The sequence below is a fragment of the Ekhidna sp. ABH4_415 genome, from assembly GCF_056161305.1.
The window spans coordinates 169,867-227,537 of sequence record NZ_JBSWYW010000002.1; the positions used below are offsets into that span (position 1 = coordinate 169,867).

The 57,671-nt window shown below is 40.6% G+C and carries 57 protein-coding genes (2 of these 57 only partly in view); 30 read left to right on the top strand and 27 right to left on the bottom strand.

From position 1 onward, the window contains the following. The 5 genes from ACXAH9_RS03780 to ACXAH9_RS03800 form a co-directional block, all read right to left on the bottom strand. A protein-coding gene (locus tag ACXAH9_RS03780) for a TraB/GumN family protein (RefSeq protein WP_474893534.1) crosses the window boundary here: on the bottom strand, window positions 1–623 show its 5' portion. The gene continues 544 nt to the left of window position 1, outside the view; the window shows 623 of its 1,167 coding nt (coding positions 1–623); it begins with the start codon at window positions 621–623; the stop codon falls past the left edge of the window. A gap of 37 nt (window positions 624–660) precedes the next feature. Continuing rightward, window positions 661–2,148, bottom strand: coding sequence for a S10 family peptidase (locus ACXAH9_RS03785; RefSeq protein ID WP_474893535.1), 1,488 nt, complete (start codon window positions 2,146–2,148; stop codon window positions 661–663). A 113-nt stretch (window positions 2,149–2,261) separates the two neighbouring features. Then, on the bottom strand, window positions 2,262–3,323 hold the full coding sequence (locus ACXAH9_RS03790; protein WP_474893536.1) for a DUF4097 family beta strand repeat-containing protein: 1,062 nt from the start codon (window positions 3,321–3,323) through the stop codon (window positions 2,262–2,264). Continuing rightward, window positions 3,295–3,810, bottom strand: a complete 516-nt coding sequence (locus tag ACXAH9_RS03795) for a hypothetical protein (protein WP_474893537.1) — start codon at window positions 3,808–3,810, stop codon at window positions 3,295–3,297. The genes ACXAH9_RS03790 and ACXAH9_RS03795 overlap by 29 nt, the downstream gene beginning before the upstream one ends. After that, window positions 3,803–4,357 (bottom strand): RNA polymerase sigma factor, encoded by a 555-nt coding sequence (locus tag ACXAH9_RS03800; RefSeq protein ID WP_474893538.1) that lies wholly within the window; start codon window positions 4,355–4,357, stop codon window positions 3,803–3,805. The genes ACXAH9_RS03795 and ACXAH9_RS03800 overlap by 8 nt, the downstream gene beginning before the upstream one ends. An 84-nt stretch (window positions 4,358–4,441) precedes the next feature. On the opposite strand from ACXAH9_RS03800, the gene ACXAH9_RS03805 reads away from it, so the two are divergent. From ACXAH9_RS03805 to ACXAH9_RS03820, 4 genes are all read left to right on the top strand, one after another. Beyond that, window positions 4,442–5,056, top strand: coding sequence for a hypothetical protein (locus ACXAH9_RS03805; protein ID WP_474893539.1), 615 nt, complete (start codon window positions 4,442–4,444; stop codon window positions 5,054–5,056). A gap of 65 nt (window positions 5,057–5,121) precedes the next feature. Continuing rightward, complete coding sequence (locus ACXAH9_RS03810) at window positions 5,122–6,672, top strand: hypothetical protein (protein WP_474893540.1); 1,551 nt, start codon at window positions 5,122–5,124, stop codon at window positions 6,670–6,672. Between the two features lie 92 nt (window positions 6,673–6,764). Beyond that, complete coding sequence (locus ACXAH9_RS03815) at window positions 6,765–7,772, top strand: 3-oxoacyl-ACP synthase III family protein (RefSeq protein WP_474893541.1); 1,008 nt, start codon at window positions 6,765–6,767, stop codon at window positions 7,770–7,772. 177 nt (window positions 7,773–7,949) lie between these two features. Next, complete coding sequence (locus ACXAH9_RS03820; RefSeq protein WP_424963601.1) at window positions 7,950–8,108, top strand: hypothetical protein; 159 nt, start codon at window positions 7,950–7,952, stop codon at window positions 8,106–8,108. 359 nt (window positions 8,109–8,467) lie between these two features. Here the strand turns inward: ACXAH9_RS03820 and ACXAH9_RS03825 are convergent, their stop codons facing one another. Further along, complete coding sequence (locus ACXAH9_RS03825) at window positions 8,468–9,286, bottom strand: alpha/beta fold hydrolase (protein WP_474893542.1); 819 nt, start codon at window positions 9,284–9,286, stop codon at window positions 8,468–8,470. Between the two features lie 48 nt (window positions 9,287–9,334). Between ACXAH9_RS03825 and ACXAH9_RS03830 the strand changes: the two genes are divergently transcribed. From ACXAH9_RS03830 to ACXAH9_RS03855, 6 genes are read left to right on the top strand one after another with little or no spacing between them, the layout of a single operon-like run. Next, the gene (locus ACXAH9_RS03830; RefSeq protein WP_474893543.1) at window positions 9,335–10,273 is read left to right on the top strand and encodes a phosphoribosylaminoimidazolesuccinocarboxamide synthase; all 939 of its coding nucleotides are present in this window, start codon (window positions 9,335–9,337) and stop codon (window positions 10,271–10,273) included. 6 nt (window positions 10,274–10,279) lie between these two features. Continuing rightward, the gene (locus ACXAH9_RS03835) at window positions 10,280–10,651 is read left to right on the top strand and encodes an STAS domain-containing protein (RefSeq protein ID WP_474893544.1); all 372 of its coding nucleotides are present in this window, start codon (window positions 10,280–10,282) and stop codon (window positions 10,649–10,651) included. A 2-nt stretch (window positions 10,652–10,653) separates the two neighbouring features. Then, window positions 10,654–11,577 carry a ribonuclease Z gene (locus tag ACXAH9_RS03840; protein WP_474893545.1) on the top strand — a complete coding sequence of 308 codons (924 nt, stop codon included), beginning with the start codon at window positions 10,654–10,656 and terminating at the stop codon, window positions 11,575–11,577. Continuing rightward, a complete protein-coding gene (locus ACXAH9_RS03845; protein ID WP_474893546.1) occupies window positions 11,567–12,349 on the top strand; it encodes a queuosine precursor transporter in 783 nt (260 codons plus the stop codon). The genes ACXAH9_RS03840 and ACXAH9_RS03845 overlap by 11 nt, the downstream gene beginning before the upstream one ends. A 48-nt stretch (window positions 12,350–12,397) precedes the next feature. Further along, the gene (locus tag ACXAH9_RS03850; protein WP_474893547.1) at window positions 12,398–13,408 is read left to right on the top strand and encodes a glycoside hydrolase family 113; all 1,011 of its coding nucleotides are present in this window, start codon (window positions 12,398–12,400) and stop codon (window positions 13,406–13,408) included. 23 nt (window positions 13,409–13,431) lie between these two features. Next, window positions 13,432–13,698 carry a sll1863 family stress response protein gene (locus ACXAH9_RS03855; protein ID WP_474893548.1) on the top strand — a complete coding sequence of 89 codons (267 nt, stop codon included), beginning with the start codon at window positions 13,432–13,434 and terminating at the stop codon, window positions 13,696–13,698. On the opposite strand, the gene ACXAH9_RS03860 is transcribed toward ACXAH9_RS03855, so the two are convergent. From ACXAH9_RS03860 to xerD, 16 genes are all read right to left on the bottom strand, one after another. Further along, window positions 13,699–14,559, bottom strand: coding sequence for a nucleoside phosphorylase (locus ACXAH9_RS03860; RefSeq protein WP_474893549.1), 861 nt, complete (start codon window positions 14,557–14,559; stop codon window positions 13,699–13,701). Window positions 14,560–14,637: 78 nt separating this feature from the next. Continuing rightward, entirely contained in the window at window positions 14,638–15,600 is a 963-nt protein-coding gene (gene trhO, locus ACXAH9_RS03865) for an oxygen-dependent tRNA uridine(34) hydroxylase TrhO (protein WP_474893550.1), read from the bottom strand. Between the two features lie 91 nt (window positions 15,601–15,691). Beyond that, a complete protein-coding gene (locus ACXAH9_RS03870; RefSeq protein WP_474893551.1) occupies window positions 15,692–16,054 on the bottom strand; it encodes a carboxypeptidase regulatory-like domain-containing protein in 363 nt (120 codons plus the stop codon). A 47-nt stretch (window positions 16,055–16,101) separates the two neighbouring features. Then, window positions 16,102–16,959, bottom strand: coding sequence for a Cbp1 family collagen-binding glycoprotein adhesin (locus ACXAH9_RS03875; protein WP_474893552.1), 858 nt, complete (start codon window positions 16,957–16,959; stop codon window positions 16,102–16,104). 16 nt (window positions 16,960–16,975) lie between these two features. After that, window positions 16,976–17,593, bottom strand: a complete 618-nt coding sequence (locus tag ACXAH9_RS03880; protein WP_474893553.1) for a hypothetical protein — start codon at window positions 17,591–17,593, stop codon at window positions 16,976–16,978. A 16-nt stretch (window positions 17,594–17,609) separates the two neighbouring features. Continuing rightward, window positions 17,610–18,245 carry an acetyltransferase gene (locus ACXAH9_RS03885; RefSeq protein WP_474893554.1) on the bottom strand — a complete coding sequence of 212 codons (636 nt, stop codon included), beginning with the start codon at window positions 18,243–18,245 and terminating at the stop codon, window positions 17,610–17,612. A 33-nt stretch (window positions 18,246–18,278) separates the two neighbouring features. Beyond that, entirely contained in the window at window positions 18,279–19,340 is a 1,062-nt protein-coding gene (locus ACXAH9_RS03890; protein ID WP_474893555.1) for a hypothetical protein, read from the bottom strand. 104 nt (window positions 19,341–19,444) lie between these two features. After that, window positions 19,445–20,713: a DUF2851 family protein gene (locus ACXAH9_RS03895; RefSeq protein WP_474893556.1), complete on the bottom strand. Its 1,269-nt coding sequence runs from the start codon at window positions 20,711–20,713 to the stop codon at window positions 19,445–19,447. A gap of 29 nt (window positions 20,714–20,742) precedes the next feature. Then, window positions 20,743–21,558 carry an orotidine-5'-phosphate decarboxylase gene (gene pyrF / locus ACXAH9_RS03900; RefSeq protein WP_474893557.1) on the bottom strand — a complete coding sequence of 272 codons (816 nt, stop codon included), beginning with the start codon at window positions 21,556–21,558 and terminating at the stop codon, window positions 20,743–20,745. Window positions 21,559–21,655: 97 nt separating this feature from the next. Continuing rightward, complete coding sequence (locus ACXAH9_RS03905) at window positions 21,656–21,871, bottom strand: hypothetical protein (protein ID WP_349564246.1); 216 nt, start codon at window positions 21,869–21,871, stop codon at window positions 21,656–21,658. Window positions 21,872–21,984: 113 nt separating this feature from the next. Beyond that, window positions 21,985–22,230: an RNA recognition motif domain-containing protein gene (locus tag ACXAH9_RS03910; RefSeq protein WP_089357032.1), complete on the bottom strand. Its 246-nt coding sequence runs from the start codon at window positions 22,228–22,230 to the stop codon at window positions 21,985–21,987. 73 nt (window positions 22,231–22,303) lie between these two features. After that, window positions 22,304–23,074, bottom strand: coding sequence for a hypothetical protein (locus ACXAH9_RS03915; protein ID WP_474893558.1), 771 nt, complete (start codon window positions 23,072–23,074; stop codon window positions 22,304–22,306). Window positions 23,075–23,152: 78 nt separating this feature from the next. Continuing rightward, entirely contained in the window at window positions 23,153–23,776 is a 624-nt protein-coding gene (gene lolA1, locus ACXAH9_RS03920; protein ID WP_474893559.1) for an outer membrane lipoprotein periplasmic chaperone LolA1, read from the bottom strand. A 19-nt stretch (window positions 23,777–23,795) separates the two neighbouring features. Next, window positions 23,796–26,336 (bottom strand): DNA translocase FtsK 4TM domain-containing protein, encoded by a 2,541-nt coding sequence (locus ACXAH9_RS03925; RefSeq protein WP_474893560.1) that lies wholly within the window; start codon window positions 26,334–26,336, stop codon window positions 23,796–23,798. 39 nt (window positions 26,337–26,375) lie between these two features. Further along, window positions 26,376–27,404, bottom strand: coding sequence for a quinone-dependent dihydroorotate dehydrogenase (locus tag ACXAH9_RS03930; protein ID WP_474893561.1), 1,029 nt, complete (start codon window positions 27,402–27,404; stop codon window positions 26,376–26,378). Next, complete coding sequence (gene xerD, locus ACXAH9_RS03935) at window positions 27,404–28,303, bottom strand: site-specific tyrosine recombinase XerD (protein WP_474893562.1); 900 nt, start codon at window positions 28,301–28,303, stop codon at window positions 27,404–27,406. Before xerD ends, ACXAH9_RS03930 begins: the two co-directional genes overlap by 1 nt. 129 nt (window positions 28,304–28,432) lie before the next feature. Here xerD and aroQ point away from each other — a divergent pair, with 129 nt between their 5' ends. The 4 genes from aroQ to ACXAH9_RS03955 all read left to right on the top strand — a co-directional run bounded on the left by aroQ (window position 28,433) and on the right by ACXAH9_RS03955 (window position 32,046). After that, complete coding sequence (aroQ, locus tag ACXAH9_RS03940; RefSeq protein WP_474893563.1) at window positions 28,433–28,849, top strand: type II 3-dehydroquinate dehydratase; 417 nt, start codon at window positions 28,433–28,435, stop codon at window positions 28,847–28,849. Window positions 28,850–28,933: 84 nt separating this feature from the next. Further along, window positions 28,934–29,476 carry an EF-hand domain-containing protein gene (locus ACXAH9_RS03945; protein WP_474893564.1) on the top strand — a complete coding sequence of 181 codons (543 nt, stop codon included), beginning with the start codon at window positions 28,934–28,936 and terminating at the stop codon, window positions 29,474–29,476. 82 nt (window positions 29,477–29,558) lie between these two features. Next, window positions 29,559–30,866, top strand: coding sequence for a cobalamin B12-binding domain-containing protein (locus ACXAH9_RS03950; protein ID WP_474893565.1), 1,308 nt, complete (start codon window positions 29,559–29,561; stop codon window positions 30,864–30,866). Further along, a complete protein-coding gene (locus tag ACXAH9_RS03955; RefSeq protein WP_474893566.1) occupies window positions 30,856–32,046 on the top strand; it encodes a sensor histidine kinase in 1,191 nt (396 codons plus the stop codon). Before ACXAH9_RS03950 ends, ACXAH9_RS03955 begins: the two co-directional genes overlap by 11 nt. A gap of 49 nt (window positions 32,047–32,095) precedes the next feature. Here ACXAH9_RS03955 and aac(6') read toward each other — a convergent pair whose 3' ends face one another. Further along, on the bottom strand, window positions 32,096–32,533 hold the full coding sequence (gene aac(6') / locus ACXAH9_RS03960) for an aminoglycoside 6'-N-acetyltransferase (protein ID WP_474893567.1): 438 nt from the start codon (window positions 32,531–32,533) through the stop codon (window positions 32,096–32,098). A 116-nt stretch (window positions 32,534–32,649) separates the two neighbouring features. After that, the gene (locus ACXAH9_RS03965; protein WP_474893568.1) at window positions 32,650–35,544 is read right to left on the bottom strand and encodes a WD40/YVTN/BNR-like repeat-containing protein; all 2,895 of its coding nucleotides are present in this window, start codon (window positions 35,542–35,544) and stop codon (window positions 32,650–32,652) included. A gap of 156 nt (window positions 35,545–35,700) precedes the next feature. Here ACXAH9_RS03965 and ACXAH9_RS03970 point away from each other — a divergent pair, with 156 nt between their 5' ends. The 5 genes from ACXAH9_RS03970 to ACXAH9_RS03990 all read left to right on the top strand — a co-directional run bounded on the left by ACXAH9_RS03970 (window position 35,701) and on the right by ACXAH9_RS03990 (window position 42,493). Then, the gene (locus ACXAH9_RS03970) at window positions 35,701–36,696 is read left to right on the top strand and encodes an acetamidase/formamidase family protein (protein WP_474893569.1); all 996 of its coding nucleotides are present in this window, start codon (window positions 35,701–35,703) and stop codon (window positions 36,694–36,696) included. Continuing rightward, window positions 36,693–37,034 carry an arsenate reductase (glutaredoxin) gene (arsC, locus tag ACXAH9_RS03975; RefSeq protein WP_474893570.1) on the top strand — a complete coding sequence of 114 codons (342 nt, stop codon included), beginning with the start codon at window positions 36,693–36,695 and terminating at the stop codon, window positions 37,032–37,034. The genes ACXAH9_RS03970 and arsC overlap by 4 nt, the downstream gene beginning before the upstream one ends. Beyond that, window positions 37,031–38,011 carry an NADPH:quinone oxidoreductase family protein gene (locus ACXAH9_RS03980; RefSeq protein WP_474893571.1) on the top strand — a complete coding sequence of 327 codons (981 nt, stop codon included), beginning with the start codon at window positions 37,031–37,033 and terminating at the stop codon, window positions 38,009–38,011. The genes arsC and ACXAH9_RS03980 overlap by 4 nt, the downstream gene beginning before the upstream one ends. Before the next feature lie 153 nt (window positions 38,012–38,164). After that, window positions 38,165–41,125: a SusC/RagA family TonB-linked outer membrane protein gene (locus ACXAH9_RS03985; RefSeq protein ID WP_474893572.1), complete on the top strand. Its 2,961-nt coding sequence runs from the start codon at window positions 38,165–38,167 to the stop codon at window positions 41,123–41,125. Between the two features lie 18 nt (window positions 41,126–41,143). After that, entirely contained in the window at window positions 41,144–42,493 is a 1,350-nt protein-coding gene (locus ACXAH9_RS03990; RefSeq protein WP_474893573.1) for a RagB/SusD family nutrient uptake outer membrane protein, read from the top strand. Between the two features lie 49 nt (window positions 42,494–42,542). Here ACXAH9_RS03990 and ACXAH9_RS03995 read toward each other — a convergent pair whose 3' ends face one another. Next, window positions 42,543–43,028: a VOC family protein gene (locus tag ACXAH9_RS03995; protein WP_474893574.1), complete on the bottom strand. Its 486-nt coding sequence runs from the start codon at window positions 43,026–43,028 to the stop codon at window positions 42,543–42,545. 1 nt (window position 43,029) lies between these two features. Further along, window positions 43,030–43,737, bottom strand: coding sequence for a pirin family protein (locus ACXAH9_RS04000; RefSeq protein ID WP_474893575.1), 708 nt, complete (start codon window positions 43,735–43,737; stop codon window positions 43,030–43,032). A 128-nt stretch (window positions 43,738–43,865) separates the two neighbouring features. On the opposite strand from ACXAH9_RS04000, the gene ACXAH9_RS04005 reads away from it, so the two are divergent. From ACXAH9_RS04005 to ACXAH9_RS04015, 3 genes are all read left to right on the top strand, one after another. Next, entirely contained in the window at window positions 43,866–44,291 is a 426-nt protein-coding gene (locus ACXAH9_RS04005) for an FKBP-type peptidyl-prolyl cis-trans isomerase (protein WP_474893576.1), read from the top strand. A 99-nt stretch (window positions 44,292–44,390) separates the two neighbouring features. Further along, entirely contained in the window at window positions 44,391–46,202 is a 1,812-nt protein-coding gene (locus ACXAH9_RS04010; protein WP_474893577.1) for a mechanosensitive ion channel family protein, read from the top strand. Then, entirely contained in the window at window positions 46,202–47,104 is a 903-nt protein-coding gene (locus ACXAH9_RS04015; RefSeq protein WP_474893578.1) for a mechanosensitive ion channel family protein, read from the top strand. The genes ACXAH9_RS04010 and ACXAH9_RS04015 overlap by 1 nt, the downstream gene beginning before the upstream one ends. Here the strand turns inward: ACXAH9_RS04015 and ACXAH9_RS04020 are convergent. Further along, window positions 47,094–47,885, bottom strand: coding sequence for a DUF481 domain-containing protein (locus ACXAH9_RS04020; protein ID WP_474893579.1), 792 nt, complete (start codon window positions 47,883–47,885; stop codon window positions 47,094–47,096). The two genes, ACXAH9_RS04015 and ACXAH9_RS04020, sit on opposite strands and share 11 nt — an antisense overlap. Window positions 47,886–48,210: 325 nt before the next feature. Between ACXAH9_RS04020 and ACXAH9_RS04025 the strand changes: the two genes are divergently transcribed. The 8 genes from ACXAH9_RS04025 to ACXAH9_RS04060 form a co-directional block, all read left to right on the top strand. After that, window positions 48,211–50,424 (top strand): PAS domain-containing hybrid sensor histidine kinase/response regulator, encoded by a 2,214-nt coding sequence (locus ACXAH9_RS04025; RefSeq protein WP_474893580.1) that lies wholly within the window; start codon window positions 48,211–48,213, stop codon window positions 50,422–50,424. A gap of 64 nt (window positions 50,425–50,488) precedes the next feature. After that, window positions 50,489–50,869, top strand: a complete 381-nt coding sequence (locus tag ACXAH9_RS04030; RefSeq protein WP_474893581.1) for an Hpt domain-containing protein — start codon at window positions 50,489–50,491, stop codon at window positions 50,867–50,869. Window positions 50,870–50,968: 99 nt separating this feature from the next. Further along, window positions 50,969–51,367 (top strand): response regulator, encoded by a 399-nt coding sequence (locus ACXAH9_RS04035; RefSeq protein ID WP_474893582.1) that lies wholly within the window; start codon window positions 50,969–50,971, stop codon window positions 51,365–51,367. A gap of 1 nt (window position 51,368) precedes the next feature. Beyond that, a complete protein-coding gene (locus ACXAH9_RS04040; RefSeq protein WP_474893583.1) occupies window positions 51,369–51,971 on the top strand; it encodes a sugar transferase in 603 nt (200 codons plus the stop codon). Window positions 51,972–52,239: 268 nt separating this feature from the next. Further along, window positions 52,240–54,510 (top strand): PAS domain-containing protein, encoded by a 2,271-nt coding sequence (locus tag ACXAH9_RS04045; RefSeq protein ID WP_474893584.1) that lies wholly within the window; start codon window positions 52,240–52,242, stop codon window positions 54,508–54,510. 131 nt (window positions 54,511–54,641) lie between these two features. Continuing rightward, window positions 54,642–56,705 carry a sensor histidine kinase gene (locus ACXAH9_RS04050; protein ID WP_474893585.1) on the top strand — a complete coding sequence of 688 codons (2,064 nt, stop codon included), beginning with the start codon at window positions 54,642–54,644 and terminating at the stop codon, window positions 56,703–56,705. After that, the gene (locus ACXAH9_RS04055) at window positions 56,689–57,135 is read left to right on the top strand and encodes a response regulator (protein WP_474893586.1); all 447 of its coding nucleotides are present in this window, start codon (window positions 56,689–56,691) and stop codon (window positions 57,133–57,135) included. The genes ACXAH9_RS04050 and ACXAH9_RS04055 overlap by 17 nt, the downstream gene beginning before the upstream one ends. A 33-nt stretch (window positions 57,136–57,168) precedes the next feature. Then, window positions 57,169–57,671 carry the start of a PAS domain-containing sensor histidine kinase gene (locus ACXAH9_RS04060; protein ID WP_474893587.1) on the top strand. The gene runs 1,267 nt beyond the window's last position, so only the first 503 of its 1,770 coding nucleotides appear in the window; its start codon is at window positions 57,169–57,171; the stop codon falls past the right edge of the window.

Here is a 57,671-nt window from a genome sequence, read left to right on the forward strand (position 1 = left end):
TCTACCACTTCACGATCGTAATAGTACATCACAGAAAGGCCCTGGTATTGTTCACGATGTTCGCGTGTATTCTCAAAAAGTTGCTTAAAAACTCCGACGGTTCTGCTCAGACTTTCTGGTATCTCCTTGTCACCAATCAGCTGATTGATGACGAAAATGGCTGATTCCATTTTGTATTCAATGTCAATGCTTTTAATAAAAACACGATCATCTTCAGGTAGTGATTGATTGAAGGCATAAAGATCCTCGAAAAACTCCCAGTTCTCTTTTCCCCAAAACATGGTGTTTCGGGCGATTTGTCGAAGCTTAGTAGTATCTCCTGATTCCAGGTAGTCATTGATCATATACGCCACACTCGCACCCTGTTCGATGGCTAAAATCCGAACATCGGCATTTTGGTGGAGGTACCTGAGCACCTTCATCGTCGCTCTGGGCACACTTTGGATGTTGTGCCAATGCTCCGCAAGTACAAACAACTGATTGTTATCCGGTTCTATCAGTTCGAAACCATTGAAATTATTATCATCTTCAATACTGACCGCACGAATATTTGAGGAGGGTTGAGCGATGATGAACCCTGCAACACATAGAAATATTAACGAAAGGGATAAGCTGATTTTCATTCAATTTCAGCAACGTGTCAGTATATGAAAAATTGCCTCAATACTTTGCTGGCCTATTTCCCGGCAGACTTTTTTGTATGAACTCTCTAAGGTGATCATTACTGCTGATCAAATCCTCATTTCGAAGGTACATCATATGTCCGCTTCGATATCCCTGAAAGGAAAGTCGATCTTTCATTTTACCGCTTGGATCAATCTGCCACATCGTATACTTCGCATCAAAGTACTTGGTTGCTCCATCATAATACCCACTTTGAATAATTGTATGCAGGTATGGATTTTGAGCCATGGCCTGACGTAGGTTTTCACCTGTATTGTTGCCATCTCTATTCCATGGGTGCACCGGACCAAACATGTTGTATTTGATGTCTGTCTGATAGTTTAACACATTCTTGTAATAGTAATTAATCGCAGGGGTGAAGGCGTGCAGCCAGCTAGTCAATTCAGAGTTGAAATCAGGACGATCACCGCCATCGGTTCGGTCAATTCCTTTGTATCGTGAGTCTAATCGTCCAATGGTATAGCCTTCATCTCTCAGAAGTTCCTTCCAAAAGAAAGAGGTAGGAACATCCAGATTGTACTGGAGAATTACTTTTTCAGATATTCCGGAATATCGTGCGATCATTTTTGCGGCTTGTTGTTTTTCTTCCTCCGCGACAAAGCCACCTTTCACCAACGTTGGCATTAAATCCTGAACTGCGTAGGTCTCAGCCTCATCCAAAACCTCGAGCAAGTCCTTGCTTTGCAAGTCCTGAGGAAGCTTTTCGTGATACCAGGCAGCTGCCGTGAAGTATGGTACCCTCAAAGCAGCACCTAATGGACCATCTCTGCGTCCTCGTCCGCTATGAATGCCAAGCTCAGTAGGAGAGACCAGGATCACTCCGTTGAGGTACATCCATTGTCGGTTTTGTAGTTCCAAAGCCAGACCTGAAACCCGAGTGGTTCCATAGCTTTCACCGATCAGGTATTTTGGTGATTCCCACCGATTCATTCGTGTCACAAACGTGTTGATCCAGTCTGCGAGGTATGAGATGTCTTCATTTACGCCAAAGAAGAATTCACGGTCCGTATTCTCGGTATCAAGGATTCTGGAGTAGCCGGTATTCACCGGGTTTACAAACACAATATCCGCCATATCCAAAATGGAATTGGGATTATCTTTTACTCCGTATGGTTGGATCGGGAAGCCTTCATTATCTACCTTCAAAATCTTTGGTCCGGTGTAGGCAAGGTGCATCCAAACAGACGCTGAGCCAGGTCCACCATTGAATGAAATTAGAAGTGGACGGGTATTTTTGCTTTTAATATCGGAACGTTCGTAATAGGTAAAGTGGACAGCCGCGATAGCTTCTCCTTTCTCATTCCAAACTGGTTGTGTACCCGTAGTTGCTTTATAGGGTATGGATTTTCCTTTGATACTTACCTGGTGTGTTGTAGTAATTGTTTCATCGGCAGGAATGGAACGATCCTGAGCCACAAGGGTAAAAAACAGCACAAAAGAGAAAATGGTGAGTATACTCTTCATGATAGATTGAATTTTAATTTTGTAGTGAATCTACCAAAGTTTTGGGGGTCTGTAAATAAAAAAGACACACTCGGTAAATGAGCATGTCTTTCGGTCAGTTGTTATTTTGAGGATTAGTCCATCTTGAGCCTTAGGTTTCCATAACTGGAATCAATTCGTATCATTTTGTTCGGATCGCCCTTTCCTATTTTTCCTTTATACGTGCTTCGATTAGATTCTTTTACCCGATAGTTGAAAGTGGCGTCTACATCTGATGAAACTTTTAAGTCTGCAAAAGAAAACTCAGCGTTGATGTCTGCATTTAGTCCATCTTCCAAACCAATTTCATAGGAGCCAAACTTTCCATCAATGTCAACCTGAGTGAAGGTTTTGGCAAGCTTTTCTATCCTGAAATCGCCAAGGTAGCTGCAATCCAGTTTCAAACTTCCAGTTAGCTCTTCAATTTCCAACCCTGTGAAATGAGCATCTGCATCTACATTACCGGCTTTCTCAATTTCCACTTTTCCATACTTGCTTTCTAATTCCAGGTCTTTTACTTCACCAATTTCTATATCTGAAAACCCCTGTGTCAGTTCAAGAATATTGGCCCCATCAATTTCAAAATTGCTGTATTTAATGGTGGCTTCTCCATCATTGATTTTGCCCATACTGCCACTTCCAAAAGATACTTTGATATCTGCATCCCCGGCTACATCCCCGGCTTTCAATGAACCATAAGAAACATGTATGTCAAGGTCATTGTCCCTGTTGCCCATGGTCACGTCTCCAAAGCTGTTCTTAATTTCCAATAGATTACGCTCAGGCATGAAAACGGTGTAATTGATTTCAAAACCCTCCTCATTTTTATTCTTAGAGCTTTCGATTTCCGTTTCAAAAATGATCTCTGAGCTGCTTTCTGTGATATCAATTTCAATGTCATCAAGTATTTTTTGTGCTCGTTCCTCATTTCGTCCTTTACCAATGATTTCCACCTTAATATCGAATTCACTCTTTTCCCAGGAGTTAATTTCTACCTTACCAAACTTGTTCTCGATTTTCAGCTTGGTCGAAGCACTCACTTTATAGTTTTTCTCTACGTATTTCTTTTTCTGATCCTGGTCGCCAGCTAACGCTAGTGTGGCTAACAGAAGGCAAAGTGCCAATATTTTATATTTCAATAGATATGTCGCTTTCATTGTTTTGGTTTTTGATGTTTTCTAAAATGTCTAGTTGCTTGTTCAGGATATCCAATCTCAACTGCAGATTATTGATCATAGCATCCACCACCCGGTCACTAGAAGCATTGGTTTGGTAGGTTTTCTTGAGCTCTACATACATAGAGTCCAGTTGGTCGATCTCTACCAAAAATTGTTCATGTTGTTTAGGAGTAAGCTGACTTTTAATTGCTTGTCTTTTCTGGTTGATCAGCGTCACATAATAATCCTCTGCCTGAGTGAATTCTTCACTGAGTATCGGGCCCTCTGATTCATTCGTGTTTTTGTCAATCATTAAAAAGATAGTTGACGCCATAAAAAGCATCGCAGCAACTTTCCAGATAGTAGGCCAGACTGATCCTTTTTTGGTTAATCGCTGATCGATCTTACTCCATGTTTGATCAGAGGGTGCAGCATCGTCAAATGCTTCCCTGTTCCCCATGATGAATTTCTCCAGTTGATCACCCATAGTTTACCTCCTGTTTTATAATCATTTTTAATTTGTCTTTAGCACGCTTATACTGAGATTTAGAAGTTGATTCCGTAATACCCAGTATTTCACTTATTTCTTTGTGGTCATATCCCTCAAAAAGATAGAGTGATAGTACCGTTCTGAATCCGGATGGCAATGCTTTCATTGCCTGTTTCACCTGACCAACAGTATAATTTGGTTCCGTTTTTTCAGGTTCATACTCGCTGGCCTCCTCCCTTACGTCCTCTGCCAACATCATGTCTTTTTTTACCCGCTGCACATGACTCAGCGCCTTATTGATGACGATACGCTTTAGCCATGCTCCAAATGAGGCATCTTCCCTGTAGCTGGATAGGTGTTGAAATGCACTTACAAATGCTTCCTGCAAAACATCCTCAGCGTCATTCTCATTACCTGTTATTCTAAGTGCAGTGTTAAACATCGCTTTGTTGTACAGTTTGTATATCTCAAACTGCGCGTTGCTGTCATCATTTTTGCACCCGGCTATCAGGTCGGCGTGAATATTTACCGTATTTGCTTCCAATTTTCAGGTTAGTTCATCGTAAAGACTGGCAAAGGGGACATGGGTTGCATGTTGTTGTTAATTTTGGCCGATCAGATTAAAATTATGCAAAAACTCTTCTGGGTTCTTATATTGATTCCGTTTCTTTCCTGGTCTCAGGAGATAGATACAGTAGCAATGGATACAGTTGCTATTGACACGGTAGAAGAAGAACCACCACCCTATTATTTAGGGATTTATGCCGTTGGAGGTGTGTCATTTGAGCCAAGTTCACCGGATTACAACTTGGTAAGTATGCTTGGAGGAGGCGTACAGTATGAACGTTGGTCGCTGGAATTTACCATTCACGATTTTCAAGGGGCTGTTCAGACATTTGTAGTATTTCCTAATGTCTTTGATCTGAATTATCGCTATGGTGGTCCACGCGTGTCCTACCGCTTTCTTGATAACGACAAAATTGGGCTGTGGATCAATGCAGGATATTATAAAGGAGATATGATCTGGAAGAATGTGGAGGATGGTCAGGATTTTCTACGAGATGAATTTTCAATGATGAAGTTTGGGTTAGTTGGTGAATTTTTGAAACTCAGGTATATTAAGCCTTGTGTTATGATTGGTTATCAAAAGATGCAAGACCTTAACCTGTCCAGTATATCTGGTGATGATTTTTCCGGAGTGTATATTGGTTTTGGGGTTAGGATTGGTTATTTCAATCAATAACTTATTTACTAATAGACGTTTAGGGTTATTTAATTAAACTTGTGCAGGAATTATTTGAGATAAACATGATGAAAGTTTTCCGCGTGATTTTTACGATTCTGGCGTTGGTAATTTTTACTGACATACATGGCCAGCAATTGTACAAAATGTATACAGATGCCGAGGAAACCTTTTACGATGAGAAATTTGGTGAAGCACTGAAGCAGTATCAGGCAATTCAGTCTTATGATTCCAGCTACGAGGATATCGATTATAAAATTGAAATTTGTAAGCTACTCTCCATCACTCAGTATGAAGATATGGGGCCTTTCAATGACTATGAGGAAACCATGGCTAGCAGAGATAAATTCTACTATTACTGGCAGGGGCGTATTTTGATGAAGGAATATGAATTTGAGGAGGCCTTAGAATCTTTAAAAAAATTCATCAATCTACCTGCGAAAAAGAGTGACATCATCTTAGAAGAAGCTCGTCGCTGGGCAAACTGGGCCATAAATGCCAAGAAGTTTATGGATAATCCAAAATACTATGAAATTCATCTTTTGGAAAAAGGCATTAACACCAAGAATGCTGAACTAAGTCCGGTGTATTTTGCAGATAATGAGGAACTGCTTTTTTTATCAAACCGTGACGAAAACAATCCTGATCAATTCCAAATTTATCATACTAGACACGAGGGAAGTCGGTCCTGGTCAGAGCCCGAGGTGATCTACAATGTAGGTGTATTCACCAGAGAGAACTCAAACATTGAAGTAGTTGCTGAGGATGGTCGATTGTTTCAGTTTAGAACTGACAAGGGTGGTGACCTATTTTACAGTGAGCCGACAGATAGCCGAACAGGGTGGAGCATTCCAAGGGAATTTGATAGCAAAATTTCTTCCACACATTTAAGTTCTCATTTCTTCATTAATGAGCATGAAGACCGAATCATTTTTGCTAAAGACGTAGGAACCAAAAAAGACCCAAATCTTGATTTATTTGAATCTATACGCGATCCTGAGTCAGGCAATTGGAGTAAGCCTGAGTTGTTTGCAACTACCATTAATAGTGAGTACAATGAGGATAGCCCTTATCTGAGCCCAGATGAGATGACACTCTATTTTGCTTCTGATGGCCATGAGACGATGGGGGGGTATGATATTTTCAAATCTGAATACGACCCGGAAACCTTTACCTGGTCAGAACCTGAAAACATGGGTTTTCCGGTAAATTCTCCTGACGATGAGATGCACTTTAAACTCAATAATGATCAAATGTCAGGTTACTTTACTTCCAACCGATTGCACACCATTGGTGATTATGACATTTTCTTCTTTTGGGAGATACATACCATAAAAATCAAAGGGCGAGTGCTGGATGAGGAAACAGGGGAACCGATTACCAATGCGCGAATCTTCTTCCGTCCTGTTGAATATACAGATATGTATTTCTTCTCTCACATTGATAACGAAGGTCAGTATGAGATGACTATTAATGCGGATGATGTATACAAGGTAGAGATTAAAATCGATGGAACTTTAAAGATTATTGACCTTGAAGATTTCGAAATTCATGCCACAGGTGGTGTTAGTACCACCTATTTGAAGGATTTCTATTTAAAGAGGAACAATAATTAATCCTCGATTATAAACCATTGCTTGGTCGAAGAGTTTAGTGATGGGGGCTCTCCAATAGCCGCTCTTTCTTATATTCGAATAAAATAAGCAGCATGTATACCTCAATAATTGCAGGTCTTGGGCATTATGTACCCGATAATGTCGTGACCAATGAAGATTTGTCCAAAATGATGGACACGAGTGATGAGTGGATAACTGAGCGAACTGGGATCAAAGAACGAAGATGGATTGAGCCGGAATCCGGTGATAGTCCATCAACTATGGGTACCAAAGCCTCATTGATGGCCATAAAGAATGCTGGCCTCACGCCAGATGATATTGACTTCATTATCTTCGCTACACTCAGTCCGGACTATTATTTCCCAGGTCCTGGGGTAATGGTGCAGGAGCAATTAGGTATCAAAGAAATTGGAGCTCTGGATGTGAGAAACCAATGTTCTGGTTTTGTCTATGGCCTGTCCGTGGCAGATCAGTTTATCAAAACGGGGATGTATAAGAATATCCTGGTTATAGGTGCTGAAAATCATTCCGGCGGACTGGAAAAATCCACACGAGGAAGAGGAGTTACTGTCATTTTCGGGGATGGCGCAGGAGCTGCTGTGGTCCAACGATCAGAGGACCAAAATCGAGGCATTCTATCCACACACCTTCATTCGGAGGGAAAACATGCGGAAGAGCTAGCCTTGATTGGGCCGAATACTGGGCGATGGGTTCCGGAGATCATCGAAGAAAATGATCCCCAAGATTCCAGTTATTACCCATATATGAATGGAAACTTTGTATTCAAGCACGCAGTGACCCGATTTATGGAAGTGATAGGTGAGGCATTGGCTACCAATCAAAAAAAACCTGATGAAATTGATTTGTTGGTTCCACATCAGGCAAACCTCAGAATAAGTCAGTTTGTACAGAAAAAGATGGGACTATCAGATGATCAGGTTTACAACAACATCATGCGATATGGGAATACCACAGCCGCTTCCATCCCAATAGCCATGAGTGAAGCGTTTCAGGAAGGCAAGATTAAAGAAGGTGATCTTATTTGTCTGGCTGCTTTTGGAAGCGGATTTACCTGGGCTTCTGCACTGATAAACTGGTAGGCATGCATACTATTTAGTGATTTCGAATTGGACAAAACGCACGTTTTTGTCGACTAATTAAGCCGTAGACGTTATTTAATTGAATTATATAAAGAACTATTGTAATTATTTCAATTTAACACTTGAAATAGTTAAATTTGTTCTTAACAAAGTATAATCAACCGTAATCTATTAGAAATGAAATTCGTTAAAACGCTACTAGGAAAATCAACTGACGAAAACCAGCTAAAAATGAGAAAAGAAGCAAGTGGGGAATGGGTCGTAAGGAAGGGTTCAACTGTACTCTACATTGGATCCAAGGACAAGTGTGAAACGTACATGAGTCACGCGATGTAAGGGATCAATAAAAGAAAATCTCACCAGGGGGCGGCATTTCTATTGAAGTGTCCGCCTTTTTTTATGCGTGTATATTAAAAATATGAAAATATTGATAAAAAATTGTATTTAAACACAACAAAAATCATTATATTCATGTTTAATATATAAATGATACAATTTTTAACTTAAAATTAACTCACCATGAATCTTTTTAGGTTATTTGCAAAAAGAGGAAGCGACGATAAAATACGGCTAACAAAATCACAAACAGGTGACTGGATGGTAAAGAAAGGCTTTAGCATCCTGTATATAGGTAGCAGGGAAAAATGCGAGACATTTATGAAACAGACGCTCAGCGTCTAGCTATGGAGGATAGATCATAGGCCATCAGTCAGTTGATTGATGGCCTTTATTATCTCTTGCGGATGCGTCCATGGTATGAAATGATTAACACCCTCCAGCATATTGATACGCAATAATGAATCCGGGAGTACACGTTTCGCAAAAGCTGCATTTTCTTTTGGTACCAGCGAATCGTCCGAACCGTGTATGACGATCGTTGGTATTTTTATTTTGAACCACATTGGCTCCATTAATTCTAACTCATCTTTTAGCGGCATTATTTCGTCATTACTAACCTCGAATTCTTTAGGTGTAAAGAATGCTCCGAATCTGGTGTCAATGACCGAACGATACCATTCATCTTCTTCCATGTCAGGGTCTATAGATGGGGCCACCAGAATCATCCCATGGTATGCACAGGGGTAGTCCATAGCCATCCGGGCTGCAACCGGCCCACCCAATGAATGGCCTATGAGGATTTTCTTTTTTTGGGGAAACTGATTCAAAATTTCGTTGATCAGGAATGCCTGTTTTTCTAGCGAGGGTTCAGCTACTCCATATCCTGAATTGCCAAAGCCCGGACGATCGACTGAAAGGATATCAAATTCATTGGTAAGTGTGTCCATTTTGAAGAAATCAATAAAAGCATTCCATGAGCCGGGTGATCCATGTAAAAAGACGATCAGAAAGGCCTTGTTTTGATCTGAGAAGGCATAGTGCATACTCCTTTCACCTACCTTTAGACCGGCAAATTGGATGTTTACTGTTTCATTCAACTCCTCTTGAGCTTCCTCATCACTCATCCGAAATTCACATGCAGCAAAAAAAGCGAGTATGATTGCGAGTTTTTTCATCGGGTATCTGTAGAGCCAATCATAGACATGGGGCTATATTTGCCCTCTATGTCACAAGGCATCATTTCCACTGATTTTCAATTTAAAGGACAAACCGGAAAATACACCGGAAAGGTTCGCGAGGTTTATGAATTTGGCGACAAGCTGGCCATGATTGCGACTGATCGAATCTCAGCATTCGATGTGGTACTTCCTAAGCCAATTCCTTACAAAGGGCAGGTGTTAAATCAACTGGCAGCCAAGTTTCTGGATGCCACCAGCGATATAGTACCCAATTGGGTGGAAAAGACCCCACACCCGAATGTAACCTTCGGCAAAAGATGTGATCCATTCAAAGTGGAGATGGTCATCAGAGGATACCTGACAGGGCATGCCTGGCGTGAATATCGGGACGGGAAACGCATGTTGTGCGGTGTGCCAATGCCTGAGGGGATGAAGGAAAATGAAAAATTTCCAGAACCAATCATCACTCCGACCACCAAAGCGGATGAAGGGCATGATGAAGACATATCTCGGGAAGAAATTTTGAAGCAGGAAATTGTAGCCGAGGCAGACTACCTAAAGCTGGAAGATTACACGCGTAAACTCTTCAAGAGGGGGACAGAAATAGCTGCTGAGCGCGGATTAATATTGGTAGACACCAAATATGAGTTCGGAAAGTATAATGGACAGATTTATCTGATTGATGAGGTGCATACGCCAGATTCTTCCCGATACTTTTATGCTGATCCGTATGAGGAGCTATTGAAAAATAATGAGCCACAGAAACAACTTTCCAAGGAGTTCGTAAGACAATGGTTGATTTCTGAGGGATTTCAAGGCAAAGAGGGACAGCAAATACCGGAAATACCCGAGGAGCGAGTAGCACTCATTTCAGATCGGTACATTGAACTTTATGAGAACATCTCCGGGGAAAAGTTTGTTAAAGACGAATACTCGGATAAATTAGCCCGAATTAAAGAGGAAATAGCCCAAATAGTAGAATAGAAGATTATGGAATTTACTGTAGACAAATACGAGAATTATTCAATAGCAAAGATCAACCAGGAGAAAGTTGATTCCACGGTATCCCCAGAGCTGAAATCAGAGTTTATGAAACTGTCTCAGGATGGGGTTCAAAGCCTGATTGTGGATATGGCTGATGTAAAATATGTAGATTCCAGTGGGCTAAGTGCATTGCTCGTTGGCAATCGCACATTTGGAGAGTCTGGAGCATTTGTCCTTTTCAACGTTACCGACCATGTGATGAAGTTGATTTCGATCAGCCAACTGGATAAAGTAATGAACATTGTGGCTGGGCAGGAAGAGGCTGCTGACATGGTATTATTAGCGGCAATCAACAAGGGACAGGGCGCAGCAGAATAAATTTGAGCCTTGAACTACTGATATTAGGTTCCAACTCTGCGGCGTTTGCTCATCGCAGGCACCACACTGCGCAGGTTTTAAAACTCCAGGATCAGTATTTTTTGATTGACTGTGGGGAGGGAACCCAGCTCCTCATGAAGCGAAATAAGGTCAAGCTCTCACGTATTGATCATATTTTCATTTCACACCTGCATGGCGATCATTACTTTGGTTTAATAGGTCTGCTATCTACTATGCACCTATTTGGGAGGAAGAAAGATTTGCTGCTTATAGGTCCTCCGGGGCTGTCTGAGATTCTCCAGCTTCAATTGCGATATTCCGAGACTTCTCTTAATTTCAGAATCAATTTCAAGGAGTTCACTCCCGGTGAATCAGAATTGATTTACGATCATCCCAAGTATACAGTGACAACCCTGCCGATGGATCATCGGGTGCCTTGTTCCGGGTATTTATTTAAGGAAAAACCAAAGAAGCGTCGCATCAACCGAAAAATGCTGGAAGAAGTGAAGCTCTCTAATCTGGATATTGTTCGTCTAAAGGATGGAGAGGATATCCTGGATGAACAGGGAGAGATCAAATATGAAAATAAAGTGCTGACGCTGGATCCCAACCCCAGTTTTAGCTATGCTTTCTTTTCAGATACACGCTTACGTCCAGAGCTACTCGAAAAAATCAGGGGGGTAGACTTACTATATCATGAGGCTACTTTTGCCAATGACATGAAAGAACGGGCGATAGCTACCTATCACACCACGGCAGAGCAAGCCGCACAATACGCCAAAGAGGCGGGTGTAGGAAAATTGGTGCTCGGTCACTTTTCCGCGCGGTACAAAGAACTGGATCCGATCATTGATGAAGCAAAAGCTGTCTTTGAACGTTCTGAACTGGCAATAGAGGGTACTAAATTTATCGTGGATGGGAAATAAGAAGCAAAACTTATTCATCATACTTGGTGCGATTTTCCTGACCAATGCGATCCTGGCTGAGCTGATAGGGGTTAAGATCTTTTCACTGGAGCAAACACTTGGCTGGCAGCCAGCAAACCTTGACATCTTTGGTTATACGCTGGACTTCAACCTGACCGCCGGAGTGATGATCTGGCCGGTGGTATTTATCACCACGGATATCATCAATGAATACTTTGGTAAAGCAGGCGTCCGGAAAATCAGTTTCATTGCGGTTGGCAGTATCGCATATGCTTTTCTAATGATCTGGTTAGTGACTAAGCTGAGTCCTGCAGGATTTTGGTTGGAGGTAAACAATACGGATTCTGATGGTAATGATTTCAACATGAACTTTGCCTTCAATAAAATCTACACGCAAGGTTTAGGGATTATTGTTGGTTCCATCATTGCGTTCCTGATCGGGCAACTATTGGATGTGATTATATTTCAGCGCTTACGAAAGATCACCGGAGAGAAGATGATCTGGCTAAGAGCCACTGGTTCAACACTGATTTCGCAGCTCATAGACAGCTTTGTGGTGCTGGCCATAGCTTTTTACCTTCTGGCACCTGCAGAGAGCCGGTGGGATTTCTCTCAGGTGATGTCTGTTGGCTCACTCAACTACATCTACAAGTTTATTGTAGCAATTGCGCTTACTCCGCTCATTTACCTCGGACACTTTCTCATTGATAAATACCTGGGAAAAGAGGAGGCAGATCGGATCAAGGAAGAGGCAAGTGCGAGTGGGTTTTGACATAACTCAATTAAAACTTCCCGCTTTAAGTTCTCGTATCTTTCCATCATGCGATTGTTTTTCGTTGTAGTAATTCTTGCCTTTGGCGTTGTAGCCATGGTTGTTTTGCCACCAGGTAAAGAGGCCAGGATTACAGGTGCCAGCCTGGTAAATCCTCCTCGTGAGATTACAGCAGAAAAGATGGCGGAAGTGAAGCGTGTGAATGCTGGGTGGGTCGCACTTATACCATATGCCTTTTCGCGAGATGGTGAGCCTAATGTTTCATTTGATCACTCCCGACAGTGGTGGGGTGAGCATACTGATGGCAACTGCACGCTGATTCAATACGCCAAAGATCATGGGCTGAAAGTGATGGTAAAGCCTCATGTATGGGCCAGGGGCGCTGGCTGGGTGGGAGACTTCAACCTGGATTCTGAAGAGAAATGGAAAGTATGGGAAACAGACTATACCAAGTACATTCTGAATCATGCGATAAAAGCAGATTCCATGGGTGTTGAGCTTTTTTGCATTGGTACAGAGTATCGAATCCCGGCAAGGGAGAGACCAGCGTTTTGGAGGTCATTAATTAAGCAGGTTCGCAAAGTATACAAAGGCAAGATTACTTATGCCTCCAATTGGGATAACTACAAGAATATCACCTGGTGGGATGAGGTAGACTACATTGGTATCGATGCGTATTTTCCACTCGCAGAGGGAAGTCACCCGTCACTATCTGAGATCAAGGAAGGGTGGGAGCCTATCAAGCAGCAGCTATCGTTATTTTCCGAAAAATGGGGCAAACCCATTCTTTTTACCGAATATGGATTTCAGAGTGCAAATGGTGCGACAGGCAGCCACTGGGAGGTTGATAAATCAGAATCTAACGCCAATGCTCAGCTGCAGGCGGATGCGTATGAAGCTACTTTTCAGGCATTGGAAAACGAGGCGTGGTGGGCTGGTGGATTTTTCTGGAAGTGGCACTTTACGTCTCGGTATGGCCGCTGGCGTGGTACCGAGTGGACTCCCCAGAATAAGCCTGCTGAAGAGGTTATTGCCCGGTGGTATGGGAAAAACCGTTAATTTTCCATTTTAACGACTAAACTATGAGTGAGAAACGAAAAGTAGAGGATATCCTGGCAGAGCTGGGAAAGAAAATTGATCGGTTGGTTGAAGAGACAAAAGAGGCAGGCTCGAAAGTTTCAGAAGATATGGAAGTGCAGATTGAAAGGCTTAAGGCTCAGAAAGAAAAGATTGAAGAGCAAATCAGAAATCGATCCTCAAATGGGAATGAAAAATGGGCACAGGCTCGTGAACATCTCAATGATGCAGCCGAAGCACTTCACAAAGCATTTGGGTCGCTTTTTAAATGATCAAATCCGATCCAGTACCTTTTGGATCAGGCTATCAATTACTTTATTAGGATCTTTAGCAAAGTTGTTTTTGATGCGATTGGCCATAATGGCATTGAGACTAAGCATCTCATGTCCCAGTAATTTCCCAAAAGCATAATAGCCAGCTGTCTCCATTTCAAGGTTGGTGAGCCACACATCCTCTGCGTGGAAATACTGCATCTTTTCAATAATGTCTTTGAAGCGAATGGGAATTCGCAACTCTCTGCCCTGGGGAGCATAAAAGCCCGGACACGTCACCGTATTGCCAGCGATGGTGCAGTCTTTAAACTTTTCAAATAAAGCAGTCGACCCTTTGAAACAATACGGTTGGTAAGGGATACCTATTTCTTCCTGAAACTTCTCAACAATCCGTCGCTCTTTTCCTTTGTGCTTGAGCTTATAAAAGTGAATCAGTGGATCCATGCCAATAGCATATTCGGTTGCGAGGTGACTTCCAACTTTGATTTCATCGCGGATGGTGCCGGAAGTTCCAATGCGAATGATTTGAAGCTTTTTTCTTCTTGGTTTTGGCTCTCTGTGTACCAGATCGATATTGAATAGCGCATCCAACTCGGTCATCAGAATTTCTACATTGTCTGTTCCCATTCCGGAACTAATGACAGTGAGTCGCTTGCCATTGTATTTGCCCGTATGAGTGATGAATTCACGCTTGTTCATCTCAAACTCTACAGAATCAAAGTGACGTGAAACTCTATGTACCCGCCCAGGATCGCCTACGACGATGATTTTATCGGAGATATCTTTTGGTCTCAGACTTAGATGATAAACGCTACCATCCGGATTGAGAATAAGGTCCGTCTCAGAAAAAGTGTGAGGCATAGCTAGATCAGGTTTCTAAGGGTCCCTTAAAAGTAACGAGGAAACACCTTAGAACCGCTTTATTTACAAAAAGTTAATCTAGCTTTTTGTGGTGGCCTTCCTTTTTAATCCTTTATACGGATTGTAGCCGTTCATTTTTTTTTGATAAAAACCGGTTCCATCATAAGGTCTTCTATCCGGATTATTCATGCATTCCTCCGAGCAGCAACCCTTGTAAATCTCAGCACCTTTCTCACTCATCGGTATGTGCATATTGCAATGAGGGTTTGCACAGTTCACCATTCTGTCACATGGCTCACCTGTTACGTAGCATTTAGAGATCACCTTTGGGTTTACCTTATTGACATCTTTTACAATACGGTTGTCAAATACATAGCATTTGCCCTCAAAATCCGCTCCTTCTGCTTCTAACCCATATTTAATGATTCCGCCGTGTAGTTGGTGTACATTTTCAAATCCTTGTTCCAGAAGGTAGGCGCTCGCTTTTTCACATTTAATACCCCCTGTGCAGTAGGTGACAATCTTTTTGTCTTTGTGCTTTTTTAGTTCCTCAATTTTCTCAGGGAAGTCACGGAAATTGTCGATATCCAGGGTAATGGCATTTTTGAATTTGCCGATCATGTGTTCGTAGTTGGAACGAACATCCAGGATGATCGTGTCTTCAGGCTCTTCTTGAAGTATTTTTCTGAATTCCACCGGCTCCACATAGCCACCGGTTTTCTTGGTTGGATCGATATCTTTTAAAGAACTGTGAACGATTTCCGGCTTCACGCGCACATGCAGTTTTTCAAATGCGGGCTGATCGTTTGTATCGACTTTAAATTCGGTGTGAGCAAAACGCGGATCACTTGTTACAGCATCCATATATTTTTCACATGCCTCCTGTGTTCCAGACACTGTTCCATTGAGACCTTCCGAGGCGACAATGATTCGTCCTCTTAGATCCAGATCTAAACAAAGTTTATGATGTTGTTCCCTGAACTCTTCAGGGTTGTCGATTTTACTGTAGCAGTAATAGAGTAATACGTAATGTTTTTCCATAATAACCGAGCCCTGTTTCAGCAGGGTGTTAATATGGGCGCAAAACTAAAGATTTATAAAGAAAACCAGATGGGGTGCATCAGGCTTTATGTCATTCGATAACGACATTTACCTTATTAATCTTCCCTTTTGTTAAGGGTCCCGTTTGCACGCCTTCACCATCGTTATTCATTTGATCTTTCCGAACATCTAAGAAGTAGAGTTTTGTTTCTAGTTCTTTGAATAAAACCCTTCCTTTCTTATCTGATTTCGACTGAATGACTGCATTCTCGCTTTTCTTATAGTCTTCGGCAGTCGAATATACTGTCACTGTTGCCCCTTCTACGTAATTTCCAAGACCGTCAATTACAGTCACCTGCAACTTAGTTTTCAACACCTGTAATGATGCAGTGGTGGTATTTACTGCCAACATAGTTAACAGAAAGAATACGCTTAGTGTCCATTTATTTTTCATAGAATTTTAGCTTTATACTTTCATGTAAGTTAGTATGAGAGTCACTATTAATTCGTTTGGATAATTAAGTAGTTACCAGTCTTCCAGAATTTTTTCATATCGAGAATGGTAAGCTTTGTAGATCCATTAAGGTGATCCAGTCTATAACTATTTTTTGGATGGGTGGTGATCAATTTTACTTTATTGCTTTTAATGGTGAAATAATTAGTCTTGTCCTTTTCTATTTCTTGAAATCCAATGTTGTCCATTTGGGCATTCAACACTTTAACTCTACCAATGCCGATGAAGCCCCCTTTTTCATCTACTATCTTGGATGATTTAAGCTCTTTATTGCTTCCGAAATAATAGTATGCTCGATTCAGTATTTGCTTGATTTGATCAGTGTAGGCTTTCTGTTCAAGATATAATTTCTCTAAGTCTCCAACCTCTAATTCCAGCGCCTCTTTTTTCCTTCTGTACTCTTCTTCTTTTTCCATCAAGATACGAGCACTACTTTTTAGTGAACGATCCAGACTCAGAATTTCGTCACTTTTATTTTCAGAGTCTTTCCTCAGGGAGTTTAAGTTTTTATCCAATAACTGGATCTTTAGGTTAGTATTCCCAAATAGGTTGTCGATATACATAATCCGACTTTTTATCCGAGATTCAACCGCTTCATGACTTTCTTCCTCCAGTGCTATTTCATTGATTAAAGACCAATTAAGCTCAATCTTTTTGAGATTGAAATCTATTTCCTCAAGCGTACGCCTGTATCCACTGATAGAGGCATCCTGGATTCTTTGTTTATTTTTTAGGCGTGTATTTTCTTTTTTTAGTGCTTCGTTCTCTTTGCGTAGGGCTTCTTGAGCGTCTTGTTTGCTACACGCTAAAACACATGTGATGATAAGAATAACTGATAGTCTCACACTAACAAGTTAACATTCATTTTGCAATTATGCGCTGATGTTTGAGCTCTTTGAATAGTCCCCTGGCATAGGTGGGTAAGTATCTGTCTAATTCGGTGGGAGTGAATGTTGCTGATCGACCTGACCAAACCAATTTACCAACCTTCAATTCATAGAAGTTTGTTTCAATGAAGTATTTAGTATTACGAGTGAAATAGCCTGGTATATAAACCAGGTCGTAAGTTCTGAAAAAATAGTTACCAAATCTGTTGTAATACATGAAGGGTGCATAAGCTAATTCAGGAGGTGTATATCTTTCTTCATTGATGTCTACCAGTGTTACTGTTATTACCCCATCAAATCCATTATTTCTCATGCGTTCTTTTGCACGTTCTACATCCTCAAAAGGCTTCCCTAACTCTGGAGGAAACATTGACATCCCGTTAACACATTTAACTTCTGCTTTTCTACCAGCGAATACGACCTCATTTTCAACTTCATTTCGAATATTTACGTTATTCACCAGCCCCATAACAAGAATATTCTGAAAATCTCTGTCATAATCTTCAGTCGTATTCCATGTGCGCATAATGCCTTCTGGCACACAGCTGTTTAGAAAAAAAATAAAAGGAATAAGGAGAAGTTTTGCTTTCATGTCGGGAATTTAAGCATTACTTAACTCCCACTGCGGGATTACCGAATACTGTTTGGCCTTTCTTGACATCACCTACTACTACTGATCCGGCACCTATTCGGGCACCTTTTTCAATGGTCACCCCAGCCACGACAGTCACGCCCGATCCAATAAACACCTCGTCCTCAATTTTCACTTTGGTATTGATAATCGAGCCTGCACCGATCTGCACAAAATCCCCTATTTCCACTTCCTGCTCAATAATCGCCTTGGAGTTGATGACATTGTGATTTCCCATTTTTGAGTCGTTGGAAAGCACTGCGCCCGCATTCACGAAATTTCCATGACCGATACTGAATGAATCAGAAATGGAAGCCGATTGATGTACGGCGTTCATAGGCATGACCTTACGTGTTTCAATGAGGTATTCCACGTACTCTTTTCTTTGTGCGTTATCATCCGTGGCTACAAAGGCCTCACACTTTTGTCCAATGAGTTTAGTAAACCCGTGATCATCGGTAGTACCCAGCACAGTCACGGTATTGATTTCTGTGTTGTGCGTTTTCTCATCATCATCTAAAAATCCGTAAACAACAATGTTATTTGAGTTGAATATTTCAAGGGCGGCCTTAGCCAATCCTGTTGATCCAAAAATGATTACCGGTTTTTCCATGTCCTTCCTTTTTTGAAGGCGCAAAATTAGCGATTATTCTTCCGTTTGTGAAGCAATGTATCGATAGGGAAGGATGAAGCTAATTAAGAAGAGATAAGGCATATATGCATTTTTGTAGCGCACGAGCGTACCAAAATTCGGAGTTGATAAGGGTAATAAAATTCCAAGTAGTAAAATGCTGCAAATGGATGCAATCAATAGCGGCCATTCTACCGATGGTTTCTCTTTTGGCACCAGAATGAGTGACATCATAACCAAAATAGTGAGCATCAGATTTTCGGCACGATGAAGCCATCCCCAGATTGGCGTGTGGTCGTAAATGGAAGGTCGAAACAAGCCAGCATGTAGTGCTTTGGGCACATTACTTAGTATTTCTTTCCACGAGTCTGTCTGAAGTTCAATGTCCAACTCATCCCCTGCGTCAGATTTTTCAATAATGGCTTTATTGTTTTGATGAAGCGTCCACGGGATGCGATCAATTTCCAGGTAAGGGTGAATGAATTGTGTGGAGAAAAAAGCTATAGCTATGATCAGCAAAGACGCAAATTTCCATTTTCTGTTGAGCTTTTTAAATAGCATCATCGCAAAAAGTACACCTGCAAATAGAATGAAGGTGATCAAGAGGTAGTGTTTGATTTTCAATAGCAAGAATGCAGCTACTAAAATCAGCAATAAATCCATCAGGGTGATTTTGCCATTATAAATACGTATCGTTGATACCACAGCTACGATTAAAGCAGCACTGGCCAGGCTGTCTTTGATAATACCTGAGGACCAAAAAACAACGGAAGGGATGAAGAGAAAGCAGATAGCAATGATCCATTTGAGGCGAGGATAAAAAGTGATTAAAACTTTACTTCCATACCAAAAACATAAAAAACTGATAAAGGAAAAGTATAAGGAAGTAATCCAGTAAGATCCGCCTGTAATTATTATTAATGGCCTGAGAAGGCGTACAAAAAATTGCGTTCTTGGTTGACTGTCACCATTGTAGTCCTGAACGTTTTTCGCATATTCAAAAAAATTGATGGTATCGCCCGATCCATAGTACTTAAAGAAGATCAATCCCAAGACCACCCCAGCTGCCAATTTCATAGCTAGACCTGACCAAAAGACCCAATTTGGAAGCTCAGTTTTCATAAACCTGAAAACAAGAAATGAAAAGAGGCTTAGCAGGACTATATGAATGATCCAGTACATCATCGGTTTAGTATTTCAACCCCAATATTACACTGAAGACATCTACGCTTCTGGCAGTAACTATAGAAAAGCTGAATAAGCGCCTGTGAGTCAAATGCAGTCTTTGGTTCAGTACCGGTTTTACTCCACTTTTTCGTGATTCGGTTGCTTTCTGCTGAGAGTGATTCAAGAAGCTCAATTGCACGATCCATGTAACGCGTATTTGCTGTATGTCTGGCATAGGCCGCCAGGAGAGGGGCCACTGTATTTATGAGGATGTTCTCAAACGTGGTTTGACCAAAATGTTTGATTGCTTTTTCCCTTTCTTTCCCAAAATTATAATGCCTTTGCCAATATGGGTTCAAAGTTGGGCATAGTTGCTTTTTCAGCTCTGTGGTGTTTTCCGTCTTGGTTAGGACTGTGAAAAGTTTAGGCTGATGATGCAGCAAGGAGGCAAGCTGAGCCAAGCGAACCGATGGAAAGTTGGCAGGTCTAAGCCTTCCAAATTTCCATTGTGCACTTACCATTGGTTCTGCCAAGTCAAATTTCTTTCTCAGAAAATCATACGTTGATTTCAATGTGCTTTGATATTCGTCTTTTTGCACGTCTAAAAAACCCGCCTGACCAAAGAGTAAAGCCTCCGTTGATTGTTCATCGTGAAGTGTTTTCTTGAGTTTAGTGAATGGAAGTAATTCAGTCAATCGAATGAATGCTTCCTTGTTGGTTGCAAACCCAAAGTTGGCTGCCAGTGTTCGATAGGTTGCGTCTTCCCAATCGTTTGTGTTGCTTTTCAGGTGGCGAAGAATCCGACCTGCTTTTTCTTCAAGCCTCTCAACAAGTGTTCGGTCCAGCATGCTGCGCTTAGTCAAAGGAGAGACTTCCATTAACTGATTGGCGCAAAGAATTTCCTGGGTGGACTGAACGTGCTTTTTGTATTTTTCTATTAAGGTCGGATCTACAATGGATTTCAGTTCAAGTGTTGGGATTTTTGCTCCATTCAATTGGATTTCCTTGTCATGCTTCCAGACTACATGGAGGATAACATTCTTATAAGCCGGATCATGTTGGTGATTGTGGTGATTCCAATCGGAGGAATGTAGGTGTATCTCTACCTGTCCTGCCCATTCAATCGAATCAATTTTGATGCGTGCCTCTTCAAAATCAGGTCCTGAGTCCTGATTATGGTAGCCAGGGTAGAATACTTTAAGTGTTTGATTATCGGTTAGTTTGAGTTCATTTTGATCAAACTTTTGATATTTCCATATGTAGTGGAGAAACTGCTCGTCCATAGCATTCACCTCCTAAGATACGGTTTGTGCTATAATCCCTGAAGGATTTGCGCCATTTCCACCTGAATTTTATGCGCAGCATTTCCAGCACCTTCAGCGAAATTTTCTGATTTATCGGAATAAATGATCCCTCTGGAGGAATTGACCAGCAGGCCGCAATGCTTGTTCATGCCATATTTACACACGGTCTGAAGATCGCCACCCTGGGCACCCACTCCTGGAATGAGGAGAAAATGTTCCGGTATCATTCTGCGAATTCCCATCAGTGCTTCCGGTCGTGTAGCACCAACTACGTACATGATGTTATTAGCATTGCCCCATTCGGCACTTTTTCGAATGACTCGTTCATAGAGTTTTTCTCCATCATCACCTACGATAATATCTTGAAAATCCAGTCCCCCGGGGTTACTTGTAGCAGCCAAAATGATTACCCACTTTCTATTGAATTCAAGGAACGGTTTTACAGAGTCAGAGCCCATATATGGTGCTACAGTCACCGAGTCGAAGTTCATATGCTCAAAGAAAGCCCTCGCATACATGGAGGAGGTATTACCAATGTCTGCTCTTTTTGCATCAGCGATAGTGAAAACGTCATCAGGTATGTATTCAAGCGTTTTTTGAAGGGATTCCCAGCCTTTGGCTCCTTGCGCTTCGTAAAATGCAGTATTCGGCTTGTATGCTACGGCATATGGGTAGGTGGCGTCAATGATCTGTTTGTTGAATTCGAAGATGGGGTCTTCGTTTTTGAGCAGATGTTGAGGGATTTTTTTGATATCCGTATCAAGTCCCACACATAAAAAGGACTCTTTCTTCTTGATCTGCTCGAATAACTGCTGACGGGTCATTGAGATTGAGGTGATTTTTGGCTAAGATAAAAAGTGTGGGCGTACTTCTATCGTTCCCCCTAAAGAGGATGCAAGGTAAACCACTAAATGCTTTAGCTTATTTTAGCTCAGGGAGCTTGTCGTTTACGACTTTTCCTTTTTTCACCTCTCCATAGAAGTGAACATCGTATAGTTTTTCGTATTTTTTGATCGACTGGTGTAATTCAGGAATACTATCGCTTCTCAGTTTAATTCCCTTTCTTTCGCCCTTGTGTCGGAGCTCTATGTAATATCCGTCTTTGAGTTTTACCGGAGTAGTTGCAGGTCTAGCCAAATCAATAAAATTTTATATGTACGTAACAATTATATAAAACAATGCTCGCGCGGAAAAGTTTCCGCACGAGCAATTATATAAAAATCAAAAAACTTTAGAATCTGTTTCAGTGCTTAACCTCTAGGGTTAGCTTTTTTTACAACGATGGTTCTACCATCTAATTCTGTGTCGTTAAGGCTGGAAATTGCCTGGTTACCTTCGTCATCATTTGGCATTTCAACGAAACCGAAACCTTTTGATCTCTGAGTGTCTCTGTCCATGATAACTTTAGCGGAATCAACTGTTCCGAATTCTTCAAATGCTTGTCTCAATGCGTCTTCTGAAGTTGCATAGTTAAGCTTAGCTACAAAAATGTTCATTAAAAAAAATAAAAATTAAAAAAGCGTCCAGACTTGTTCTGAACGCCACAAAGATATGCTTTTTCTCATTAGTTTAATAAAAGCAGGTTGGGTTGCCTGAAATCACGGGTGCTGTACTGCCGTCTGAGCTCAATTCCCATTGCACATTTGATAGGTCATAAGCAAAAGAGGTATCCGATGATCCGGTCACAACTACGTTACCACTGGAAGAATCGAATAGTTTATCCTGGTATAAAAAAGTAATTGAAATAGTGGCATCAAATAGGCCAGCGCCAATGGGATAGGTGCCCGCGGTAATATTTTCACCGCATGAAATAATGAAACTGACTTTCGAATCCACATCACCCACGCGATAGTAGAATACATTGGCTGAAGACAAACTACATTGTGTTAACGGATCATCGATCTGCACATATCCGTTTCCATCCAGCGAAATATGGGCAGTAGCACGCGTACCAGAGGCTATTTTATCACCGGAAAAGCTCGCAACCTGGTTGCCCTGATCATCTTGAAAAGAGTAAAATATCCTACCTTCATCAATGCCTCCATTCATGGAGGTGAAAGCCGTATTTCCATTGGCAGGCACTCCTGTAATAACGTTCCCGTTCACTGTCACTTCTGCAAATTCATTGCCTTCATAAAATCCGGTATAGACGTTTTCACCTTTGCTTACGAAGCTGTAGAGAACTATACCTCTTTCAGGTCCAGTGAATAACTGAAGGACGCCTTCGAACTCTCCGCTGATATCTATATTCTCTACGGTTGTGTCCGGTTCATCTTCAGAACCGCAACTGATAAAAATGAGCAAACAGGCGAATAATAGCAGTGTAATGTACTTTTTCATAATTGTGATTTTATAGGTACAGATCAAGTTATCGCCCAAATTCAAGAAATAGAATACCTACTTAGGGGTAAATTTTTCTTACCTGAAGTCAATTACCTCGACATTTGGGTATTTTGATACGTCAAATTGGAAGAAGCTGTCATTCAGAGAAGTAGGGGTAAAGGAATTGATAGAATACAGGTATTTATTTCCTGTTCGCTCAAATACGCTGAATGACTTAAGCTCGTCTTTATCATTGATTGTCATTCTGATTTTAAAATAGCTTTTATCCCGGCTTTCCGGATCCAATTCTACAACCCGATCACCATTTTGCTTTTTCTCAGCTAAAACGTATTTGAATCCGTTTTTATAAATGTCGTAAATGTTGCTGAGCGTAATCTCAGAATCTTCCGGCTCATACGGACTGATTGTCACCTCGTTTATTTCTGCATTGTAGGTATATATGTCTGTTCCGTCATTATAGATTTTTTGTCCAGCAACATCAAGCACATACATATCCCCTTTAACAGCAATGTCTCCCGAGATAGTCTCATCAAGACCAGCGCTTTCATTAGTTAGTTTTTGAGAGAATGAGGCCTTAAATGCTTCAATTTGCTTGTATTTATTACTCATTGCATCCAGTACAGCAAGCGCTTCCGGATCATATTGTGCCTGAACTTGTAGAACTAGGAAAGTGAGTGATGCGATAATTAGCTTCTTCATTTGATGGATTTCTTGATTCTTAATATTTGATTTCTATTTCAGACAATAACTGTTCCAAACTGTGTTCGTCCGGTATAAGTACCTCTCGGGCTTTGCTACCCTCAAACGGTCCAACGATTCCTGCTGCTTCAAGTTGATCTATTAATCGCCCGGCTCTGTTATAACCAAGCTTCATTTTACGCTGAATTAGGGATGTAGATCCCTGCTGATGCATTACGATAAGTCGGGCAGCATCCGCAAAAAGGGCATCTCTGTCTGAAAGATCCACTTCGCCTATTCCGGACTCTTCCTCGCCGGCATATTCCGGAAGCAAGTAAGCATCATCATATCCACGCTGATCTCCAATGAAGTCACAAATCCGCTCTACTTCCGGAGTGTCGACAAAGGCACACTGCAGTCGTGTCATGTCTGATCCCATGGAAAGGAGCATGTCTCCCATGCCAATCAACTGGTCTGCACCGCCTGCATCCAAAATGGTTCTCGAGTCAATTTTGGATGTAACACGGAACGAAAGCCGGGCAGGGAAGTTGGCCTTGATGATACCGGTAATCACATTTACCGATGGACGCTGAGTTGCTACAATGAGGTGAATACCAATGGCGCGGGCCAACTGAGCCAGACGCGCAATAGGTGTTTCAATCTCTTTACCGGCAGTCATCATCAGATCAGCCAACTCATCGATAACCAGTACGATGTATGGCAGAAATCTGTGTCCTTTATTAGGGTTGAGTTTACGCTCAGTGAATTTCTTATTGTATTCCTTCAGGTTTCTACACGCCGCACTCTTCAAAAGGTCGTATCGATTGTCCATCTCGATACACAGGGAGTTTAGGGTATTTACCACCTTCGAAGTATCTGTGATGATGGCTTCTTCACTATCTGGAAGTTTGGCAAGGAAGTGCTTTTCTATTTTGTTGAAAAGTGTCAATTCCACCTTTTTGGGATCGACCAACACAAACTTTAGCTGAGATGGATGCTTTTTGTAAAGCAAAGAAGTCAGCATGATGTTCAAACCAACAGACTTACCCTGACCGGTAGCTCCTGCCATTAGCAAGTGTGGCATTTTACTGAGGTCGGTGACAAAAACTTCATTGGAGATGGTTTTCCCTAAAACCACCGGAAGCTCCATTTTGCTCTCCATGAATTTGCTCGTGGTGATCACTGAGCGAGCATCTACCATCTCACGGTTTTTGTTTGGCACCTCAATACCAATCGTCCCTTTACCAGGTATTGGTGCAATGATCCGGATACCCAATGCAGCCAGACTAAGCGCGATATCATCTTCGAGGTTTTTAATCTTAGAGATCTTTACTCCGGCCTCAGGAACAATCTCATAAAGCGTAACAGTAGGACCAATGGTCGCTTTGATGCTGGAAATACCGATCTTAAAATTGACCAGTGTTTCAATGATTCGGTCCTTGTTTTGTTCCAGCTCTTCCTTTGTTACTTTCACATCCTTTTCAGGATAGTCTGTCAAAAGAGACGGGGTTGGAAACCTGTATCGGGGAAGATCAAGTGTAGGGTCGTAATTGACCGCTTCTTCTTTCACTTCTTCTTCAAATTCTTTTTGCTCTACCTCAAATGATAGATCCTCTAATTCCTCGTTTTTAGCCGCAGGTGCTTCTTCCTGAGGTGGAAGAGGCACTGGTTTCTCTTCTTTGGGAGCAAAGACCTTTTCTTCTACTTCCTTGGGTAGAGGTTCTTCTTCTTTAAATTCCGGAAGATCGATGGTGAACTCCGGATCTGCTTTTTCTTTTTTGGGCGCTTGCTTTGGTGGTATTTTCTTCACTACCCAGGTTTCTGATTCATCGCGGTTTGCATCTTCATCTTCCACCTCTTTTTTAATTTGATCCAAAACGGAGGTGATGTCCTGTTTCTTTTCTTTTGGTTTTTTCTCTGGGATCAGCGCTTTAATCTGATTCACCAGGTTTTCAAATGAAGGAACAATACCGCTGAAAGCTGGAATTCGTGTGATGTCAAAGAAGAACATGTTGAATACCACGAACATGAAAATGATAAACAAAACTGCACCCCAGCCCATAAGACTCTGAGCAATAACAGCAAGCTCATAGCCAATGCCTCCACTCAGGAATCCCCACATGGTGGTTTCTTCCTGGGCAATGAGAAAGTATCCCATAACCATACTGATCCAGATCAGGTAGAAAACAACGAAGTTGAATGTTTTAACGATAGGTAAAAGGGCGCGAAACCAAATGATGCGGTAGGCAACTATGAAAAGGAATGGCGGTATAAGTATTGCAGCGATACCGAACCATAGAAAGATGAAATAGTGTGCTGCAATGGCTCCTATAAGTCCAAATGCGTTTTGCACCTCAGCACCGGATTCTTTTACATTGGTGCTGGTGTATGCTTCCACCACGCTTTGGTCTGCCAGACCGGTATTGAGATAGGAAATAAAAGAAACACCTAGGAATATTGAAATCAATAATAAGGTGAAACCGATGAATAAATGGAATTTCCGATCAGTGATGAAGTTGAATTTAAGGCTCGCCTTCTTCTGCTTCTTTTCGCTCTTCTTCTTGTAGGTATTTTGTGCCATAGGTTATGCTTCCAAAAATAATGGAGTTTTCAGCGTGGATCAAACATGCTTTAGGAGTTCCTTGTTGATCCGCTTGATCAGGGCCGGTCCTTCATATACCAGTCCTGTGTATATCTGCACCAAATTAGCGCCAGCCTGGATTTTTTCCACTGCATCTTGTGCAGAGTGAATCCCACCGACAGCAATGATATGAACGAGTGGAAGGTGCCTTCTGATATACTTGAGTACTTCATTTGATTTATTGAAAACCGGCTTCCCACTTAAGCCACCCGCGCCAATCGATTCTACTTTTTTTGTGCTTGTTTTTAATCCGGAACGATCGATGGTTGTATTTGACACAATCAGCCCATCTAAATCAAGTGTTTGCGTGATTTCAATGATGTCATCCAGTTGTGATTCGCTGAGATCCGGAGCTATTTTCAAAAGGATGGGTTTTTGAACTTCTTTCTTTTTATTCTCATCCTGAAGCGCTTTTAGTAACTTCATCAATGGCTCTTTTTCCTGTAAATCACGAAGGCCCGGAGTATTTGGAGAACTGACGTTCACCACAAAATAGTCCACATGATCATAAAGCTTTTCAAAACAAATAAGATAGTCGTCCAGAGCATTTTCATTCGGGGTGACCTTATTCTTTCCGATATTACCCCCAACTAAAATGTCTGACTTACGATTCTTTAGTCGCTCAACAGCCGCTTCAACGCCATCATTATTAAACCCCATTCGGTTGATCAATGCCTCATCTTTTGGAAGTCTGAAAAGGCGGGGTTGTGGGTTGCCAGGTTGTCCTTTGGGCGTCAGTGTGCCAATCTCAATAAAGCCAAAGCCAAGGTTGGAGAAATCATCGATGAGCTCAGCATTCTTATCAAATCCTGCTGCCAGTCCGACCGGGTTTTTGAATTTCAACCCAAATACTTCACGCCCCAGACGTTGGTCTTCAAAGTTGAAAACCCCACGGATGATGGACTTCCCAAGAGGAAGCCTCAAAGCGAAATGAAGCAATCCGGTCGTGATCTTGTGTGCTTTTTCAGGTGCGAATAAAAATAGAATGGGCTTTAAAAGTTGATACATCAGCTTCTTGGGTGGAATTGTGTTATTACCTGCTTTAAATAATCCCTGTCCAGGTGAGTGTAGATTTCAGTGGTTGTGATGGACTCATGACCCAGCATCTCCTGTACGGCACGTAGATCCGCACCCCCTTCAATCAGGTGTGTTGCAAAACTATGACGAAATGTGTGGGGACTAATATTTTTCTTCAATCCAATTTTAGCTGCCAGATCTTTTATGATCATAAATACCATCACCCGACTGATGGCCTTACCTCTTTTAGTGACAAAAAGGTGATCTTCAAATCCTTGTTTGATATCAATATGCACCCGAACTTCATCTCTAAAGATTTTGATATGCTTCAACGCAGATCGTCCAATTGGTACCAGGCGTTCTTTGCTTCCTTTTCCTATAATCCGAAGAAAGCCAATATCATCATGGATGTTGCTGATTTTTAGATTAATTAATTCAGAAACACGCAAGCCTGAGCTGTATAATGTTTCCAGCATGGCTCGGTTTCGCTGACCTTCAGGAGTGGACATATCAATCGCGCTGAACAGCTCTTCGATTTCAGGTAAATCGAGGGTGTCTGGTAATTTTCTGCCGAGCTTGGGTGCTTCTATTAGCTCAGAAGGATCTTTTGTGATTACTTCTTCGTAAACTAAAAACCGAAAAAAGGCTTTAAGCCCTGAAACCATTCGTGCTTGGGTATAAGCGGACATCCCAAGCTCATTGATGAATTCCAGGAAATCAATGAGGTCTTGCTGCACCACTTTGGTTGGCGGTACGTCCCGTTCTTTGATCTCAAAGAATTGCTGAAGCTTGGAAATGTCAGAGAGATAAGCGTCAACAGAATTTACTGCGAGCGATCGCTCTAATTTTAGGTAGTTCTTGAATTGTTTTGTGTAAGTATTCCAGGACATTTAATTGATTTAAAGTGAATGTCAGATTGAGCTTGTCGAAATCTCAAACATTCACGTTTCGAGAGTCTCAACGTGATGAATTCAACAAAACATCCTAATTTTCAAAAATACATTCAAAATAATTTTAATTTGAAAATACTCATCCTTAACGGACCCAATCTTAACCTTCTGGGGAGGAGAGAGCCTGAAATCTATGGTGACCAATCCTTCGATGATTATTTTGAAGGACTAAAGCAACGATTTCCGGATCATTCACTTGAGTATTTTCAGTCGAACCATGAAGGAGCTTTGATTGATAAGCTACATGAGGTTGGCTTTAGTTATGATGGGGTGGTTTTCAATCCCGGAGCGTATACCCATACGAGTATCGCTTTGAGAGATGCGATTTCAGGAATTGAAACTCCGGTTTTCGAAGTGCATATTTCAAATCTATCTGAACGAGAGGACTTCAGGCAAAAGAGCTATGTCAAGGATGTGTGTGTTGGGTCAATCAATGGAATGGGACTTGAGGGGTATGAGGTAGCGATTGAAGCGCTTTCTAAGTAGCATCATAGAAAAATCCACAGGACTCTTCGAAACAAGGAAGCAAAAATGAGTATCAAGTAGTATCTTTCCTTGAAAGATCCGCCAATGACTGACCTTCAAAAACAGAAACTCATTCATTTTTTCAATGTACTAGACCACAATAGCAATGGTGTGTTGGAACCTGATGATTTTGAACAGGTAGGTGAACATTTCAGTGATATTGTTGGCCATGAGGATAATTCGGTGGAACGACTAGAATTGAAGCTCCGTGCGCATAGGTTGTTCGTTCAGGTTTTGAAAGACATTGATAAGAAAGAAGCAGAACTTACCCTGGAAGAATGGTTGGAGTTCTTTTCGGAAGTGGTTTTGAATAAACCGAATGATTATATCAATCAATCAGCTACTTATCTTTTTTCTTTGTTTGATCAGGACATGGATGGCCACATCGATGAACGAGAATACCTGGACATGTTCAAAGCTTACGGATTGTATATGTCGGTCGCAAAAAAAGCCTTTGATTTATTGGACATAAATGGGGACGGACGAATAAGTGGAGGAGAGCTGGTAAAAGCATTTGAAGATTATTTCTTATCGGCAGATGAAACTGCCCCAGGCAATTGGATATTTGGTGACTGGAGAATGGGGTAGATTCAAAAAACGTTAATAAAGCTTCGACCAGAGCCCGAACAATATCGGTTGTTATTGTTTACTAGCTTAATGTGGTATAGAAATGATTCATAAAATATCAGACAAGACTATAAATGAATGGGCAGATAATAATCCAGAGTGGAAATCATTTAAATCTGAACTGGCAATAACGCTTGAACTTATATCTTTTTTTTCAGCGAAAGATGTCAAGGCTTTTTCGAAATATATTCTTTGGCAGTTGACATTTCTTAAAGCCATCAATATTCCTCAAAAGCAGTTTGAGTCATTATGTTGGTCTATACATGATATAGATGGAAGCAAAATATCCCCTACTAAGAACATGAAGATGTTTTTAGAAGGAGGTCTGAATGAGCAATCAATAAACTTTCCCCTTCAAAATAATTTAGTATTTGCAATCGTTGATTTTCATTCCAGTCTATTTGGGGAAATAGATCAATATGTGATTGAAAATGATGCCAATACCATTCAAAATGATGCAAACCAGCACTTAGCATTCCTTAATCAAGCGCTGGAAGCAGAGAGTCCTTTATTATTCAATGAATATATCAGCTGGTATCATTCTACACTACAAGCGAAAGGTTACGAAACACAGTCAGTTATCAGATTTTTGGTTACCATGCGAATCTTTCTTGAGGAAGAAAACAATAAGGCTTTGACCTTTATTGATGGAGGAATCCTTAAGCTAAAGGAAATTGTTGTTGATCAGCCTAATGAAAGTTCTACTTTTTTATCTTCTGAAGGATCCAGGCAATATCTGGAATTCCTACTTAAAGGCGATAGAAAGGGAGCTACAGATTTTATAATGGATCTTGCAGATAATGGTCATTCTCTTAAGGATATTTATATCAATATTTTTCAAAGCTCACAATATGAAATAGGTAGACTTTGGGAAAAGAATCAGGTGTCGGTTGCTCAGGAGCATTATTGCACGGCTACTACTCAAATGATCATGTCTATGCTTTATCCAAGATTATTTTCTTCAAAAAGTATAAATAAAAGTGTAGTTGCTACTTGTGTAGGCAATGAGTTGCATGAAATTGGGATTAGAATGATAAGTGATTTCATGGAAATGGATGGATGGGATACATACTACCTTGGAGCCAATACCCCGACTTATGCAATTATTGAAGCGATTGAAAAATACAATGCTGATCTCTTGGCATTATCTGTTACACTAACCCCACACGTGACTAATGCAAATGAAATCATACGAGAGGTCAAGTTGGCACACCCTCATATCAAAGTAATAGTAGGTGGTTATCCATTTCTTAAAGACGAAAAGTTGTGGCTGAAGATAGGAGCAGATGGGTTGGCTAAATCTGCTGATGAAGTAAACGAAACCGCATTAGCAATCGTGAATGGGAAGTGAAGAGATAAATAAGGGATTTATTGTTAAATGTGATGCATTCGGCAAGATAACAGAGATCAAGAAAAACGATTTGGTGGAGCTTGAATCGGGTGAATCTTTGACTAAAGTTGTGGATGTTTCAAGTTTGAGCAAATTACTTTCATTTCTATCGGACTTAAACAAAGAAGAAAGTGCCATCGGCTGGGAAGTCAATTTTAAAACCGGCAAAAAATTCAGCAACCTGTACCTGGCAGGAGTCAAAGAAAAAGATGATTTAATTATCATAGGTACTACAGATGTAGTAGAGACACGGAAATACTACAACAACCTGATGGTAATGAATAACTATCAGCAGAACCAGCTCAGGGAAGCCCTAAAAGAGAATGTAAAGGTTAAAGAGTCAATCAAGCAATTAGAGTCATTTGATGAGATGACCAAAATCAATAACGAGATGGCTAACCTGCAACGTGAGCTTTCTAGAAAAAATAAAACGCTAAATGAACTCAATGAGACATTAGAAAATAAAAATCAAGAGCTCGATAGATTTGCAAATATTGTATCTCACGACCTCAAGGCACCACTTCATAAGATTAGAGGACTTTTTCAGATCATTAATGCCAAATACGAGGATGAATTCAACGATGACCTTAAAGATCTTTTTGGCATGGTCACGGATAGTGCAATAAAAATGGATGCGTTAATAAATGATATTTTGGCGTATTCGAAGACTGGAAAAACTGATGTCGCTATCACAACCTTTAATGTCACAGAGCTTCTTGAAGAGGCAATTTCATTGATTGATTCTGCTTCCAAATTCAACTTTATTATTCAAGACAATCTTCCAGATATAACTGGAAGCTATATTCAACTGAGTCAGGTTCTCACTAACCTCATAAGCAATGCAGTCAAATACCACGATAAGCCAACGGGAACTATTGAAATAACCGTTGAAGAGATCAGTGAATCACATGATAAATTTTCAGTAAAGGATGATGGTCCTGGTATTCCAGAAAAATTTCATCAGAAAATTTTTGAGGCTTTCGAAACTGCTCATGGTCAAATCAGAGATGATAGTACTGGTGTTGGATTGGCAATTGTCAAAAAATTAGTGGAGCAAAACCAGGGAAAAATAGGGATTGATTCAGGGGTTGGAAAAGGAACCACTTTTTGGTTCACCTGGCCCAAAGTGCTAACTATTTAACTTATAAAATATTTAAATCCTTTCGTAATGGATATTGGTGACTGGGTAGTTAAATACTTTTCTTAAAGGCAACCAACCTGTTTACTTCCTCAAAGTTCATAGATCGATGAAAGTCAATACTTAATTGGTTCGAAAGCTTAGAATCTGAGGCCATTTCTTTGCATCCCTTTGCTTTACCCCACTTTTCCGCTACTTCAATTAGTTTTTTTGCAATGCCTTCTTTTCTATGACTTGGGTCAACATAAATACCTTCCATATACAGTACCGTTGATGTTGATGTGCCTTCCACATATTCATTTCGTAGTGATAGCTGAATAAATCCCAGATAAATTCCATGGTTTTTCGCAATAAAAGCAGTCTCTGTTCTAGAGTTGATAAGTTTCAATCCATTTTGAAATTCTTCTTTATAATTACATTCTGGCCACAGGTATAATACCAATTGAGCCAGATCTGAGACGTTCTCTTCGGAAATTTCTTCGATATTCATAGCTTGTGTTTTATGGTGATATGTTAAGCCATTACACATAAAGTTACGACCTAGATTTTATGAATAAAAAAAGCCACCTTTTGAGGTGGCTCCATTGTACCATTAGTTATTAATCCCTATTCCTTTCTACCTGGTCTCTCCCTTGGTTCTTTGATCGTGAGCGGTGTTTCCACGTTAGTATCTCCAACGGTGACACGAACAGTATACTCACCAACCACTAAGTGATAGTCGCCATTTTCAGCGGCTTCATAATTTTCTTTTTGCTCATCGTCTAATAAGTCCTTGAAAGACTCATTAGTTTCAAGCTCCAATTCGACAATGTTAAGTCCTTTATCAGCGGATATTTCCTTAGTTGAAACCACCTGATCTTTAAAGATGACCTCCACTTTTCCGTTTCCATTGGAATTCGAATAGAAAGCCACATCAATGGTCGGCTCGATGACTTCACCCCAAGCCCATGTTTTGCTACCCCATCTAGAGCTGTGCGTTACCTCATCGATTGGGAAAGCATGAAGTGTTTTGGCTAGAATCTCTTGATTCATCTGCTGGACGAGCGAGACGTTACCAATGTAAATACCCCTGCCATGAGTGCCTAGAACCAAATCATTTTCTCGAGGATGAACAATCAAATCATGGACGGGAGTGTTAGGCAGTCCTTTGTCAAATGTCTGGAAGCTTTTACCGCCATCGAGTGAAACGTATACTCCGTGATCTGTTCCAACATATACAATATTCTCATTTACTGGGTCCTCCTTTACCACGTTCACGGGCTCCATCGGCAGGTTGGCTGAAATGTCTTTCCAGCTGTTTCCATAATCTTCACTTACATAGACCATTGGTTTGAAATTATCCCATCGATAGCCATTCAGTGAAGCATACACGCGTCCCTCCTTGTGAGCAGAGGCTACTACAGTACTCACCCAGAAGTCAGATGGAAGTCCATTGGTGATTTTTGTCCAGGTTTCTCCTGCGTTCTCAGAACGGTGAATCAGTCCATCATCACTTCCTGCATAGATCAAACCGAAACGAGTAGGAGATTCGGAAATGGTTGTGAGTGTTCCATAGCTCACGTCACCTTTCTTTCCTCCCTTTGTAAGGTCACCGCTTAGTGTTTCGAAGTTTTCTCCCTTATCCATTGATCGATGGAAGCGATTGCTCCCGAAATAAACAATGTCTTGATTATGACTGGAGAGGGTGATTGGGGCCTCCCAATTCCACCTATATGGCGCATCTCCCAATTTATGGCGCGGGGTGATATAGCTTCTTTCACCTGTCTCTGTATCGATACGGAAGTAATTACCAAACTGATAGCCAGTGTACACGGTCGTATTGTCACGGGTGTCCACCGCTACCTGCATGCCGTCACCACCCATTAAACGTTCGTATGGATACCTTCCTTCCTGATACCACCTTCTGGAGTACTCGTACGTGCTTGGACCTTTCCAAACGCCATTATCCTGCAGGCCTCCATATACATTATAGGGTTCAGCCATATCTACAGCAATGGAGTAGAATTGACCTACCGAAGGTGAGTTGCAATTGATCCAGGTTTCACCGGTATCATAACTCACATACACTCCTCCGTCGTTACCAAGGATGAGGTGTCTCGGGTCTGCAGGATTAATCCATAAGGCATGATGGTCTACATGCACGTTATCTTCATTTATGCTTTTAAATGTTTTACCACCATCATCAGAACGCACAATAGGTACTCCCATCGTATATACCACATCCGGATTTTTGGCATCCACGCGTACCTGGCCAAAGTAGTAGCCGTATGAGAAGATCATACTTTCAATGTAACCTTCGTGTGTTTTTGCCCAGGTCATACCTGCATCGTTAGATCGGTACATTTCTCCACCTTTTACCGGCGTATCAAAAAGGAGTGAGTTTGCATCTTCTGTGTAAATAACAAGATCTTCGGGCTTTACCTTTCCTGCTTCCACATCCTTTTTGATATCTACAGCATTGTATTCTCTGGGAAATCCATTGTCATCCAAAAACTGGTTGATGTCTTTGTTTTCCAGCGCAAGAAACTGCTGGGTAGTCATATTTCTCAGTTCGTCTTTTGATAGTCCGTCATCTTCGTCATCCTCTTTGGGTCTTCGATCCTGATTGTCAAGGATGGCGTACACGATATTCTGATCAGAGGGAGCAAAAGCGAGACCTACCCGACCGGTTCCATCTGTGTCAGGAAAGCCGGAATCATCTGATATTTCATTCCAGGTATTTCCACCGTCTTCTGAACGGTAGATGGCTGTGCCAGGTCCTGCTTCAGTAAAGTTCCATGCCTTGCGATCCTTTTCCCAAGCTCCTGCGATTAGGAGATCGGGATTATCGGGATGCATGATCAGTTCCACGATTCCTGTCCTGTTGTTAACAAACAAGGTTTTGTTCCAGGTATTTCCGCCATCAGTTGATTTATAAATGCCTCGTTCAGGATTTTCAGAGTAGAGGTGACCCAATGCAGCCACCCAAATGATATTTGGATTTTCGGGGTGAATGAGGATTCTTCCGATGTGGTGAGTTTCGGTAAGACCAATGTTTTCCCAGCTTTCACCATTGTCGGTTGATTTAAAGATTCCATAGCCTGAGTAGGAGGATCTGCTGGAGTTATTTTCTCCCGATCCAACATAGATGACATCATTCTCCCAGTCGACAGCAATATCTCCAATGGTCATTACGATCTGATTGTCGAAGATTGGTTCGAATGAGGTGCCATTGTTTTTTGTTTCCCAAAGTGAACCAGAAGCGTAGGCCACATAAAAATGCGAGGGATCTGAAGGATCAACAGCAAGGTCAACCACTCTTCCGCTCATCACTGTGGGTCCTACATTTCGAAAAGGCACATTTTTAACTAAAGAGTTTTCCTCCAGTTTTAGCCTTTTCTGATATCCTTCCCATCGTTCTTTGGCCTGTGTTGCTGGAGGCACATCATTGGATTTTTTCTTTCGCTGAGCAGGTAGCATCATTGACATGCTCAAGAATAGAAGTAGGTAAATGGTTTTCATGTGGATGTGTTTTGCTTTTTATAGGTCACATGGAATTCGCATGATTAATATTCATTCTTTGAGGTGTTTATTAATCATGCTCATTTCATGAGGTTAGATTTTTTAATAAGTTAGTAAGTATAAATCAGAACCTTTGTGAAATCAACCTTTACCTACATGAAGAAGCATATATGGATTTTAGTGGTCGCTATAGTTGGATGTACCACAGTCGAAGAGAACTCGGAGAAATTAGCCGATGCAGTTGTTCCGATAGCTGATCACACACTTACCTCGGAGCAAACTCACAATAAATGGAGTCGAACCATTGAGCCAGTGCTGACCATCAATTCAGGAGAGGTAGTTGAGATAAGCACCGAAGAAGCAACGGATGGGCAGTTGACTATTGATTCTGATACATCAGATTTAATGAATCTCAGCTTTGATCCCATTCATCCGCTAACAGGGCCAATCTACATCAATGAGGCTCAGCCTGGCGATGTGATTGCGGTGACCCTTCATAAGATTGAAATAGGTGAATGGGGTTGGACGGCCATCTTGCCCGGTTTTGGATTTTTGGCTGATAAGTTTACCGAACCGCATTTAAAGACATTTGAACTAGCCGGTAAAAACAACGTGCGTTTTACTGATGGGATTAACATTCCGTTGAAGCCCTTTCCAGGGGTGCTAGGGGTTGCTCCGAACACGGATAGTTTACTTTCTACCATACCTCCCAGGGCTAATGGGGGTAATATGGATGATCCGAATATAGTGGAGGGAACGACTGTCTATCTTCCTGTATTTGTGGAAGGAGCTTTGTTTTCAATTGGTGACGCACATGCTGCCCAGGGGTTGGGCGAAGTTTGCGGTACAGCTATTGAGGCCCCTATGAAGTTTTTGGTCGAAATAGAGCTACTGAAAGGATCTTCCATTGAGGAGCCGCAATATGAGAATGACGATGTTTATGCGGTAACAGCATATGCTACCACCATCGATGAGGCGGCAAAGAAAGCAACACGATACATGATTGATTACTTGGTGAGTAATCATGGATTGAGTCGAAATGATGCGTATATGTTGTGTTCATTGGCTGGCGATCTTAAAATTGCCGAAGTGGTGGATGTACCCCATATGCTAGTTACCATGTCAATAAATAAAGAAGTATTATCCAAATGATGACAATCTATCATAATCCCAGATGCACCAAGAGCAGGCAAACGCTTGCGTTGATTGAAGAGAAAGGAGCAAACTTCATTGTAAAAGAATACCTGAAAAATCCACCAACAAAAGATGAGTTGAAACAGGTCGTGGAACTGCTGGCAATAAAGCCTTTTGATTTGATCAGAAAGGGGGAGGCTGAGTATAAGGAAAATTATAAGGGAAAAGACTTGTCTGATGATGAGTGGTTAGATGCGATGATCACTTCTCCAAAATTGATTGAGCGACCAATTGTTATTCATGAAAACAAGGCGGTTATTGGCCGTCCACCTGAAAATGTATTGGATATCCTATGAAAGCAATACTTGTAAAAGAACTTGGAGGTCCTGAGAAACTTGTTTTTGGTGATCATGAAGTTGGCCCTCCGGGCCCGGGTAGGGTTATCATAGAGGTGAAATATGCTGGTGTTAATTTTCCTGATACCCTCATAATAAGAGGAAAGTACCAGTTTCAGCCCGATCTTCCATTTGCTCCCGGAGGAGAGGTAGCTGGAGTGATAAAGGAAGTGGGTCCGGATGTAACCGAATTCAAACCTGGAGATCGGGTGGTTTCAGGTACAACCTGGGGTGCCTTTGCCGAGGAGGTGCAGGGATTTGCTTTCAATACGCATCATTTACCTGAAGATGTAAGCTTTCAGGATGGAGCCACTGTTTTGATGACCCACGGCACGGTCATTCATGCGCTCAAGGATCGGGCAAATCTCAAAGAAGGAGAAACCCTTGCCGTACTAGGAGCATCAGGAGGGGTAGGGACTGCAGCAATCCAATTGGGAAAGGTGATGGGTGCCAAAGTGATCGCCTGTGCATCTACTGATGCGAAGCTGGAATTTTGTAAAAAGCTGGGAGCGGATGTGCTACACAAGTACACACCGGACAACATTAAAGCAGCACTCAAAGATCTTACCGGAGGAAAGGGAGCGGATGTAATATTCGATGCTGTGGGGGGAGACTATTCTGAACAAGCATTTCGGGCCATTGCTCCGATGGGTCGATTTTTAGTTGTTGGCTTTGCGTCTGGGTATGTTCCGAAAATTCCGCTCAACCTTCCATTACTGAAGAGCGCATCGCTAACCGGAGTGTTTTGGGGTAATTTCTTTCGACATTACCCTGAAGAGAATAAAAGCAATATTCAGGAGCTTCTTAAGCTGGTTGCAACAGGCAAAATAAAACCCGTGGTTGATGAAATATTCCCTCTGTCAGATACAAGACAAGCCTTAGAAAAGATAGAGAAACGAGATGTGCGAGGAAAGATTATTCTGCGAGTAAATCAGTAGTAAATTTATTCGGAATAATCTTCTGTTTATATGATTTTTTTCAAGCGGAAGTTGTTTTTACAACTATATTAATCGAAGAATTTTTGGTATTCATCCTATATTTCGTGATTTTAGACAGAATGTTAAATCAATTTTTAAGTTAAAAACTCTACTATGATGAAAAACTACTTAAAAAGAAAACTGATGGTTTTGGCCTTAATGGTACCCATTAGTTTTTTGATGGCTCAGGATGTAAGGGTCAGCGGAACGGTCACGGATGCTTCAAATGGAGAACCATTACCGGGGGTAACTGTATTAGTGAAAGGAACTACAAATGGAACTATTACTGGTATAAATGGGGAATATGAACTAGCGGTTCCATCGGGATCGACCTTAGTATTCTCTTCCATAGGATATTCCAGTCAAGAGATAGCTGCATCAGACGCTGGAGATGTTGCCATGCGAACAGATGTGACGAATCTGGATGAAGTGGTGGTGACTGGTTTGGCAACATCTGTAAAACGGTCAAATTTGGCAAATTCAGTTGCATCAATTGATTCGAAAACGCTAACAGGAATCACCAATCAGTCAACGCTTGATGGTGGACTTTCTGGTAAATTTCTTGGAGCGGATATTCGAGCTAACTCAGGAGCTCCAGGAGGAGGTGTATCTATGAGGCTAAGAGGTGTGACATCCATTTTTGGTGATCAACAACCTCTCTTTATTATCGATGGTGTATACGTGGATAACTCCACAACCTCTATGGGTAACAACATTGTATCTGAAGCTGCCGGTGGAGGTAACCCATCAACCAATCAAGATGATGCAACTAACAGGATCGCTGACATTGACCCTGAGGATATTGAAACAATTGAAATTTTGAAAGGAGCATCTGCTGCTGCAATTTATGGTTCGCGTGCGGCAGGTGGAGTAGTGATTATCACTACCAAACGAGGTAAAAGCGGTAAAGCTCAGACCTCATTTTCACAAACCATTGGATTGCGTTCTCCAACGCAATTACTTGGCTTAAGGGATTGGGATCCTGCAGAAGCTCAAGCGATTGGTGGAGCAGATGCAGCAGCCGCAGTGTCAAGTGGAAATCTAAATGATTACGAAGCTGAATTGTTCGATCATGTCAGAGTTTCACGTACTTCAAGACTGTCAGTTTCAGGGGGTGATCAAAAAACAGATTTTTTCTTCGGCCTTACAGTGAAGGATGAGCCTGGGTTGGTAGAAAATACCGGATATTCCAAAGAGTCAGTTAGGTTAAATGTTGGGCATAAGTTTAATGACTGGATTGATATTTATGTAACTAACAATTATATAAACTCCCAAACAGATAAGGGGTTCTTCAACAATGGAAACCAAAATAGAACAGTCGGTTATGCATTGGCCTTTACGTATCCATGGCAGGACTTATATCCTGTAGATGGTGTTTACCCAGCAGCACCTGCAGGATCCAATGTGCTTGAAACAGTTGCTGTTACTACAAACAGGGAAGAAGTAAACAGATATATTGGAGGATTAACTACTAATGTGAAAATTCTCACGAAAGATGATAATCAATTAAAATTGGTATTGCAGGGGGGATTAGATCAGTACACATTGAGGACCACAAGTATCTTTCCTGGTACTATTTCGTATTTCAGACCAACCTCATCACTAGGTGGAGCCTCGATATCAGGAAGCACAATTAATACTAATTATAATATTACAGCATCCTTAGTTCACTCCTATTTTCTAGATAATGGATTAAGCCTGACCACACAAGCGGGTTATTTCTTACAGAGTTTTGACAAAAACACCGTGATTACCACAGCTACAGGGCTTAATGGTTCTCAAACAAATTTGGGTCAATCTGCAAATGTTGGTGTTCAGCAAATAATAACACCACAGGAAGATCAAGGTTTCTTTGTGCAAGAGGAAGCCAATTATCAGGATAAAATTATTGCCACAGTAGGCTTAAGAGGAGATAAGTCTACCAATAATGGGGATGCTGATAAGCTATATTTTTATCCAAAAGCGAGTTTAGCTGTCAATCTACATGAGTTTGATTTTTGGAATGTAGATGTGATCAACAATCTTAAGCCACGAATTGCTTATGGAGAGGCTGGCAGATTCTCTCAATTTAATCAACGATTTATTTTGACTAACCCTCAGTTCATTGGAGGTAATTCAGGGGTTTCTCCTGGCAACCTGCTTGGTGATGTAAATGTTGAGCCAGAGAGACAAACGGAGTTGGAGATCGGAGCAGATATTGGACTACTTGATAATAGAATAGGTATTACAGCCAACTATTATATTAAAACCATTAAGGACGTGTTGTTGCAAGCACAAAATGAGCCTTCTTCAGGATTTACAAGTCGTGTCGTTAATGGGGCTGAGTTAGAAAATAAGGGAATTGAGATTGGATTGAATGCGACTGTTGTTCAAAACGACGACATTACCTGGAATTCAACATTGAGGTGGTGGAAAAATAAGTCTACAGTAACTAGACTAGATGTTCCTGCTTTCACCACTGGTGGTTTTGCAGCGTCTCTTGGAACCTACCTGATTAAGGAAGGCGAAAGTGCAACGCAGATTGTTGGTACTTATATTGCATCTGATTGCAATAATTGTGATCCTGATGGTGATGGTTTTGCCGTTTATGGTAATGCTGAACCTGATTTCCAGATGTCATGGTTTAATTCAATTAGTTATAAGAATTTCGATTTGACTTTCTTATGGCACTGGAAGAAAGGTGGTGATGCCATCAACTTAACAACGCTGCTTTATGATTTAGCAGGCACCACATGGGATTATGATGATACAGGGCTGGATCCTTCCGGAACATTAAGTAATGGAGATTACAGAGCTAGCCAGGCATTCGCTAATCCTGATCCCGTTATTGAAGATGCAGGGTATATTCGATTAAGAGAAATAGGTCTCTTTTATACTCTTCCAAAAGATTTAGTTCCTCAGCTATCTCAAATAAAAGTGGGTATGTCAGGGAGAAATTTGGTTAACATTTTTGACTATAATAGTTATGATCCGGAAGTATCAAACTTCGGTAATAATGTATTAGCCAACACGGTTGAGGTTACTCCTTACCCTGCTAGTAAGTTTATCAACTTCCATTTGGATATTAAATTTTAAAGGAAAGGACATATCATTATGAAAACGATATATAAAAACATATTGACTTTATCTGTTCTGATGGCGCTATCAGCGTGTACATTAGACGAGATAGAAAACCCTAATGCTCCGACAGTTTCAAGTTTTGAGCAAGGTGCAACCCAGCAAGATTTAAGGTTGTTGACTACAGGTCTTGAAGCAGTTATAAGAAATGATTTGGGATTTCATTATGAAACAGTAGCCATTTTAGGGCGGGAATATAATGACCTGACACAGGTTGATCCACGATACACTGGTGAGATACTCATTGGGCCATTAGACAATAATGGATTTCTAACTACCAGAGCTTATGCAGCTTGGTATAAAGTTGTACAAACTGCAAACTTGCTATTAACTGCGGTAGATAATTCAGCTACGTCATTAAGTAATGAAACACTTGATGGTTATCGTGGCTATGCACGAACCTTCAAAGCTTATGCTTTGATGATGGTTGCAAATAGGCAGTATACGAACGGGATTAGAATAGATGTGGATGATCCTGATGATTTAGGTGATTTCGTTTCCTACAGCAATGCTTTGGCAGCTATTAGAACCATGCTTAATGACGCTAATACAGAGTTATTAAATGCTGCAAGCGAGTACGATGCAGGAGAGGATGTTTTCGATTTTCCTTTAAGCAGTGGATTCTCTGGATTTGACACACCATCTACTTTTGCAGAGTTTAACAGGGCAATTGCTGCAAGGGTGGCAATCTATCAAGATGATAAGACTGCTGCGTTAGGGTTTTTGGCAGATTCATTTATGGATGAAACAGCAAGTTTAGACTTAGGGCCCGCTCATGTATTCGGTTTGACGGGGAATGATATTGCAAACCCACTATTTTACATTCCAAATCAGGATCGATACATGGCTCATCCATCTTTCGAGGCTGACGCTGAGGCAGGAGATAATAGAGTGGCAGAAAAAACCAGCTTGTTTGATCCGGAAGATGATCCAGATTTAGGCCCTATAACTGTTACTTTTGATGGATTGTCTGGTGATAGACAGGTTACAATTTATTCTAGTAATACGGATCCAATACCGATCATTCGAAATGAGGAATTGCTTTTAATTTACGCTGAAGCAAACATAGGTACAGATAATGCGGAGGCCCTCAGAGTTCTCGATATTATAAGGGCAGCTGCCGGATTAGGTGGTTCAACAGCAAATCCAGCAGTTGATGCTGAAGTTGAAGACGAAATGCTTACTCAAAGGCGATATTCGTTATTTGGTGAGGGTCACAGATGGATTGATTTAAGGAGATATAATAGATTAAGTGATCTTCCTCTTGATAGAGCTGGAGATACAAGGATTAGTGAATTTCCTACACCTTTTGCGGAGAATGAGTAACATCTAATTAAGATTATGTGTAAAAACCCGCTCTTTTGAGCGGGTTTTTTTATGCCTTAGAGATTAGGTCACTCACATTCAGTGGCCGTGTATACATGTCCAGGGATCCATCTTCTTTCATAGGCCACTCTTCTTTTGGTTTATCCCAATAAAGCTCTACTCCATTTTGGTCCGGGTCATTCAGGTAAATAGCTTCAGAAACACCATGGTCAGATGCTCCGGTAATTGGATATTTTGCTTCTCTCAACCTTTTCAGTAGTACAGCCAAATCTTTTCTGCTTGGAAGCAGGATGGCAATATGGAAAAGGCCAGTTGTATTCTGAGGTGGAGGATCTCCATCCTTACTCATCCATGTATTCAAGCCAATGTGATGATGATAACCTCCGGCTGAAATAAACACGGCATCATCGCCATATGTAGTCATTAACTCAAATCCTAGCAAGCCACAGTAAAAATCCAGTGATCGCTGGATGTTGGCTACTTTTAGATGCACATGTCCAATGCGTGCTTGTTCTGGGATTTTATAAGTTTCCATTTCAGTTCATTGGTACTTCGATGAGTAATAGTTCCGACTCTTTCAATGCGTCTATTTGAATATCTTCAACATCAGATATTCCAATCGCATCTCGTTTGTTCAGATCTTCCCCTTCAACGCTGATTTTACCTTCAATAAGAAATATATAGACTCCATTTAAACGCTTATTGAGTTTATAATTCACCACATTCCCATTAGATATATTCGCTAACGAAAAGTACGCGTCTTGATTAATCCAAAGGGCATCTTCATGATCTGGTGATACCACAACTTGAATTTTGTTACGTCTTTCCGTGACGTCAAACACCCGCTGATCATACTTAGGTGCAATATCTTTTTCTTTTGGGTAAACCCAGATCTGCAAAAAGTTGACTGCTTCTGTTTTGCTGGCATTGTATTCTGAATGGGTTAATCCACTGCCAGCACTCATGATCTGCACCTCTCCGGTGTGAATCACTTTTTCATTCCCAGTACTGTCTTTGTGGGCCAATGCTCCCTTCAGAGGAATGGATACAATCTCCATATTGTTGTGCGGATGCGTTGGGAAACCAGCACCTCCTTTCACCACATCATCGTTTAGTACTCTTAGCATTCCAAAATGAACCCGATCTTGATTATAGTACTGCCCGAAACTAAATGTATGTCGGCTTGTTAACCATCCGAAATCTGCAGTGCCGCGGCTATCTGCCCTGTGAATTGTTTTTTTCATAATTCTCCCATTTCAAATCAATCAAATAAACGTAAATACATTTAATGTAGTTACATTTAAATATATCAATTCATTAAGGCTATAGATTTTTTGTACCTTTGTGGGATTATTTCACAAGAAAAGTATTTATGAAAGCTAAAGCTAACGACAAAGTAAAAGTACATTACACAGGAAAACTCACTTCTGGAGAAGTATTTGACTCTTCTGAAGGACGCGATCCACTGGAGTTCACTGTGGGTGGCGGACAAATGATAAAAGGCTTTGATGAGGCGGTAAATGGGATGGAGATCAATGAAAAGAAGACGGTTACCATACCATCTGCAGAGGCATATGGAGACAGAAGAGATGAGTTGATACAGGATGTTCCCAAGAATCAACTACCTGAAGACATGAAGCCTGAGGTAGGTCAGAAGCTAGTGGCAACAAATGATTTGGGGCATCAAACATACGTTTCGGTAACGGCAGTTTCTGATGAGGCCATCACTGTAGATGCCAATCATGAACTGGCCGGAAAAGACTTGGTTTTCGATATTCAACTTGTTGAGATCGGATAGTTTTTTTGAAAATATAAAATGGAAGAGGCCTTGATTCAAGGCCTCTTTTTTTATGCCATTTTTGTCGTATCTTAATCGCAAATCAGGGTAGTAGCCTTCATGAAAAATCTTTTTCTTTTTTATACTATTGTTATCACATCAGGTGCTTTTGCACAGGATAGCCTCCGATCAGACAGTATAGAGCGGCGTGTAAATAGTCTGACCCAACAACTAAAAACCTATGAACGGCTACTTGAGCAAAATAGTGAAAAAAGAATGCAGGACTCGCTTGCACGTGCTGATCTTATAAGGAAAATCCAGATCCTTCAGGAAAGTGATAGATTAAATAAAGCATCTCTTCATGAACAGGTGAGAGAAATTGAGCAGCGGGACTCTATACATAATGCAATGCAGCGAGAACGAATCCTTCACCTTAGAAAAAGCACCAAAGGATTTATAGTAGCTCCATTCGGAGATTCACTCTTTACAGTTTATACCAAACTAGGTCCGGTTATGGCTGAGGAGCGTGCCAAAAGTGTTACAGAGAAAATCGAATTACTGGTAAGGGATGATTATTTCTACAGGGATTCGTTACAAATAATATCACATGATGGAACTATAGATGTGATGTATAATGATTTGATTGTAATAAGTGTCTCCGACTGGGACGCACTTTGGGTGGAGGGAATAACAAAAGATTCATTGGCTAATAACTATAAAACAACCGTTGCAGAGTTTATTGTGCAAACACGTAATAGGAGCACTGTTCAGAATATTGCAGCTCGCATTGGATTGGTTTTTCTAATTATTGGAGGTGTCATTCTGGTGCTGTATTTCATTAGAAGGCTGTCTAACGGACTTCATGGCTGGATGACTGTCAACAAGAAAAAGTACCTTACTGGTATACGTATTAAGAGTTACGAACTTTTACCTCCGGAACTTCACCTGGAAGCTGGTTTAAAAAGTGTTTCAATTTTAAAGTGGAGTCTTTATGTACTCACTTTCTATTTATCTCTGCCACTGGTCTTCGGTCTTTTTCCTTTTACCCGAGGGTGGACTCAAACGTTGCTGAATTGGATATTAGCACCAGCTGAAAACATCTGGTACAGCTTCTGGAACTACCTGCCCAATGTTTTCACCATTGCGGTAATCTATTTCATTACCAGGTACTTAGTTAAGTTTTTAAAGTTTATAGCCAGTGAAATAGAAAATAGTCACCTTAGTTTTCCTGGCTTTTATTCTGACTGGGCCATGCCCACTTACCGGTTAGTCAAATTGTTGGTCTATGCATTTATGCTGGTGATGATATGGCCCTATTTGCCAGGTTCTGATTCTGAAATCTTCATAGGAGTAGCTGTTTTTATCGGGCTGTTGATTGCCTTTGGTTCTACCTCAGCGATCTCCAATGCAGTAGCAGGCTTGGTTATTACCTATATGCGTCCTTTCAAGCTTGGTGATCGGGTAAAAATCGGAGAAGTGACTGGAGAGATTGTAGAAAAGACTTTACTTGTAACCCGTGTGCGCACAAGTAAAAATGAAGACATCACTGTGCCAAACTCATCTATTCTAACCGGTCACACCATCAACTATTCAAGTAGTAGTAAAGAACTGGGACTGATTTTAAACACTTCTGTGACTATTGGGTACGATGTGCCTTGGCGGAAGGTACATGAACTCCTGGTCGAAGCGGCTGTAGCTACCGATGGTATAAACATCAGTCGAGAGCCTTTCGTATTGCAAACCAGTTTGGATGATTGGTACGTCTCTTACCAATTAAACGCTTATACTGATGTACCGGAGCGAATGCCACGGATATATTCAGAACTCCATGCAAACATTCAGGACAAGTTTAACGAAGCAGATATTGAAATTATGTCTCCACACTACAGTGCTGTCAGAGACGGAAATACATCCACTATACCCAAACTTTAATGGAGAAAATTGAAGAAATATTGTTTAATGATACCGTTGGTAAGGTTGTTACTTTTCTCATTGGTGCAATTCTTATATGGTCCATAGGAAAGATTATTCAAAGCAAACTTTTCTCAAAAATCAAAGACACTGACAATCGGTATCGGGCTAAAAAATTTGCTTCATTCATTGCTTGGGTAGCCATCATTGTTTTTTTCAGCATTGTGTACAGTAATAAACTTGGAGGATTAACTGTAGCTCTTGGCGTGGCTGGAGCAGGTATTGCTTTTGCTTTGCAGGAAGTAATAGCTTCCGTGGCAGGATGGTTAGCAATTTTATTCGGTGGTTTTTATAAAACCGGTGACAGAGTCCAGTTAGGAGGTATTAAGGGGGACGTTATTGACATAGGCGTTTTACGAACTACGCTCATGGAACTTGGCCAGTGGGTGGATGGCGATTTGTATAATGGTCGTATTGTTAGGATAGCTAATAGCTTTGTTTTTAAAGAACCTGTGTTTAATTACTCAGCGGACTACCCTTTCCTTTGGGATGAGATTAAGGTTCCTGTAAGATTTGGTTCTGATTATGAATTGGCCGCAGACTTGATTCAAGAGGCAGGTGAAAAGGTAACTGGTGATTTTGCAGCTGATGCAATGGGGAAGTGGGTGGAAATGACAAAGAAGTACCTCATCGAGGATGCAATTATTACTCCAATGGTGTCTATGGTTGCAAACGATAATTGGGTAGAATTTACTTTGAGATATGTTGTTAATTTCAAGAAGAGGCGTTTTACTAAAAACGAGTTATTTAAAGAAATACTAAAATCGTTTGAAAAAACTGAAAGTAAGGTTCAACTGGCTTCTGCCACATTTGAGGTGGTTAGCATACCTGAGTTGAAAGTATCTGAAAAGTCTAAAAAGTAACCTCAAGCGCTGAGAAGGTATTAAACCATAATTTATCAACAGGCACTACCGGATCAAAATCGTAAATGGTTTGAAGGTTCACTCCGAAACCAATATGCGTAGTGATTGAATATACAACACTCACTGCACCCGCCCATCTGGGAGCATTGAAAAGGTCATTTAATTCATCCTGAAAATAGATAGCACCCTCGAATCGGACTTTTTTTGAAAGCTCACGCTTAGTGCTGATGTAAAAATTCATTTTCCATTCCTTTGAATCTTCCATTGGGGGATTGTCCGGCACCCGATCCAAAGGAACTCCTCTATGGTCCCACAACTCGTATTCATAAAATGGACCTATCCCCACAAAAGCACCACCTTTCTGGGTTTTAAGAAGTTTATACCGAATATTTGATCCAATGGCCATTTTCTTGACCAGTCCTCGAGCTTCGGCCCATTGGTACTGAGCATAATGTTCTAGGACAAAGGGATTATCATAGAACGTTTTAAACTTACCATAAAGAAAACCTCCGCTTAGAATCGTTTGATCTCCGTCTCTGGTTAATTCAAATTTATTCGCAATGGTAATTCCATGGTTTTTAAACCTAAATGCCATATCTGCGCGATTAGTTATTTCTATATATAACTGCCTTAGTGTTTTAATTTCAACGGATGGAGCTACGGCCCCTTTAAAATGACGTGTGCTGTCAAAAATGATGGCATAACTTTCTGGAAAGAGTAACTGTGATACCACATCCGTGTGGATGAATATCAGAAGGATTACAACATGGGCTCTTTTCATGAGATTTTATAATGTTTTGGAATTATAAGAACTTCATTAAGTAAGTTATATCAGATACTGATTATGTAAATATGAATGCAAAATGATGTTTTAAACTTATCACCTTTCAGGGTTTGGTTGAAGCATATTTATCTAAGTAAATCCCTTAGTACAGCTAAGTGAAGTCCGTTTTTTTTGTTTTCAGTTATCATACTGAGATCAAATTCGAGGATCCTCGACTTTTTTGTAGTGATTAATTAACCACTTCACAAACCATGTCACCTGTAAGAAGATCGATTATCATTATTCTACAGTGATGCGAATTGTGAGCAAAAGAAAAAACGTTATGGACTGTAATAATTTCTATGACTTAATTGAGGAAAGTCCAAATCCTATTTTTAGGGTATCCCTGGATGGAATAATCGAATACGCTAATTCAGCATGCATGCCCCTATTTGAACATTGTGGATGCTCAATTGGAGGTGAGTGTCCTCCATTCTTATTTGAAGACATATCAAAAAGCAGGGTTGAAGAAATTAGCCTGCAGGGAGCCACTTATCTGCTTCAAATAAATCCATTAATTGAAAAAGGTTATATCAGTGTTTTTGCTAATGACATCACAGAGCAAAAGAAAGCCGAAAAGACCTTACACGAAAGTGAGGCAAGGTATAAACTATTGGTGGAGGAAGCCAATGATATTATTTACTGGGCTAATAATATAGGAGAGTTGACTTATTTAAACCCGCTTGCTAAAAAGATTTTGAAGCTGGATGATGCGAATGTCAAGGGGATGCACTTTACTATGCCAGTTCGCACTGACTGGAAAGATCGAGTTGCGAGGTTCTACATGGACCAATTAGCCTCAGGCGAAGCAACCTCTTATTTTGAATTTCCGATTCTTGATTCTGAAGGTAACGAAATCTGGTTGGGACAAAATGTAAAAATCATCGAAATAGGTGGTAGGATTAGAGGGTTCCATGCGGTAGCAAGAGACATTACAGACCGAAAGCGAATGGAAGAAAGCCTCAAGGAGGCGAAGGAAAAAGCGGAAATTTCACTCAAAACACAGGAGATGTTTTTGGCGAATATGAGCCATGAAATACGAACACCACTGAGTGGAATTATTGGTATGAGCAAGCTCATCGCAAACTCCAAACTTTCAAAGAAAAATAAGAGTTATTTGAGTTCCATTCGGAAATCAGCCAAGCACCTCCTGGCCATTATTAATGATCTGCTGGATTTATCAAAAATTGAATCCGGTAAGATGGAATTAGAATCAACAGGATTAAAGGTATCTGAAATACTGAACAATGTAACAATTACGGCTCAGTATAGCACAGCAGAGAAAAATGTGAACGTAATCAGTGAGATTGATGAACAACTCAAAGATAAAATCCTACTAGGCGATCCGGTTAGATTGTCACAGGTATTAACAAATATCGTAGGCAATGCAGTGAAATTTACCGATGAGGGTGAGGTTCGGATTACTTCTAAGCTCGTTTCATGCACGGGTAAAATAAATCGGGTCCGCTTTATCGTAAAAGATACTGGAATTGGTATTCCTGAGGAAAAGCTCCAAAGTGTATTTGAAAGCTTTAAACAGGCAGATGAGAATACCACCAGAAAATATGGGGGAACCGGATTAGGTCTGTCTATCTGTAAACAATTAGTAGCGCTGATGGATGGTGAAATCCAGCTTGAAAGCGAGGTTGGTGTAGGGACTACTTTTAGTATTGAATTGACTTTCGCGGAGGGATGTCTGAAGGACCTACAAGAATTGGAAACATCGAAAGTTCAGTACGCCCTGGATGATGTCAATATCCTACTGGTTGAGGACAATCCAGTCAACCAGGTCTATGCCACCACTATTCTTGAGGGTGAGAAAGCAAACGTAGAGTTAGCTGGAAATGGTAAGATTGCCATTGATAAAATACTCTCAAACGAATATGATGTGGTATTAATGGATGGACAGATGCCTGAGATGGGTGGATTAGAATCAGTGGATATTATTCGGAATAAACTGAAAATGGATATCCCAATCATTGCACTGACTGCCAATGCGCTGAAAGGAGAAAGGGCGAAATACCTTGCTGCAGGAATGGACGAATATGTGGCCAAGCCATTTGAAGATACAGATCTTATCAATGCAATTGGAAAAGTGCTTGAGCTCCCGGAAAAAAAGACAGTTAATGAATATGGGTTGAGGGATGAATTGTATGAGGAATCAAATAGCTCGTATGATTTAACAAAACTTAAAATGTACGCGGGAGACAATGATGAGTTCGTTTCTCAAATGATTAATCTTTTTAAGACAGAAATCCCCAAATCTCTCACATCGCTAGATGAACGCATAGCTGTAAAGGATTTCACCGGAATTAAAATGGTGTCTCATGACATGAAGAGCTCAATTGATCTAATGGGCTTGTCTATTTTGGGCGAGTTACAGGAGATCGAAAGCCTGGCAGATAGCAGAAAGGGATTTAATCGGATTAAGTTTCTTTCCAGCATCGTAATAGACAAGTGCAATGAGGCATTGGATGATCTAAAGAGTGCTGCTTAAACAAGCCAAGTATCACTCAATATTAAAATTCAAGCACTAGATAAAAGCGATTAAAATTCAATAAATGAACCCAATGATTCAGCGATTTCAAAATGTGAATTTGACCAAACTGGTTTCGTTTTCAGGTGATGACGAGCAGTTTATATTCCGAATGATTGACCTGTTTAAGCAGGAGATACCTAAGTCTGTACGTTTGCTGAGGCGCTTCACAAGCGATGGAGACTTTAATGGCATTCAGGCAGTGGCGCATGAATTGAAGAGCTCGGTTGATCTCATGGGAATAGAAATCTATACTGAACTAAATGAAATTGAGTCATTGGCAGGTGACGCTAGGTGCCTGGAAAGAATTTCCCACCTATCTAATATTGTAATAAATAAGTGTGATTATGCCATTGCTGATCTGCACACCATTACTGTCAAAGATTTAAGTAAAACCCTTAGTTAGCTACGGATTTTACGCGTTTTGTAAATCAGGTATTATGCCTAAGTATTAAAGAAATACATTCTACAAATTTGATATGTAAAACAAAAAACTAACTGCACAATGAAACAGATGATTTATATCGTAGAAGACAATAAAATGATGAGAGAGTTTTTGCTAAACCTACTCTCTTCCGAGTACGAACTAGTTGTATTTGATTCAGGTCAAAAGTTATTGTACTCAATGGAAAGTCACATGGTCCCGGATCTGGTTGTTCTGGATTACGGATTGGGCGACAGCAACGGTTACGAAGTGCTTTCAGAGATAAGATCCAACTTTGATTTTGATCATATCCCTGTGGTATTCTTGTCAGGCGAGCAAAAAAGTGATGTAAAGATCAAATGTCTGCAAGATGGAGCAGATGACTTCATAAACAAACCATTCAATCCGCTTGAATTGAAGCTAAGAATCCAAAAGGTTCTGGCAAGTGCAAAAAGATTTCCGGTTTTAAAAGCATCATAACATGGAAGGAATAACCACCAACAAAAGCTGCACAAATCAAAAAGTGTCTTTTTATAAAAGAGCATTTGATATACTGTTTGCAGGTACACTACTGATTTTGTTATTACCATTACTCATTGTAGTGGCTATCCTGATAAAGATGGAATCTAAAGGGTCTGTATTTTGTCGTGAATCAAGGGTTGGCATGAACTACAAGATCTTTACCCTCTATAAGTTTAGAACTAAGCATGTAAATGCTGAAGAACTAGTGGATGGGTTAGTAGATCAGAGTCATCAGCCCATGGTTAATCATTCTAAGCTGATTGATCTTGATAGCCCTGCTGTTTTGATTGGTGACGACCAGGTGCTGACAGAAGCAGATTTTCTCAAAATGAGAGAAAACGAAAATCCATTTGTCAAGAACCCAGATAACTCACGCATAACAAATGTAGGAAGGCTCATCAGAAAAACGGGAATTGATAAATTACCTCAATTAGTGAATGTTTTGAATGGTGATATGTCTGTTGTAGGCAATCGTCCATTGCCACTAAACGAAGCAGAAAAACTAACCAATGACCTTTGGTCTGATCGGTTAATGACACCAGTAGGTCTTACTTGCATTTGAGAGCAGCAGGAAATCTATCTTTTTTGCCCCATATTTATTACTCTTTACACTATTAGTAATTTTTACTAAATGCAATTAGGTGATTAATATCTTAATCAATTGTCAGAATCCGTCTAACATTGCATTACCCATTCTCACCTTATGCCCTACTTATCACAGTTTTTTTAAATTATTTAAAAGTGTAATGATTTATTGGAACTTCTATGGGAAAAGAATGGGTTGAAGTAATCCGCATACCAATATTAATTCAGCAATTGGCCAATACCATATGGATGTCTTCAACACTTTTTTGAAATACGCACCTGGATCAATTGCTATGCTTGACCGTGAGATGCGTTATCTGATGGCCAATGATGGATGGTATAGAGACTATGGTTTGGAGAACCAAAACATAATCGGTCAATCACACTTTGAATTATTCCCTAAAACCAAAACCGATTCTAACTGGAAGATACGATATAAAGAGGTATTAGGTGGCCAGTCGCTTTCGGGTGTTTATGATCCCTTTCCAACCAAAGATGGCGTCATTCATTTGAGATGGAAGCTTGAGCCGTGGTATACGGATAAAAAAGAATCGATAGGTGGGATCATTACGATTACGGAACTGGTGTCTGATGATGAAGAAAGAAATCGGCGTATTAAAGAACATGACAATGTTCTAAGGACTTTGCTCAACGAAATGGAGGATGGGTTTGCCCATGCCAAGATTGTGAGGGATGAAAATGGGAAACCTATTGACTGGAAATACCTTAATGTAGGTAAGGGCCTTGAAAACTACATTCCAATACCAAAGGAAGAGCTAGAAGGAAAGCTTGTATCTGAGGCTGTGCCTGGGGCCATTGAAGCTGATCCAAAATGGCTGGATATTTTCAATGAGGTGGCCACTACAGGAAAGTCCCGTGAAATTGAAGAGTACTCAGAGGTATTGAAGAGATGGTTTCGAATGAATATCTATAGCCCGACCAAGGATGAATTTGCAACTATCTTTAGAGATACCACCTCCAAAAACGAAGCTCAACAAAAAATTCATTCACTCAATGAGCTGTTTGAGGATGTTTCCAAAATGGCCCGTATTGGCACCTGGGAAATCGATGTTGAGACCCAGGAGTGCTACTGGAGTGACATGGTATACGAGATTCATGAGGAGGATCGTTCGAAGCAGATAGTAGTTGAAGAGGGCATCAACTATTTTCATCCGGATTACAGGAAGACCTTGGAAGCGGCTGTTAACAATGCGATTGAAAATAAGGAGCCTTATGATCTGGAGCTCAAGCTTATCACAGCAAAAGGACGTGAAATATGGACCCGTGCAATTGGCAGGCCGGTCTTTGATGGAGATAAGTTAATTAAACTGCAGGGACTCTTTCAGGATATCAACGACAGAGTTGAAAGTCAAATAAAGGTAGAGGAAAGAGCTGAGAAACTTAAGCTTCTTAATGAGCGTTTTACCATAGCTCGTGATGCAGCTTCGCTGGGTGTTTGGGACTGGGATATTTTGAATAATAAACTGGAATGGGACGATCATCTATACGAATTATATCGCCTAGATAAAAATGATTTCTCCAGTAACTATGAAGCATGGTTTCATGGGATACATCCTGAGGACCGGGAGAGTGTAAATAGTGAATTTCAGGAATGCCTTCAAACAGGCGAAAAACTCAATATCAGATTTCGTGTAATATGGCCATCAGGTGAAGTTCGGTATATTGGCTCCATAGGAAAAGTAATCAACGATAAAGCTGGTAACGCGGTTAGGATGCTTGGTGTAAACTGGGATATCACTGAACAGGTGGAGCAGGAGGAGCAAATAAAATTCCTGAATGCTACACTTCAGGAAAAGGTAGAAAAGCGAACTAAAGCACTTAAGAAGGCCAATCAGGAGTTGGAAGCATTTACTTATTCCGTATCACATGATTTACGCGCTCCTTTACGCGCAATTAATGGTTTTTCACTTGCATTGATGGAAGATTATCATGCATTTCCAGAAACTGCGCGCAATTACCTTGATCGAATAGTGGTCAATAGTCGAAAAATGGGTCAGCTGATTGATGATCTGCTGGAGTTTAGTCGTATGAATCGGCGAATTGTGAACCACTCAAAAGTTGAACTCAGCAAATTGGTAGCAAGGTTAATTGATGATATATACCAAGACGCTAAAGAAATCATAGAATTAGGAAGCCTGCCAACCATAAGAGGTGATAAACAAATGCTTGAACTGGTATTTTCGAATCTCATTTCCAATGCGATAAAATACAGTTCAAAAAAAGAAGATCCAGAAGTAATTATTAATTCCACCGAGGAAAAGGATGCCTACATTATCTCAATTAGCGATAATGGTGTTGGGTTTAGTATGAACTACTACAATAAAATTTTCAAGGTTTTCCATCGCTTACATGATGAACATGAGTTTGAGGGAACAGGTATTGGCCTGGCGATATGTGATAAGATCATGAAAGCTCATAATGCCGAAATATGGGCAGAAGCAGAAGTCGATCAAGGAGCTACTTTTTATTTAAAGTTTAGAAAGGAGGGGTTGTAGGCAATTTTATATTCAAAAATTGAAGGATATTTATCGAATAGATAGCATGTTTTATCGATAGATATCAAACAATTGACTTTCACATTGGTTTGGAGTCCATCAATCATTACACTGATGAACCCGGTAATCCAATGCGTAAATTATTAATAACGGTTGTAATTATTACAACACCCATCATTTTTCTCTCCGCTAGTATTTTTAATTCAGAAATTGAAGAGCAGCAAGAATTATTCAAAGTAGATGGCCTCTCTGTCTGTAAAGCTCCTTCACTTTCTACCAAAAACCCAACCTTGACCACCTACTTCACAGGTCTTTTCAGCACAGACAATTGGCCCGCACGTTGGACTTGTGGAGATTGGTCTTCAGTTGAGGGTTGGATGTACATATCTGCTGATCTTTCGATTTTCATAGCATACCTTTCCATCCCAATCATGCTCTTCTGGTTTATACGAAATAAGGACCTGGGCAAAGGAAAAAGTTTGGTGTTGCTTTTCGCTGCATTCATTCTTTTATGTGGCTTTACTCATTTAATCGACGTAGTTTTATTTTGGGAGCCCATGTATCGATTAAGCGGTTTCACCAAATTGATAACGGGAGCGGTTTCTCTTACAACGGCCATAGTATTAGGTTTCGTCATCCCTAAAGCGTTAGAATTTAAAAGTCCAGAAGCTCTGCAAGCTGAAATTGATGAGAGAAAAATCATTCAAAGTCAGTTTGAGATCTTCGTGAAATATTGCCCTGGTGCAATAGCAATGTTAGATTCAGAACAACGATTTATTTTGGCTAATGACAAATATTATAGGGCCTATGGGATTGAAGGTGTTGAAATTATTGGGAAAACAATTGTGGATATATTCCCGGATGTGAAAGAAACAGAATGGATTGATAGATTTGAAAAGGTTCTCTTGGGGAACAAACAATCCAAGGATCTGGATTCATTTGAGTTGGATGGTAATATTGAATATTTTCGTTGGAATTTGGAGCCTTGGTATGATGAAAATAATCAAGTAGGAGGCTTTATTGTTTTTACAGAGATCTTAACAAAAGAGATACACCAACAAGAAAAATTAAAAGAAAGGGATTTGATGATGGCTGAAGTCTCTTCCGTGGCTAACATTGGTTCATGGGATGTAGACGTGAAAGAAAGTAAATGCTATTGGAGTGATACCGTCTATCGTATACATGAGGAGGATAATACAAAAGAGATAACGTTAGATGATGGGATTAACTATTACCATCCCGATCATAAGAATATTATTACCAAAGCTGTGGAAGAAGGAATCTCTAAAAAACAACCATGGGATCTTGAATTAAAAATCATCACAGCAAAAGGTAATGAAAAGTGGACTCGAGCCATTGGGAGAGCTGTTTATGAAAATGGTGAAGTGACCAAGCTGCACGGGTTATTTCAGGATATCGATAAAAAGAAGCGGTATGAACTTGAAATTGAGAGTTCAAATAAAGGGCTGGAAGAGAAAATAAATGAGCGAACAAACGCTTTACAAAAGGCCAACAAAGAACTGGAGGCCTTTTCTTATTCTGTTTCACATGATTTGAGAGCTCCCTTGCGGGCAATCAATGGATATTCAGAAGCATTAATAGAGGATTATAATCATAAAATCCCTGAAGATGCTAAAAAATATCTTTTAAGAATTGCAGCAAATAGTAAAAAGATGGGTGCTTTGATAGATGATTTATTGGAGTTTAGTCGGATGAATCGTAAGAAGCTGAATTTTAAATCGATAGACTTAAATAAATTAATCAAGCATCTACTAGACGAGCTATTCAGCGATTCGAAAAAGTACATCACGTTAGCAGATTTACCTGAGATTACTGGAGACAAATCCATGCTCAAGCAGGTGTTTTTTAATCTCATTTCTAATGCAGTCAAATACAGCTCTAAAGAAGAAAATCCTGAAATTTCTATATCTTTTGTCGAAGAAGATACTTCCTTTGTGATATCCATTCAGGATAACGGCGTTGGATTTAATATGGATTACTACAATAAGTTATTCAATGTATTTCAGCGATTGCATTGTGAGGAAGAGTTTGAAGGTACGGGAGTGGGTCTTTCCATCTGTGCCAAAATTATGAAGGCACACGATGGTGAGATATGGGCAAAGGCTAAGAAAGGAGATGGAGCAAGCTTTTACTTGCGCTTTAAAAAAGAAATAGAAAATGGGGTTTACCAATGATGTCCAAATCGTATTAGTAGAAGACAGCTTTGATGATGCAGAGCTCACCATGCGTTCACTTAAAAACTCAAACTTCGTCAATGATGTTATCTGGTTGAAAGATGGAGAGCAGGCGATCAATTATTTGCAGGGGAAAGGAGACTATAAAGGCAGAAATACTGTAATTAAACCCAAACTCATTTTGCTGGATTTGAAGCTTCCAAAGTTGAATGGGCTGGAGGTTTTAGAGCGAATAAAAAAAGACGAGAACCTAAATAAAATACCGGTAGTCGTGATGACTTCCTCAAGGGAAAATAAAGATTTGGATAGGTGCTATGAACTGGGAGCGAACAGCTACGTAGTGAAGCCAATAAATTTTTCCAATTTCATGGAGGTGACAAAGGAGATAAGTATGTACTGGGTATTGATTAACCAAATTCCTGAAGAGTAAATTGAAAGTGACGGAACATTAAAGGGAATCAGCATGACCACATGGAAAGAAAAGGTACGAATACTCCATCTGGAGGACAGCAAGGATGATGTAGAGCTTTTAAGGATAGCATTGAAAAAATCAGGACTTAGCGTGGAACTTGATGATGTTGCCACAAAGGATGATTTTCATGCTGCAGATTTATCTGCATATGATATGGTTATTACTGATTATAATCTGAAGGACTATGACGGTTTATCTGCTATTAAATACGTAAGAGCAAGCCAACCTATCTTGCCGGTGGTGCTTATCTCTGGTACAGTTGGAGAGGAATTAGCAGCAGACCTGCTTCGGGCGGGTGCCAATGACTTTGTCTTAAAATCTAACCTGAAAAAGACATCTATAGTCATTGAAAGAGTGCTACAAGAGGCTTCTATAGCTCGTGAAAAGCAACGATTTCAACGAGAGCTGGTAGAGAAAAATTTAATCCTCGACTCCATATTTGACAGCTTTGAGGATATGATCTTTTTAAAAGACGAAGAAGGTAAGTATATCAA

Excerpts from the sequence above, each read along its gene's own strand:
- ACXAH9_RS03785 (WP_474893535.1), bottom strand. The coding sequence starts at position 2,148 with ATGAAGAGTATACTCACCATTTTCTCTTTTGTGCTGTTTTTTACCCTT.
- ACXAH9_RS03790 (WP_474893536.1), bottom strand. The coding sequence starts at position 3,323 with ATGAAAGCGACATATCTATTGAAATATAAAATATTGGCACTTTGCCTT.
- ACXAH9_RS03795 (WP_474893537.1), bottom strand. The coding sequence starts at position 3,810 with ATGGGTGATCAACTGGAGAAATTCATCATGGGGAACAGGGAAGCATTT.
- ACXAH9_RS03805 (WP_474893539.1), top strand. The coding sequence starts at position 4,442 with ATGCAAAAACTCTTCTGGGTTCTTATATTGATTCCGTTTCTTTCCTGG.
- ACXAH9_RS03810 (WP_474893540.1), top strand. The coding sequence starts at position 5,122 with ATGATGAAAGTTTTCCGCGTGATTTTTACGATTCTGGCGTTGGTAATT.
- ACXAH9_RS03815 (WP_474893541.1), top strand. The coding sequence starts at position 6,765 with ATGTATACCTCAATAATTGCAGGTCTTGGGCATTATGTACCCGATAAT.
- ACXAH9_RS03820 (WP_424963601.1), top strand. The coding sequence starts at position 7,950 with ATGAAATTCGTTAAAACGCTACTAGGAAAATCAACTGACGAAAACCAG.
- ACXAH9_RS03825 (WP_474893542.1), bottom strand. The coding sequence starts at position 9,286 with ATGAAAAAACTCGCAATCATACTCGCTTTTTTTGCTGCATGTGAATTT.
- ACXAH9_RS03830 (WP_474893543.1), top strand. The coding sequence starts at position 9,335 with ATGTCACAAGGCATCATTTCCACTGATTTTCAATTTAAAGGACAAACC.
- ACXAH9_RS03835 (WP_474893544.1), top strand. The coding sequence starts at position 10,280 with ATGGAATTTACTGTAGACAAATACGAGAATTATTCAATAGCAAAGATC.
- ACXAH9_RS03845 (WP_474893546.1), top strand. The coding sequence starts at position 11,567 with ATGGGAAATAAGAAGCAAAACTTATTCATCATACTTGGTGCGATTTTC.
- ACXAH9_RS03850 (WP_474893547.1), top strand. The coding sequence starts at position 12,398 with ATGCGATTGTTTTTCGTTGTAGTAATTCTTGCCTTTGGCGTTGTAGCC.
- ACXAH9_RS03855 (WP_474893548.1), top strand. The coding sequence starts at position 13,432 with ATGAGTGAGAAACGAAAAGTAGAGGATATCCTGGCAGAGCTGGGAAAG.
- ACXAH9_RS03860 (WP_474893549.1), bottom strand. The coding sequence starts at position 14,559 with ATGCCTCACACTTTTTCTGAGACGGACCTTATTCTCAATCCGGATGGT.
- trhO (WP_474893550.1), bottom strand. The coding sequence starts at position 15,600 with ATGGAAAAACATTACGTATTACTCTATTACTGCTACAGTAAAATCGAC.
- ACXAH9_RS03870 (WP_474893551.1), bottom strand. The coding sequence starts at position 16,054 with ATGAAAAATAAATGGACACTAAGCGTATTCTTTCTGTTAACTATGTTG.
- ACXAH9_RS03880 (WP_474893553.1), bottom strand. The coding sequence starts at position 17,593 with ATGAAAGCAAAACTTCTCCTTATTCCTTTTATTTTTTTTCTAAACAGC.
- ACXAH9_RS03885 (WP_474893554.1), bottom strand. The coding sequence starts at position 18,245 with ATGGAAAAACCGGTAATCATTTTTGGATCAACAGGATTGGCTAAGGCC.
- ACXAH9_RS03890 (WP_474893555.1), bottom strand. The coding sequence starts at position 19,340 with ATGAAATTGGCAGCTGGGGTGGTCTTGGGATTGATCTTCTTTAAGTAC.
- ACXAH9_RS03895 (WP_474893556.1), bottom strand. The coding sequence starts at position 20,713 with ATGGACGAGCAGTTTCTCCACTACATATGGAAATATCAAAAGTTTGAT.
- pyrF (WP_474893557.1), bottom strand. The coding sequence starts at position 21,558 with ATGACCCGTCAGCAGTTATTCGAGCAGATCAAGAAGAAAGAGTCCTTT.
- ACXAH9_RS03910 (WP_089357032.1), bottom strand. The coding sequence starts at position 22,230 with ATGAACATTTTTGTAGCTAAGCTTAACTATGCAACTTCAGAAGACGCA.
- ACXAH9_RS03915 (WP_474893558.1), bottom strand. The coding sequence starts at position 23,074 with ATGAAAAAGTACATTACACTGCTATTATTCGCCTGTTTGCTCATTTTT.
- lolA1 (WP_474893559.1), bottom strand. The coding sequence starts at position 23,776 with ATGAAGAAGCTAATTATCGCATCACTCACTTTCCTAGTTCTACAAGTT.
- ACXAH9_RS03925 (WP_474893560.1), bottom strand. The coding sequence starts at position 26,336 with ATGGCACAAAATACCTACAAGAAGAAGAGCGAAAAGAAGCAGAAGAAG.
- ACXAH9_RS03930 (WP_474893561.1), bottom strand. The coding sequence starts at position 27,404 with ATGTATCAACTTTTAAAGCCCATTCTATTTTTATTCGCACCTGAAAAA.
- xerD (WP_474893562.1), bottom strand. The coding sequence starts at position 28,303 with ATGTCCTGGAATACTTACACAAAACAATTCAAGAACTACCTAAAATTA.
- ACXAH9_RS03945 (WP_474893564.1), top strand. The coding sequence starts at position 28,934 with ATGACTGACCTTCAAAAACAGAAACTCATTCATTTTTTCAATGTACTA.
- ACXAH9_RS03950 (WP_474893565.1), top strand. The coding sequence starts at position 29,559 with ATGATTCATAAAATATCAGACAAGACTATAAATGAATGGGCAGATAAT.
- ACXAH9_RS03955 (WP_474893566.1), top strand. The coding sequence starts at position 30,856 with ATGGGAAGTGAAGAGATAAATAAGGGATTTATTGTTAAATGTGATGCA.
- ACXAH9_RS03965 (WP_474893568.1), bottom strand. The coding sequence starts at position 35,544 with ATGAAAACCATTTACCTACTTCTATTCTTGAGCATGTCAATGATGCTA.
- ACXAH9_RS03970 (WP_474893569.1), top strand. The coding sequence starts at position 35,701 with ATGAAGAAGCATATATGGATTTTAGTGGTCGCTATAGTTGGATGTACC.
- arsC (WP_474893570.1), top strand. The coding sequence starts at position 36,693 with ATGATGACAATCTATCATAATCCCAGATGCACCAAGAGCAGGCAAACG.
- ACXAH9_RS03980 (WP_474893571.1), top strand. The coding sequence starts at position 37,031 with ATGAAAGCAATACTTGTAAAAGAACTTGGAGGTCCTGAGAAACTTGTT.
- ACXAH9_RS03985 (WP_474893572.1), top strand. The coding sequence starts at position 38,165 with ATGATGAAAAACTACTTAAAAAGAAAACTGATGGTTTTGGCCTTAATG.
- ACXAH9_RS03990 (WP_474893573.1), top strand. The coding sequence starts at position 41,144 with ATGAAAACGATATATAAAAACATATTGACTTTATCTGTTCTGATGGCG.
- ACXAH9_RS03995 (WP_474893574.1), bottom strand. The coding sequence starts at position 43,028 with ATGGAAACTTATAAAATCCCAGAACAAGCACGCATTGGACATGTGCAT.
- ACXAH9_RS04000 (WP_474893575.1), bottom strand. The coding sequence starts at position 43,737 with ATGAAAAAAACAATTCACAGGGCAGATAGCCGCGGCACTGCAGATTTC.
- ACXAH9_RS04005 (WP_474893576.1), top strand. The coding sequence starts at position 43,866 with ATGAAAGCTAAAGCTAACGACAAAGTAAAAGTACATTACACAGGAAAA.
- ACXAH9_RS04010 (WP_474893577.1), top strand. The coding sequence starts at position 44,391 with ATGAAAAATCTTTTTCTTTTTTATACTATTGTTATCACATCAGGTGCT.
- ACXAH9_RS04015 (WP_474893578.1), top strand. The coding sequence starts at position 46,202 with ATGGAGAAAATTGAAGAAATATTGTTTAATGATACCGTTGGTAAGGTT.
- ACXAH9_RS04020 (WP_474893579.1), bottom strand. The coding sequence starts at position 47,885 with ATGAAAAGAGCCCATGTTGTAATCCTTCTGATATTCATCCACACGGAT.
- ACXAH9_RS04025 (WP_474893580.1), top strand. The coding sequence starts at position 48,211 with ATGGACTGTAATAATTTCTATGACTTAATTGAGGAAAGTCCAAATCCT.
- ACXAH9_RS04030 (WP_474893581.1), top strand. The coding sequence starts at position 50,489 with ATGAACCCAATGATTCAGCGATTTCAAAATGTGAATTTGACCAAACTG.
- ACXAH9_RS04035 (WP_474893582.1), top strand. The coding sequence starts at position 50,969 with ATGAAACAGATGATTTATATCGTAGAAGACAATAAAATGATGAGAGAG.
- ACXAH9_RS04040 (WP_474893583.1), top strand. The coding sequence starts at position 51,369 with ATGGAAGGAATAACCACCAACAAAAGCTGCACAAATCAAAAAGTGTCT.
- ACXAH9_RS04045 (WP_474893584.1), top strand. The coding sequence starts at position 52,240 with ATGGATGTCTTCAACACTTTTTTGAAATACGCACCTGGATCAATTGCT.
- ACXAH9_RS04050 (WP_474893585.1), top strand. The coding sequence starts at position 54,642 with ATGCGTAAATTATTAATAACGGTTGTAATTATTACAACACCCATCATT.
- ACXAH9_RS04055 (WP_474893586.1), top strand. The coding sequence starts at position 56,689 with ATGGGGTTTACCAATGATGTCCAAATCGTATTAGTAGAAGACAGCTTT.